Genomic DNA, 49,643 nt, shown 5'->3' with positions numbered 1-49,643 from the left:
GATTTCGGTGATGGCGGGGAGTGTCCGGCTGGTTGTGAGGCGGCGGTACCAGTGGGCGGAGTCTTTCCAGGTGCGTTCCTGGGTGGTGTAGTCGACTCGGATGATGCCGAAGCGGCGGTCGTATCCGTAGGCCCATTCGAAGTTGTCCAGCAGGGACCAGGCGAAGTAGCCGCGCACGTCCGCGCCTTTGTCGCGGGCCTGGGCGAGTGCTTCGATGTGGTCGTGCAGGTACTGCACCCGGCGAGGGTCGTGCACGCGGGCGACGCCGCCGGTGAGGGTGACCTCGTCGTCGAACGCGGCGCCGTTCTCGGTGACCATCAGTGGCAGGTGCGGGTAGCGTTCGTGCAGTTCCATGAGCAGGTCGGTCAGGCCGGCGGGTTCGATGTTCCAGCCCATCGCGGTCCAGGGGCCCGGCTGGGGCAGGAACTCCACGTCCTCGGCCCCGATCCACGGGTTGCCCGCGGAGTCCTTGTGCCCGTCGGCCTGCTGCCGTTGCCCCTGGCCCGACCACGCCCGCACGCGAGCGGTCGAGTAGTAGTTCACCCCGAGCACGGTCAGCGGCTGCCGGGTCAGGTCCAGGTCCCCGTCGTGCACGAACGACCAGTCGGTGAGCTCGGCCGTACGCTCGAGCAGGCCCGCGGGATAGGCGCCCTCCAGCAGCGGGCCGAGGAAGGAGTCGTTGGCGATCTGGTCGGCCTTGCGCTTGGCGTCCAGGTCGAGGTCCGAGGCCGGGTCGTCGGGCCGCACGACGTGGAGGTTCAGCGTGATCGAGACCTTCGCGTCCGCGCCCAGGACGTCACGGATCTCCCGCACGGCCAGCCCGTGGGCCAGGTTCAGGTGGTGGATCGCGGTCAGAGCGGCCACGGGGTCGCTGATCCCCGGGGCGTGGACACCCGAGCCGTAGCCCAGCAGGGCCGTGCACCAGGGCTCGTTCAACGTCGTCCAGACATCCACCCGGTCACCGAACTCCTCGGCCATACGGCGGGCGTAGACCGCGAACGCCTCCGCGGTCGCACGGTTCGTCCAGCCACCGGCATCCTGCAACTCCTGCGGAAGATCCCAGTGGTACAGCGTGACCACAGGCTTGACACCCACAGCCAGCAGCGCATCAAGGAGATCGGAGTAGAACCCGATCCCCTCCGCATTGAACTCACCACCCCCACCCGGCTGCACCCTGGGCCACGCGATCGAGAACCGGTAGGCATCCAGACCCAGGTCCGCGATATGCCCCACATCCTCCCGCCACCGGTGGAAATGATCATCAGCCACATCCCCCGTATCCCCATTCAACGTCTTACCCGGCGTATGCGAGAACGTGTCCCAGATCGACAAGCCACGCCCACCCTCGCTCACGCCCCCCTCAATCTGATAAGACGCCGTCGCCGACCCCCAGACGAAGTCGTCGGGGAAGGTGCGGGCGTCGCTCGGTGTCGTCATGTGTGTCTCCTGAAATCGATGTCGAACAGCAAGGGTCGAACTCGGGTGTCGGTGGCGACAACGCCGTCGTCGACGTCGGCCACCAGGTCTATCGTCACCCGCGAGCGCCGGAGAGGGAAACCGGGTGGCGGGGCTGGAGGTGTGCGGGTATCTTCGAACATGTTTACGACGACGGGTGACGGAGGTAGGCAGGATGTCAGCAGTGGAAGCGGCCCTGGCCGCGGCGATCGACGCGATAGCGACGACGCCGGCGGTCGTCTACCGACACCCGGATGTCGCCCACCCGGGGCGTACCGCGTTCGGCACCCGGTACGACGTCGTGGTCCGTCCGGCGCCCCTGCACGTACCCGCCGGTCCCCCTCGGCCCGCGGGGGTCCCGGCGGGTGCCACCGGGCTCCCCGGCGGTACGGACCTGGACGCACCGGCCGGGGCCGCCCGCCCGGAGATCACCCGGCCACGGTGACCACCACCTCGCCCGGGCCCTCTGCCCGGGCGCGGCGTCCGGCTACCTCGACGCCCCAGGCCGCAGGGGCGTCCGCGGAGCTCACGCGCAGCGTGTCGCCGGTCCGGCGCACCGTGAACCGCCCGGGCTCCCCGGTCCCGCCGGGCACCACGACATCGCGCTCGAAACCGTCGGGGAGTTCGAAGCAGTGCAGGGTGACGCCCTCTGCCCACGCGTAGTCCGGCCGGTCGTCGCGAGCGCCCACCGGGATCACCGAACCCGGCCGTGCGAGCAGGGGCAGCGAGTCGAACCCGTGCTCCTCGACGATCCACCGGGACCCGCGAACCGTTGCGTCGCCCGCTGCCGGGGCGCCGTCGGCGGCGAGCGCCGGAAGCAGCCTGGTCCACTCGCCCTCGGGCAGGTAGTAGCTCACCCGGCCCTCGGCGCTGAACACGGGGGCCACGAGCAGGTCACCCCCGAGCATGTACTGGGTGTCGACGGTGGAGGCCGCGGGGTCGTGCGGGAACTCCAGGATCATCGGGCGCATGACCGGTGTGCCTGCGCTGTCCACCTCGGCAGTTGCCTGGCCGAGGTACGGCATGAGGGACATCTTCAGCCGGGTGAAGCGGCGCAGGACGTCGACGGCCTCGTCGTCGAACGCCCAGGGCACGCGGTAGGAGTCGGAGCCGTGGAGGCGCGAGTGCGAGGACAGCAGTCCGAACGCGGTCCAGCGCTTGAACACCGCCGGGTCGGGCGTGCCCTCGAACCCGCCGATGTCGTGGCTCCAGTAGCCGAACCCGGACAGTGACAGCGACAGGCCGCCCCGCAGCGACTCCGCCATGGAGACGAACGTGGACTCGCAGTCCCCGCCCCAGTGCACGGGGAAGGACTGGGTGCCCGCGGTCGCGGACCGGGCGAACACGACGGCCTCTCCCCGCCCTCGTTCCTGTTCGAGCAGTTCGAAGACAGCCTTGTTGTACAGGTAGGCGTAGTAGTTGTGCATGCGCTGCGGGTCGGACCCGTCGTGCCAGACGACGTCGGTGGGGATGCGCTCCCCGAAGTCCGTCTTGAAGCAGTCCACACCCTGGTCCAGCAGCACCCGCAGCTTCTCCTGGTACCAGGCCGTGGCCTCGGGGTTGGTGAAGTCGACCAGGGCCATCCCGGCCTGCCACTTGTCCCACTGCCAGACGTCGCCGCCGGGTGTGGTCACCAGGTAGCCCTTCTCCTTGCCCTCCTGGAACAGGTGCGAGCGCTGGGCGATGTACGGGTTGATCCAGACGCACACCTTCAGCCCACGTTCGTGGAGCCGGGCCAGCATGCCCTCGGGGTCGGGGAACGTCGCCGGGTCCCACACGAAGTCGCACCAGTGGAACTGACGCATCCAGAAGCAGTCGAAGTGGAACACCGACAGCGGGATGTCGCGCTCGGCCATCCCGTCGATGAAGCTCGTGACGGTGGCCTCGTCGTAGTCCGTCGTGAACGACGTCGAGAGCCACAGGCCGAACGACCAGGCCGGGACGTCGGCGGGCCGTCCGGTGAGCGCGGTGTAGCGGCGCAGGACGTCGGCCGGTGTCGCCCCGTGGATCACGTAGTACTGGAGCGACTGGCCCGGCACGGAGAACTGGGTACGGCTGACCACTTCGGAGCCCACCTCGAACGACACGTGCTCCGGGTGGGCGACGAACACGCCGTAGCCGCGGTTGGTGAGGTAGAACGGGACGTTCTTGTAGGCCTGCTCGCTCGCCGTGCCGCCGTCCTCGTTCCAGATGTCGACGCTCTGGCCGTTCTTCACGAACGCGCCGAACCGCTCACCCAGCCCGTAGACGTGCTCGCCGACACCGAGCGCGAGCTGCTCGTGCACGAAGTCCCCCTCCGGCGTGGTCGCGATGCCGATGCTCCGGGCCGACGACGAGGTGAGGACCTCGCCGTCGGCCAGGAAGTCGACCTGCCACGGGCCGTCGGTGGCGACGCGGGCCGTGAGGCCGCCCGAGGTGAACTCCGCCGGGCCGTCACCCGGCGTCTCGGGCGTGCTGACCTTGACCACGCCCGGCTCGCGGTGGACCGTGAAGTGCGGCCCGGGGTCACGGCGGCCCTGGTGGTGCTCGATCCGTACGCCGATCACGTCGTCCGCCGGCGCGTCGAACGTCACGGTCACGACCGGGCGGTTCAGCGTGTCGCCGCGACGGGTGATCGGCGCGGTGGGCGCGTACACCGTCAGGGTGTCGGTGCCGGCCTCCACGGCGTCGACGTCCCGGGGACGGAGCATCTCGACGCCGGGTCGCAGCTGCCAGTAGCCGTCGGTGAATCTCATGCCTGATACCTCGCTTGATCCTGATCGGGGTCGTGGTCCAGCGGGCTGCGCGCGGTCACTTGACCGCCCCAGCGGTCACGCCCCGGGTCAGGGTGCGCTGGAAGATGAGGAAGAACACCACGGCGGGCACGAGGGAGACGAGCGTCCCCGCGTTGATGGTGGGTGCGTCCATCATCCGGTCGCCCTGGAGAGAAGCCAGCGCGATCGGGATGGTCTGGGTGTCGTTGGTGGTCAGCATGACCAGGGGAATGAAGAACTCGTTCCAGGTCCAGATGAAGAAGAAGATCATCAGGACGGACAGCGTGGGCCGCATGATCGGGAAGACGACCTGCCACAGGATGCGCCACCGGCTCGCGCCGTCGAGCGCCGCCGCCTCCAGGAGCGCCGGCGGGAACGTGCCGAGCACCGAGGCCAGCAGATAGGTGCCGAAGGCCGACTGGATGACGGTGAAGATGATGATCACCGACCACTGCGAGTTCGACAGGCCCACGGACTGCGCCATGGTGAACAGCGGGTAGATCAGGGCCTCCTGCGGCAGCATGTTCGCCAGCAGGAAGAGCGTGACGATCCACAGTCGCCCCTTCACCCGGCCGATGCCGATCGCGTAGGCGTTCAGCAGTGACAGCAGCGCGCCCAGCACGGCCACGACCGCGGAGATGAAGACGGAGTTCCAGAGCTTGACCGGGAACTCGGTGCGCTCCCAGAAGGCCAGCACCCCGTCGAGGTAGATGCTCGACGGCAGGGACAACGGCCCGTTGGCCGAGTACTCCTGCGGCGACTTGACCGCGTTGAGCAGCATGATGCCGAACGGCGCGAGGATCACGAGCCCCACGAGGACCGCGACGGCCAGCACGAGCCAGCGGCCGATCCCACGCCGGTACCGTGAGTCGATGCCGGTGCGGCGCGTCCCCGCCGCGCGCACGGATGTGGCGACGGCCATGTCAGATCCCCTCTCGCTCACGTCGCTCCGCCCGGCTCTGCAGGCCGAGGATGATCACGGCGACCACGACGATCACGAGCGTGAGCACCGTGGCGATCGCCGCTCCGTAGCCGACCTGGGACTTGTCGAAAAAACTCAGGTAGGAGTAGTAGCTCGGCACCAGGGTCGAGCTCTCCGGGCCTCCGCGTGTCAGCACGTAGATGGGCGCGAACACCTTCAGGGCCGCCACCGTGCAGGTCAGGGTGACCACGAACGTCTCCGGCCGGATCTGGGGCACGGTGATGGCACGGAACCGGTGCCACCACCCCGCACCGTCGAGCTCGGCCGCCTCGTACAGCTCGGGGTCCACCCGCTGCAGCGCCGCCATGAAGATGACCACCGGGTAGCCGACCTGGATCCAGATCAGCACGAGCATCACGGACGGCAGCGCCGTGGCGGGGTCACCGAGCCAGTTGGGCGGCGTGTCGATGCCCAGGCCGCGCAGGATCTCGTTGAGCGCGCCGGTCTGCGAGTTCAGGATCCAGTTCCACAGCACGCCCGCCACCGCCACGGGCAGGATCTGAGGCAGGTAGTAGGTCGCCCGGAGCACCGACGAGACCCGCTCGCCGAACCGCCGTCCGAGGTAGTCGAACAGCACCGCCGCGAGCAGCAGCCCGATGGCCGTGGGCACGAGCACCATCGCGACGATCATGGCCACGGAGTTGCCGAACGAGGTCCAGAACTGGTCGTCGCCCAGCAGGTCCGCGTAGTTGCCCAGCCCGTTCCAGCGCAGCGGCGCCATGCCGCCGCGCCACTTGAACAGGCTGAAGTACACGTTCGTCAGGAGCGGGTAGCCGATCACCACGGCGAACGCGACCGCGCCGGGCAACAGGTAGGGCAGATAGCCCACCCACGCCGGCCGGCCGCGGCGCGGTGCTCGCGGGCGCCGCTCCGCCCGCGAGCGCCGTGCCGTGAGGATGCTGGTGCTGTCAGCCATCGAGCAGGTCGGCCTTGCCCTCGTCGTACGCGCTCTGGAGCCCGTCGAGCACCTCGTCCGGGGTCTTGGAGCGGTTCACCAGCGACTGGAGCTGGCTGACGATCACGTCGTAGTAGCCGGGAACCGGCCAGTCGGGGTAGAACGCGAGGCCGTCGTCGTCCAGGATCGCCTGGAAGTTCTCGGTGAGCTCACGGGTGCGCTCGTCGTCGATGACCGAGGCGTCGCCGGCCACGGGCAGGCCACCCTCGGTGGCCAGCACGTTCTGCACCTCGGGTCGCAGCGTGATGTCGATGAACTCCTGGGCCAGGCTCGGGGAGTCCGCGTTCGCAGGGACCACCCACAGGTTGCCCGACGAGCCCGGGTGCAGCTCGTTGCCGGGGAAGTTGAACTGGCCCCAGTCGGCCTGGACCTCGGTCGCGAGGCGGCCGAACCACCAGGAGCCGCTGACCATGATCGGGTAGGTCCCGTCGATGAACGAGACGCCCATGTCCTCGGCCGTGAGCGCCGCGGAGTCGGACGCGATGTAGCCCTTGTCGATCCACTCGTCGAGCGTCCGTGTGGCCTGCGTCATCGCCTCGCCGTGGAAGTCGACGTCGTCGGCGAAGAGCTGGTAGTCGTCCACCAGGTCCCGGTCGCCGTAGGCGAGCACCAGCTCGTACCAGAGCTGGCCCAGCGGGTACTCGGCACCGGCCTCGGCCAGCGGGGTGATGTCCTCCTCCTTGAAGGCGGCGAGCACGTCCTCGAACTCCTCGAGGGTGGTGGGCTCCTCGAGACCGAGTTCGGCGAACATCTCCTTGTTGTAGTAGACGCCCACGAACTCGCCGTAGTTGGGCACTCCGTACCACTCGCCGGAGCCCATGAGGCCCTGTTCGTCGTACATCGCGGTGGTCGCCAGCGAGCCGGTGAGCGTCTCGTCCCACCCACGCTCGGCGGCCTCGTCGGTGAGCGGGGTCAGGAGACCCTGGGCCGCGAGCTGGCCGGCGGTCGCGTTGCCCTTGTTGAACTCCATGACGTCGGGCACGTCGTCGCCCGTGAGAACGATCTTGGCGTTCTTCTGGATCTGTTCGAACGTCTGCTTCTCGACGTCGACGGTCACGTCCGGGTTCTCCTCCTCGAAGATCCGGATGGCCTCGGCCCACGCCTGGCCCATCGCCGAGTCGTCGTTCTCGTAGTGCCAGATCGTCAGGGTGCTGTCGTCGGTGTCGCCACCGCCTCCGGTCTGACCGGTGCAGCCGGCCAGGACCAGGGCGCCCGCCAGCGCGGTGCCCACCAGGGTCGTCGTTCGCGTGTGGTGCATTGCGTGTCTCCTTGTTTCGCAGAGCCCGGGAGGGGCTCAGTGCCCGACGTCGGCCGGCAGCAGCGCCACCGCGTCGGTCGGTCCTACGGTCACCTCGCACGAGAGGGCCGTGCCGGTGAGCAGGTCGGTCCAGGCGCCTGGCACGGGGATGCGCGCCGGTGCCCCGGAGTGGTTGAGCAGGAACAGGACGTCGCCGCGGTGCACGGCCTCGATCTCGTGGCCGGGCGGCCGGCCCGCGTTGACGTCGGGCAGGCCGGGCAGCGCGGGGCCGACCCCGGCCGAGTCGAGCGCCGCGCGCAGGACGGCGGCGAGTGTGGCGTCGTCGGGCACCGTGCCGAGGTACCAGGCGGTGCCGCGGCGGGAGGCTTCGCCGTCCGGCGCCGGGTGCCGGGTGATCGCGGGGGCGTCGGCGAGGTGGCCGGACGCGAATCTCGCGAGCACGTCGGCGCCGTCGGTCCGGAGGCGTTCGCCCAGGACGTGCGCCTCGCCCGAGGGGTCGAGGCGCACACCGTCGTCCGGCAGCGGGGCCCATTCCTCACCGCTCACGCCGAGCACGCCGGCGAGCAGCACGGGGAACCGGCCGGGACGCACGTGCCCGTTCGCGTCGGCGACACCGCTGAACGGGCCGACGACGAGGCTGGCACCCCGCCGAACCGCTCCGGCCAGGAGCTCGGCGTCGGCCGGCTCCATGATGTACAGCGTGGGCGCCAGGACGACGTCGTACCGGGTCAGGTCGGTTCCCGGGGAGACGACGTCGGCCGCCACGCCGTCGGTCCACAGGACGCGGTGCCAGGCGCGCAGCTGCTCGATCGGGTCGAGCCGGTCCGTCGGCCGGGCCTGCTCCGTGGCGGCCCACCAGGAGGACCAGTCCCACAGCAGGGCCACGCGCGCGGGGACTCGCCCGCCGGTGACAGGCCGCAGACGCGCGAGATCCGCGCCGAGACGGCGGATCCCGTGGTGGGCGAGGGTGTCGGGTCCGGCGTGGGGAAGCATCGCGGAGTGGAAGCGTTCGGCGCCGGCGCGCGAGGCACGCCACTGGAAGAAGCAGATCCCGTCCGCGCCTCGGGCCACCGCCTGCAGCGACTCCAGTCGTGAGCGCTCGGGGGACTTCGGCAGGTTGTGCGGCCGCCAGCTCACCGCACCGGCGGCCTGTTCCATGAGGATCCAGGGCGCGCCCGCGCGGAGGGACCTCATCAGGTCCTGCTGCAGCGCCGACGAGGACGGGGCGTGCGGGTCGGCCGGGTCGGGGTAGGCGTCGTCGGCGACGACGTCGAGCTCGGTGGCCCACGACGCGTAGTCGGCGAGGGGGAAGAAGCCCATGAGGTTCGTGGTGACCGGGTGGGTGGCGCCGGCGGCGCGGATCGCGTCGCGCTGCTCGCGGTAGATCTCCAGCAGCAGGTCCGAGGAGTACCGGCGCCAGTCCAGCGCCTGCGTGGGGTTGGCGTGGTACGGCATGCGGCGTGGCGGCAGGATCTCGTCGAACGCGGCGTAGCGCTGGGACCAGAAGGAGGTGCCCCAGGCCTGGTTGAGGCCGTCGATGTCGCCGTAGCGTGCGCGCAGCCAGGCGCGGAACCGTGCCGCCGCCTCGTCGCCGTAGCAGATCTGACCCAGTTCGTTGCCCACGTGCCACATCCGCACGGCCGGGTGGTTCGCGTACCGCCGCGCGAGGTCGCGCGTGATCGCGAGAGCGGCGTCGCGGTACGTCCGTGACGCCGGGCTGAAGTGGTTCCGTGAGCCGGCCACGAGCCGCACCCCGTCCGCGTCCACGGGCAGGGTCTCGGGATGCCGGGCACCCAGCCACGCCGGCGGTGATGCCGTGGGAGTCGCCAGGTCCACGCCGATCCCGTGCTCGTGGAGCAGGTCGAGCACCTCGTCCATCCAGCCGAACTCGCGGGCCCCGGGAGTGGGCTCGTACATCGCCCAGCTGAAGACGCCGACGGTCACGAGGTTGACGCCGGCCTCCCGCATGAGACGTGCGTCGTCGCGCCACACCTCACGGGGCCACTGCTCGGGGTTGTAGTCCCCGCCGAAGCAGATGCCGGTGTCCGCCACCAGCGCACCGAACCCGTCGGTCGTCACTGTCGTCGTGGTCGTCGGCATCGTCACCCTCCTGTCAGACGTCTGCGTCTGGCTCTCACTTCGAAGATTCGTCGAAGCGGTTCAACACGCTAGCGCTAGGCAGGGACTCGTGTCTAGTGCCATGATTGGCGAACGCGTCCAGATTCTTGTCGAAGCGCTTCCATGGCATGAGGCACACTGATGTGCCGGCATGCGCCGAGCACCCCGACCTGCCGCCGCACCGGGCACCGCGGCACCAGACCAGAAGGAGCACTGTGGCCACGATCGACGACGTCGCCAAGGCAGCCGGAGTCTCGGCCTCGACCGTGTCGTACGTGCTGTCGGGCAAACGGCCCATCTCAGCGCCCACACGCGCCCGCGTCGAGCGCGCCATCGAGAAGCTCGGCTACCGGCCGCACGCCGGGGCGAGGGCGCTGGCCTCGGCCCGCACCAACGTCATCGCCCTGATGGCCCCCCTGCGGGTGGGGGTGAACGTCCCGGTCATCATGCAGTTCGTCACGGGCGTGGTCACGCGCGCCAGGGACTTCGACCACGACGTGCTCCTGCTGACCCAGGACGACGTGAGCGGCCTCGACCGCGTGACCGGCGGCTCCATGGTGGATGCGCTGGTCATGATGGACATCGAGGCGGATGACCCCCGGGTCCCGCTGGTGGCCGCGGCCAAGCAGCCGAGCGTCCTCATCGGCCTGCCGGAGGATCCCGAGGGTCTCAGCTGCGTCGACCTCGACTTCGAGGCCGCGGGCCGGCTCGCCGTGCGGCACCTCGCGGCGGCCGGCCACGCCGACGTCGCGCTCGTCGGCTCACCGCCCGAGGTGCTGCGGCGGCACACCTCGTACGCCGAACGGCTGATGCGCGGCCTGCGGAACCAGGCCAGGGCCTCCGACGTCACGGTACGGGTGGAGGCCTGCGACTCCTCGCCGTCGGGCGCATCAGAGGCGGTGGACACGCTGCTGGCGGCCGCACCCGGCACCACGGGGATCATCGTGCACAACGAGGGCGCCCTGCCCCACGTGCTGTCGCGGCTCGCCGAGCGCGACATCGTGGTCGGCGAGGACATGTCCGTGGTCGCGGTCTGTCCCAGGGACGTCGCCCTCGCCCAGCGCATCCCCATGACCAGCATCGACCTTCCCGCCGAGGACATCGGGCGGGTCGCCGTCGACATGGTGATGGCCAGGCTCGACGGCGAGCACCCCTCCGAGACGCGGCTGCTCGCCCCCGTGCTCACCGAGCGGGAGAGCTCGGCACCCGGACCCGCCGCCGGCGACGGCTGACGGCGGCGGGCGACGCCGCCCGCCGCCGACCGTCGGCTACCCCTTGATCGCGCCCAGGATCACCCCCTTGGTGAAGTGCCGCTGCACGAACGGGTACACGAGGAGCACCGGGATCACCGCGAGCACCAGCACCGCCATCTTCACCGGCAGTCCGGTGACGGCGCCGTCGTCGACGTCGACCTGGCCGGTCCCGCTGCCGGGCAGCGTCACGCCCTGCAGCACGTAGGAACGCAGCACGAGCTGGAGCGGCCACTTGGCGTTGTCGTTGATGTACAGCATCGCGTTGAAGAACGCGTTCCAGTAGCCGACCCCGTAGAACAGGGCGACCACGGCGATCGCGGCCTTCGACATCGGCAGCACGATCCGTCCGAGGATGAGCCAGTCGCTCGCCCCGTCCACGCGTGCCGCGTCAAGGATCTCCCGGTCGATCCCCATGAAGAACGACCGCAGGATCAGCACGTTGAACGCGGAGACCGCCGTCGGGAGGATCAGGGACCAGTACGAGTCGATCAGCCCCAGATTGCTCACCAGCAGGTACGTGGGGATCATCCCGGCGCCGAAGAACATCGTGACGAGGAACACGAACAGGATGGGCCGGTGCCACAGCGAACCCGGCCGGCTCATCCCGTAGGCGGCGAGGATCGACACGACCGTCGACAGCGCCGTGCCGACCGCCGTCACGCCGATCGACACCAGCGTCGCCCGCGTCACGATGCCACCGGACAGGATCTGCTCGTACGCGGCCAGGGAAAGGGTCCCGGGCACGGTGACGAGCCCACCGGCCCGCGTGACGTCCGTCTGCGAGGAGAAGCTCGTGAGCACGATCGTGTACAGCGGGAACAGGACGGCCGCCACGATGGCGACCAGCACCAGGGCCTTGACCACCAGCCCTGCCGGGTTCGGGTCCTCCTCCCAGACGGGCCGGTTCCTTCCCCGCACGAACTTCCGGTACGAACTAGCGCTCAGCACGCTGATACACCCCCGCTTCCCCGAAGACGTGCGCCACCCGGTTCGCGGCCAGCACCAGGATCAGCGACACGATGCCCTTCACCAGACCGGCCGCCGCCGCGAACGCCCAGTCACCGTTGACGACGCCCTGGTAGTACACGAAGGTGTCGAGCACCTCCGAGACCCCCACACCCACGGCGTTGCGCTGCAGGATGAGCTGCTCGAAGCCGACGGTGAGCGAGTCACCCAGCCGCAGGATGAGCAGCAGCACGATCACCGGCCGCAGCGCCGGCAGGGTCACGTGCCACATGCGCCGCCACCGGCCCGCGCCGTCGACCACCGCCGCCTCGTAGAGGTTCGGGTTCACCGTGCTGAGGGCCGCGAGGAAGATGATGATCCCCCATCCGGCGTCCTTCCAGACCACCTGGGCCGTGATGAGCAGGTAGAACGTGTCGGGGTCCGTCATGAGGTCGAACCCGGTGTACCCCGCGTCCCGCAGCCGCCCGGCCACGTACCCCGCCCCGCCGAAGATCTGCTGGAAGATCGTCACGACGATCACCCAGGAGAAGAAGTGCGGCAGGTACACGATGGACTGGATCGTGGTCCGGAGCGTCGGCGACAGGACGCTGTGCAGCAACAGCGCCAGCGCGATCGGCACCGGGAAGAACAGCACGATCTGGAACGCGGAGATGATCAGCGTGTTGACCACCGCGTCGAGGAACAGCGGATTGGTGAACACCCGCTCGAAGTTCCACCAGCCCACGAACGGGCTGTCCAGGAAGCCGGTGTACGGCGAGTAGTCCTGCCAGGCGATGACGTTGCCGAGCATCGGCACGTACGCGAACACCGTGAGCAGGGCCACCGCCGGGAGGACCATGAGCAGCAGGGCCCCGTCGCGGCGCAGCCGGGCACGCAAGGAGATCTTCCGGCGTTTCCCGGGAGCCCGTGACGGCGGAGCGGGCGGCCTGCCGGCCCTTCGGCCGTCCTCGGCCCTCTCCCCCGGCGCTCCCGTGCGGGACTCGACGTGCACGCTCACTGCTTGTCCAGGATGTCCTGGTAGAAGGCGCGGAGTTCCTCACCACCGGAGGAGCGCCAGGTGTCGAGGGCCTCGTCGAGGTCGGCGAGCGTCTTGCGGCCGCGCGCGATGTCCTTCTCGAGGTCCTCGAACGGGGTGTTCAGCGACGCGAACCGCTGCGGCTCGGTGATCTGCGTGCCGTAGAACAGCGGCTCCTCGACGTACTGCGCCGCGTCGGCCATCCACGTGCAGAAGTCCTCGACGAACCCCGGGTACTGCACCTTCGTGTTCACCACGGGCGGGTCGACGAGGAAGATGTACGACTGTGCCACCTCGGTGGCCGCCGCGTCCGTGGGCACCGGCAGGCCGTCGGCGTCCAGGGTGTAGTGGTCGCCCTCGATGCCGTTGTTGATGAGCTGGTACTCGGCCGTCCCGAACGGTGAGGCGATGAAGTCGGCCACGGCCAGCAGTTCTTCGATCTCCGCCTTGTTCTCCCGCTTCTTGAGGAACGAGAAGATGTTCGCCGGCACCCCCTTCCACAGACGGGGCGTGCCGCCGTCGTGCGCGATCGGGGCGAACGGCTGCGGGTCGAAGTCCGGGTTGCCGGGCAGTACGCGACCCAGCGACTCGTGCCAGCCGCCGACGCCGTCGGTGGCGATGGCGATCTGCCCGGACTCGAAGAGCGGCTTGATCTCCTCGGCCTTGTCGGCGACGGCGTCGGGGTGCACGGCGCCGGACTTGTACAGGCGGGTCTGCCAGTCGAGGGCCGCGCGGTACTCCTCGGACTCCATGCGGCTGACCAGCGAGCCGTCGTCGGCGAGCTTCCAGTTGTTCGTGGGCGGGACCGCGAACATCATGTTCGCCGCGACCCACTGGTCGGCCGAACCCCACCGGTTCCTGCCGGGGTCGGTCAGCTCCTTGGCGATCTCGATGAACTCGTCGGCGTCTCTCGGCTGCTCGGAGATGCCCAGCTCGGCGAAGATGTCCGCCCGGTGGAAGATGGCGTTCTGCACCAGCTCACCGGGGAACGGCAGGCCGTAGAGCTTGTCGTTGAAGACGCAGTAGCGCCAGGCGTCCGTGGGGATGTTCGCCAGGTTCTTGTACCGCGTGATGTTGTCGCCGGACAGGAAGGGCGTGAGGTCCTCGAAGAGCGCCTCGACGGCCTGTCCGAACCGTGGCGGGACGTTCCAGGTGGGGATGCAGACCCAGTCCGGCACGTCCTTCTCCGAGGCCAGGACGGCGGCCAGCTTGTCGCCGTAGGTGTTGCCGTCAGAGATCTGGAAACCGATGGTGGTGCCCATCGCGGCGCTGACGGCCTCGAAGTACGGGTTGCCGTCGATCTTCGGGATCGCGCTCCACAGCGGCGTCATCGCCGTGTAGGAGCCGCCGGAGCCGGGCGGGGTCTCGAAGGCGGTGACGAGTTCCTCCGGGATCGACGCGTACCCGGCGGTGGAGCCGTTCACGCTCGGGAAGTCCGGTGTCACGTACTCGACCGGGACGTAGGTGGGCAGCACACCGGAACTCACGGTGCCTCCGCCCTCGACGGGCCCGGCGGGGCCGCTGGTGCACGCCGTGAGCAAGGACGGGACGCCGACGGCACCCGCTCCCAGCGCGACGAGCCCGAGGAACGACCGACGGTTCACGGGGCCGACGGCGGTCGATGCCGCGGCAAGGGGGTTCTGGGACATGGACTTCACTCCTTCGTGAGCGACGCACTGCACTGTGGCCGGGCCCGACGACGGTAGCGGGCAACCGCTTCCCGAGCTACCTTCGTCGAAGCGCTTCAACAAGTCGTTATGCCGACGATAGAGCAGAAAGGCGTGACATATCAATGCTTGCGGGTATCCTCGCCGTTGAACCGATTCGAGCGGAAGGAGCACGACGTCGTGCCTACCTCGCCCCTGTTCCGTGACCCCAGGTCCCCCCTTTCCGAACGTGCCCGCGACCTGCTCGGCCGGCTGACGCCCGAGGAGCGCCTCGCGCTGCTGCACCAGCACCAGGCCCCCGTGGACCGGCTCGGCATCGCCGCGTTCCACACCGGTAACGAGGCTCTGCACGGGGTGGCCTGGCTCGGTACCGCGACCGTGTTCCCCCAACCCGTCGGCCTGGGTGCCGCCTGGGACACCGGGCTGCTCCGGCGCATCGGAGACGTCGTGTCGACCGAGGTACGGGCGAAGCACGCCGGCGACCCGGCGGTCGGCCTCAACGTCTGGGCCCCCGTGGTGAACCCGCTGCGGCACCCTGCCTGGGGACGCGGGGAGGAGGGCTACGGCGAGGAGCCGTGGCTGGTCGCGGAGCTGGCCACGTCGTACTGCGCGGGCCTGCGCGGCGACGACGCACGGACGTGGAAGACGGTGCCCACGCTCAAGCACTTCCTGGGCTACGGGAACGAGACGGACCGTGCGGCGACGTCGTCGAACCTCGACCCCCGCAGCCTGCACGAGTACGAGCTCCCCTGCTACCTCGGGCCGGTCCGGGCCGGGGTGGCCGGCGCCGTGATGCCGTCCTACAACCGGGTGAACGGCGTGCCGGCCCACGTCGCCGGGGACCTCATCGCGCGGTTGCGGGAGGCGGCGCCGGGATCGCTCGCCGTCGTGTCCGACGCCGGGGCACCGACCTTCCTCGTGACCGTGCAGCGAGCCTTCACCGACCATGCCGCGGGACACGCCGCGATGGTCCGGGCAGGCGTGGACTCGTTCACGGACAACGACCGGGACGCCTCCGTCACGCTGGAACGACTCCGTACGGCACTGGACGAGGGCCTGCTGACGTGGGACGACGTCGATGCCGCGGCGCTGCGGCTGCTCGAGCTGCGCATCCGGACCGGAGAGTTCGACGACCCGGAGCTCTCGGGCGCCGACCCGTACGGGGCGATCCCCGCGGAGGCGATCGACCTGCCGGAACACCGCGCACTCGCCCGCGAGGCGGCCGGGCGGTCCGTGGTGGTGCTGCGCAACGACCACCTGCTCCCCCTGGCGATCTCCCCGGCCGCCACGGCCGAGCCGCGGATCGCGGTCGTCGGCCCGCACGCGGACCAGGTGCTCACCGACTGGTACTCCGGGACGCCCCCGTACGCGGTGACGCCGGCCGACGCCGTACGCGAGCGCTGGCCCGGTGCACGGGTGGACGTGGTCACCGGCGCGGACCGCGTCGCCCTGCGCGCGCTCGGCCCCGACGCGTGGGTCTCGGTCGACGGCGACGGGACGGTGACCGCGCGGGCCTCCGAGGCGACCTACGACACCTGGTTCGACGTCATCGACTGGGGTGAGGGTCTGCTGACGCTCCGCGCGGTCGCGTCCGGCGGGCTGCTGACCGGCGCCCGATGGATCCTGACCGCCGACGCGGAACGCGTGGGCGGCTGGGTGGTGCAGGAATCGTTCCGGCGGCTGGACGTCGGCGGTGCCTGGGCGTTGCAGCACGTGGGCAGCGGGCGGTGGCTGCGGGTGCAGCGCGACCTCGGCGCGCTCGTCGCCGACGCCACGCGGCCCGAGGACGCCACGCCTTTCGCGTGGGAAACGCTCTACTCCGGGGCCGATGACGTCGCACGGGCGGCGAACGGGGCGGACGCCGTGCTGGTCGCCGTGGGGAACGACCCGCACCTGCTGGGGCGGGAGACGGAGGACCGCCCGTCGCTGGCACCTCCCGAGCCGATGCGCCGGATCTGGCGTGCCGCGCGGGACACGAACGCGGCCTCCGTCCTGGTGCTGGTGTCGTCGTACCCGTACGTGCTGGACGAGGCGTACGACGACGCGCGGGCGGTGGTGTGGACGTGCCACGCCGGCCAGGAGCTGGGGCACGGCCTGGTGGACGTGCTCTCCGGCGACCGGGAACCGTCCGGGCGGCTCGCGCAGACATGGCCCGCGACAGAGGAGCAGGCGGGTGACCTGTTCGACTACGACGTGCGGGCCCAGGCACAGACGTACCGCTGGCTGGACGGCGAGCCGGCGTTCTGGTTCGGGCACGGTCTGGGGTACGCCGACGTGGCGTACGTGGGGCTCGCCGTGAACGCGTTCCCGGGTCCTGACGGCGGAGGTGGGGACGCGGACGTCGAGCCGCTCTCGGCAACCGTCACGGTGCGCAACAGCGCGGACCGTGCGGCCGAGGAACTGGTTCAGGTGTACTCGCTGGGCCTTCCGGGGGCACGGATCCAGACCCCGCGGCGGATGCTCCTGGGCCATGAGCGGGTGCGGCTCGCCCCCGGCGAGACCCGCGACGTCACCGTGTCGCTGCACGTGGGGCGGCTCGCGGTCTGGGACGAGGCGGAGGAGCGCCTCCTCGTCCAGCCCGGGGACTACGAGCTGGCGGCAGGGCCGTCGGCGGGCGTCCCGGCGCTCCGCGGCACCCTCACGCTTCCGGCGGCCTGACCGGGCGCCGCCCGGCGGGCCGGGTCCGGGGACGCGATCCGGCGGGCCGGGTCCGGGGACGCGTCAGCGGGCCTCGAACGGGACCGTGGTCCAGTCCGCGGGGAGGGCACGCGGCGCCCATGACGGGTCCGGTGTCCACTCCGCCCAGGACTTGTCCCACCAGTGGTCGCCGGCGTCCAGCCGGGCGGCGATGCGCGCCGCCTCCGCGCGGATCGCGGGCATCCGGCCGGGATAGCGGGCCGGGCCCGTCTCCTCGAAGTCGTCGACGTCCTTGAACTCGTAGGTCTCCGCGTCGGCCGCCCACCAGACGTCGAGCTCGTGGTCGAGGGTGTCGAAGCCGATCGACGTGCGCCGCGGGGCGTCCTCCAGGTTGAAGTACCAGCCCTGGAACTCTCGTTCGGCGCCCGCCCAGAACAGGAAGAGCGAGTGCTCGACTCCGGTCCAGTGCAGTTCGAGGCGGCCGTGCCCGCGCCAGGACGTACCTCCGGCGAGCATCCACGGATGCCGCCCGACGGGGAACGTCCCGGACTCCGGGTACCCGAACGGCGAGCCGCCCGGGGTGTACGTGACCAGCAGGTCACCGTCGTCCTGCACGCAGATCTGCGGGATCGCGATCCACGGCTCGCCGCGCATGATCTCGCGGCGCACCACGGTGCTGCCCGGCTCGAAACGTGAGGTCATGTCCCGCACGGTAACAGTGAGATGTCGACACCGGGACGGCCCGGCCGAAGGGGTGGCCGAGCCCGTCCTACCGCTGGACCTCCACGCCGCCGCGCAGGACACGTCGTGGCCGCAGTTCCTCGTCGGCGACCAGGGCGTCCGCGCGCAGTCCCCGGGCGAGCGTCCCGATCCGGCGGTCGAGCCCGAGGACGCGAGCCGGTACCACCGACGCCGAGCGCACCGCTTCGAGGAGCGGGACCCCCGCGGCGACGGTGTGCCGGACGACGTCCACGAGGTGAGCCGTACCGCCGGCGATGGCGCCGCCGTCCGGCGCCGCGGGGTCGGCGAGCCGGGCGACGCCGTCCCGCACGGTGACCGACATCGGGCCGAGCTCGTAGGAGCCGTCCGCCATCCCGGCCGCCGCCATCGCGTCGGTGACGAGGACCACCTGGTCCGCGCCGACCGTCCCGAACACCGTCCGCACCGTCGCGGGGTCGAGGTGGACGCCGTCCGCGATGAGTTCGACCACGAGGTCACCACGGGCCGCCGCCGCGAGGCAGGCCGCGATCGGGCCCGGGGCCCGGTGGTGCAGCGGGCGCATGCCGTTGAACAGGTGGGTGGCCGTCATCTCACGGTGGCCGACCGTGCCGGCCACCTCCGCGGCCAGCCGCAGGCCGGCGGTGACCTGGGAGATCAGGGCCTCCGCGGCCTCGGTCGTCCCGTCCGTGTGCCCGAGCGACGGAATGGCACCGGCCTCGATGAGTGCCGTCGCGGCCCCACCGGGGCCGGCGACCCCGGGGACCTCCGGCGCCACCGTCATCGTCGCCAGGTGCCCGCGCGCGGCCTTCGCGAGGTCGCGGACCCACGCGGCGTCTCCGTCGCGCAGCCGAGCCGGGTCGTGCGCGCCGCGCCGTTCGTGCGACAGGAACGGCCCCTCGGCGTGGATGCCGGCGATCTCACCGGTGTCGGCGAGGTCGGCGAGCATGGCCGCCCGCCGCGCCAAGGTGTCCGGGTCGGCGGTCACCAGGGAGGCGAGCATCGTCGTCGTACCGTGCCGCCGGTGTTCGAGGACCGCCCGCATCGCCTCGTCGACGCTGGTCGCGTCGGGGAACCCCACTCCTCCCCCGCCGTGGTTGTGCAGGTCGACGAGCCCGGGCAGAACGTAGTCGTACGACGGCGGCACCTGGCCGAGCTGCGCGTCGAAGCCCGCGTCGCGCGCCTCGGCGGCCGAGCCGACGAACGCCAGCCGGTCTCCCCGCGCGATGACGACGCCGTCGTCGATCATCGTGTCGGGCAGGAGCACTCGTCCTCGCAGGACGACCATGGACATGTTCTCCGCCATGGGCCCATCCTGCCGTAGGAGCGGCCGCCGCCCGCAAGTCACCGTCGATCCGCACCCCCACCCTGCGGTTCCTTGCGCTCGGGACCACCGTCGCGGAAGGCCGCGCAAGGGCGGCGCGGGCGGCGCGCCGGGTGCGCCGCCAGGCCGAGCGCACCGGTCGGAGTGCGGCCCCTCACCGTCAGAAGAGGCGCGACTCCAGGTCGTCGACGCCACGCATGGCGTCGTAGTCCAGGGTCAGGCACTCCATGCCACGGTCCACCGCGAGGACGCGCGCCTGCGGCTTGATCTCCTGGGCCGCGAACACGCCGCGGACCGGGGCGAGCAAGGGATCGCGGTTCAGCAGCTCCAGATAGCGCGTGAGCTGCTCGACACCGTCGATCTCGCCGCGGCGCTTGATCTCGACCGCCACCGTGGCGCCTCGGGGGTCGCGGGCCAGGATGTCGACGGGCCCGATCGCCGTCATGTACTCGCGCCGGATGAGGGTGCTGCCCTCACCGAGCAGGCCGATCTGCTCCGCGAGCAGCTCCTGCAGATGCGCCTCGACGCCGTCCTTCACCAGCCCGGGGTCGACACCGAGGTCGTGGGCGGAGTCGTGGTGCACGGTGTGCAGGTCGATCTCCAGGCGGTCGTCGGACTTCTTGTGCTGGACGGTCCAGACCTGCTCGACGCCGCGCTCCGCCGCCTCCGCGCCCGGTACGGCCTCCGTCAGCGTGCACGGCGGGCTCATCCAGTTCAGCGGCTTGTAGGAGCCGCCGTCGGAGTGCAGCAGCACGCTCCCGTCCGCCTTGACGACGATCAGCCGCGTCGCGAGGGGCAGATGAGCGGTGAGCCGTCCGGTGTACCGGGCGGAACAGTCGGCGACGACGAGACGCAAGGATTCTCCTCGGAGGGATCGGTGGCGGACGGGCGGATCCGTGCCGTGGCGCGAGACCGCCGAGGCAGCGGGTTCCAGGGGGAAGCTACTACCTCGGCGGATACGGAGCGAGTGTTACAGGACCAGGTCGCGGCGGCCCGGCGGGGCGGCCTCGAGCCAGGAGGCGAGGCCGAAGTAGTCGCCCGAGTCCAGGTCCAGCTCGAAGTCCTGGCCGTCGTAGCGGCACCGGACCAGGTAGTGCTGGGGCCCGTCGTCGTCGAACTCCTCCCGGCCGACCAGCTCGAGCCGCTCGCGGTACCAGGTACGGGCCGGCCGGGGCGAGAGCGACCAGCAGCGCCACCACTCGATACGGCCGACCGCGTACTGTGCGATCCCGGCGGTCCAGGATTCCTGTCCCGCCGCGCGCGCGTTGCAGGAGAAGGACCCGACCCGGCGGGAGAGGGTGTGCAGGCGGGACGCGCCCACGCCGAGGACCAGTGCGATCGCGGCTACGATCGCCAGCGCGATCCAGACGACGCCCGGCACGGACCCCCTCCCTCAGACCTGCTCGATCTCGTCGACGACGATCGTGACCAGGTTCTCGTCCACGGAGACGAACCCGCCGTCGACCTGGGCCTCGACCGCCACGCCGTCGTCCGTGCGTACCGTGACCTTACCCGGCCGCAGCACCGCGAGCAGCGGCTGGTGGTCCGCCAGGATGCCGATCTCGCCCTCCACCGACGGCGCGACGACCGTCCTGGCCGTGCCGGACCAGACCTTGCGGTCCGTGGCCACGAGGTCCACGTTCAGCTCAGCCACTCAGGGCCTCCCTCTCGAATAGTACGGGCGGGACGTCGCCGGGCCGGTGTCCGGCCGGCGACGTCCCTGGGGCACGGTGCCTCAGGCGCCGTACTCCTTCTGGATCCTTGCCCACTCGCGCTCGAGGTCCTCGAGGCCACCGATGTTGTAGAAGGCCTGCTCGGCGATGTGGTCGAACTCGCCGGCCGCGATCTTCTTGAACGCCTCGATGGTCTCGCTCAGCGGCACGGTCGAGCCGACCACACCGGTGAACTTCTCGGCCATGTAGGTGTTCTGCGAGAGGAACTGCTGGATGCGGCGCGCACGCGCCACCAGCGTCTTGTCCTCCTCGGAGAGCTCGTCGACACCGAGGATCGCGATGATGTCCTGCAGCTCCTTGTTGCGCTGCAGGATCGACTTCACCTCGGTGGCGACCTCGTAGTGCTCCTGGCCCACGTAGCGCGGGTCCAGGATGCGCGAGGTCGACGCGAGCGGGTCGATCGCCGGGTACAGACCCTTCGACGCGATCTCTCGGGAGAGCTCGGTCGTCGCGTCCAGGTGGGCGAACGTGGTGGCCGGCGCCGGGTCGGTGTAGTCGTCCGCAGGCACGTAGATCGCCTGCAGGGACGTGATGGAGTGGCCGCGCGTCGAGGTGATGCGCTCCTGCAGGAGGCCCATCTCGTCGGCGAGGTTCGGCTGGTAGCCCACGGCGGACGGCATGCGGCCGAGCAGCGTGGAGACCTCGGAACCCGCCTGCGTGAAGCGGAAGATGTTGTCGATGAAGAGCAGCACGTCCTGCTTCTGCACGTCGCGGAAGTACTCCGCCATCGTCAGCGCCGAGAGGGCCACGCGCAGACGCGTGCCCGGCGGCTCGTCCATCTGGCCGAAGACGAGGGCCGTCTTGTCGAAGACGCCGGCCTCGTCCATCTCGTGGATCAGGTCGTTGCCCTCACGCGTGCGCTCGCCGACGCCGGCGAACACCGACACACCGCCGTGGTCCTGCGCCACACGCTGGATCATCTCCTGGATGAGGACCGTCTTGCCGACGCCCGCACCGCCGAAGAGGCCGATCTTCCCACCCTGCACGTACGGGGTGAGGAGGTCGATCGACTTGATGCCCGTCTCGAACATCTGCGTCTTGGACTCGAGCTGGTCGAAGGCCGGGGCCGTACGGTGGATCGGCCAGCGCTCGGTCACCTCGAACTTCTCGCCCTCGGCGAGGTTGAGCACCTCGCCGGTGACGTTGAAGACCTTGCCCTTGGTGATGTCACCGACGGGCACGCTGATCGGCGCGCCCGTGTCGGTCACGGTGGCGCCTCGCACGAGTCCGTCGGTCGGCTTCAGCGCGATGGCGCGCACGAGCGAGTCACCGAGGTGCTGGGCGACCTCGAGCGTGAGCGTGAAGGTTCCCTCGCTCTCGCCCTGGGTCGACAGGTCGATCTCGGTGGTGAGGGCGTTGTAGATGTCGGGGATCGCGTCCTCGGGGAACTCGATGTCCACGACAGGGCCGGTCACCCGAGCGACCCGGCCGGTGCCGGCGCCGCTGGTGTGATCGACCGTGGCTTCCACGGTGGTGGCGGTCATTGCTTGCCTCGCTTCGGTGGGCCGGAGGGTCCTCCGGCGGGGGTCAGGTTCAGGCGGATGCCAGGGCGTCGGCACCCGAGACGATCTCGCTGATCTCCTGGGTGATGTCGGCCTGCCGCGCCTGGTTCGCCAGACGCGTGTACGTACGGATGAGGTCTTCCGCGTTGTCGGTCGCCGTGTGCATGGCACGCTGACGCGCCGCCAGCTCGGACGCCGCGGCGTCGAGCAGGACCGCGAAGATCCGGGACCGCACGTACCGCGGCAGCAGGGCGTCGAGCACTGCCTCGGGCGACGGCTCGAAGTCGTACAGCGGCATGGCCTCGCCCTCGCCGGGGACGGTGACGCCCTCGACGATCTCGAGCGGCAGCATCCGCACGACGCGCGGGCGCTGCGTCACCATGTTCACGAACTGCGTGGAGACCACGTGCAGCTCGTCGACGCCCCCCTCCTCGGGGGACGCGAGGAACGCGCCCAGGAGCGCGTCGGCGATCTCGTCGGAGACCTCCGCCGTCGGTGCGTCCGAACCGTAGGACCACTCGCCCACGAGGTCACGACCTCGGAACGAGTAGTAGGCGATGGCGCGGCGGCCCGCGGCGTACAGCCGGACCTCCTTGCCCTCGGCCTGCAGCTGGTCGATCAGGCGCTCCGTCTCCCGGATGATCGACGCCGAGTACGAACCCGCCATGCCGCGGTCCGACGCGACCACGAACACGGCGGCGCGGCCCGTGGGCTGCTTCCGCTCGGTCGTCAGCGGGTGGTCGATGCTCGCGTGCGCCGCCACCGCCGACACGGCGCGCGTGACGGCAGTGGCGTACGGGGCCGCGGCGGCGGTTCGTGCACGGGCCTTGCCGATGCGCGACGCCGCGATGAGCTCCTGCGCGCGGAACATCTTCTTCAGCGACTGTGTCGACTTGATCCGCGCCTTGTAGATGCGCTGAGAGCCTCCGGCCATGTCTCAGGCCTTCTTCGAGACGACGATCTGCTCCTGCTCGACGTCGACGGCCTCGCCGTCGCCGCCACCGACCAGGGCCGCACCGTCGCTCTTGACGAAGCCGGCGCGGAACTCGTCGACACCGGCCTGCAGCGCGGCCTCGGTGTCGTCGTCCCACTTGCCCGTCTCGGCGATCTTCTGCAGCACGTCGGACTTGCGTCGCAGGTGGTCGAGCATCTCGGCCTCGAAGCGCTTGATGTCCTCGACCGGGACGTCGTCCAGCTTGCCCTTGGTACCGGCCCACACGGAGGCGACCTGGTCCTCGACCGGGTACGGCGAGTACTGGGGCTGCTTGAGCAGCTCCATGAGGGCCGCACCACGGCGCAGCTGGCCTCGGGAGGCCGCGTCGAGGTCGGACGCGAACATCGCGAACGCCTCGAGCGAGCGGTACTGCGCCAGCTCCAGCTTCAACGTTCCGGAGACCTTCTTCATCGCCTTGACCTGGGCGTCACCGCCGACTCGGGAGACCGAGATACCGACGTCGACCGCCGGGCGCTGGTCGGCGTTGAACAGATCGGACTGCAGGAAGATCTGGCCGTCCGTGATGGAGATGACGTTGGTCGGGATGTAGGCCGAGACGTCGTTCGCCTTGGTCTCGATGATCGGCAGACCGGTCATCGAACCCGCGCCCAGGTCGTCGCTGAGCTTGGCGCAGCGCTCGAGCAGGCGGGAGTGCAGGTAGAAGACGTCACCCGGGTAGGCCTCGCGGCCCGGCGGGCGGCGCAGCAGCAGCGAGACGGCGCGGTAGGCCTCGGCCTGCTTCGACAGGTCGTCGAAGATGACCAGGACGTGCTTGCCGCCGTACATCCAGTGCTGCCCGATGGCCGAGCCGGTGTACGGGGCGAGGTACTTGAAGCCCGCCGGGTCGGACGCCGGGGCCGCGACGATGGTCGTGTACTCCAGCGCACCGGCCTCCTCGAGCGCGCCACGCACGGAGGCGATGGTCGAGCCCTTCTGGCCGACGGCGACGTAGATGCAGCGCACCTGCTTGGCGGGGTCGCCCGACTCCCAGTTGGCCTTCTGGTTGATGATCGTGTCGACGGCGATCGCCGTCTTGCCCGTCTGGCGGTCGCCGATGATCAGCTGCCGCTGGCCGCGGCCGATCGGGATCATCGAGTCGATCGCCTTGATGCCGGTCTGGAGCGGCTCGTGCACCGACTTGCGCTGCATGACGCCGGGCGCCTGCAGCTCGAGGGCACGACGAGTCTCCGTCTCGATCTCGCCGAGACCGTCGATGGGGTTGCCCAGCGGGTCCACGACGCGGCCGAGGTAGCCCTCGCCCACCGGCACCGAGAGGACCTCACCCGTGCGGCGGACCTCCTGGCCCTCCTCGATACCGGTGAACTCACCGAGGATGACCACACCGATCTCGCGGACTTCCAGGTTCAGCGCGAGGCCGAGCGTGCCGTCCTCGAAACGCAGCAGCTCGTTGGCCATCGCGCCGGGCAGACCCTCGACGCGGGCGATGCCGTCGGCGGCGAAGACGACGCGGCCCACCTCCTCGGCCGCCGCGGCGTCGGGCTCGTAGGACTTCACGAAGCTGTCCAGCGCGGCACGGATCTCGTCCGGCCGGATCGTCAGCTCAGCCATTGCTCTTCTCCTGTCGTGCCGCGGTCGGGCGCGGCGGAAGGGTTGTACTCACGTGATTCAGCTGTCCCGAATCTCGGCTTCGGTCTCGGTTCCGCTCGAGGCGGGCGGCTCGTACCGCGCCTCCCACCCTGCGCTGCACCTCCACCTCAACCGGCCAGGCGACGCTGCGCGTCGGCCAGGCGCGACAGGACCGTGGAGTCGACGACGTCCGCGCCGACCTGGATGCGCAGGCCACCGACGACCGCGGGGTCGACGGTGACGTTCAGCTGCACAGGACGCCCGTAGGACCGCTCGAGAATCGCCGCGAGCCGGTCCATCTGGGCCTGGGTCAGCACCGTCGCCGACGTCACCATGGCGACGAGACGACGACGGCGTTCCGCCGCGACCTCGCCGAACCAGGTGAGCGTGGGCACGAAGCGGCGACCGCGCGCGTGGACCGTGGCTCGCTGTGCGAGGGCCTGCGTCACCGGGTCGACCTTGCCGCCCAGCAGCGCGTCGACCAGTGCGCGCCGGCGTGCGGCGTCGGTGCTGGTGTCGGAGAGCGCCTGACGCGCCTCACGCTGCCCGACGAGCACCCGGGTCACCCGGAACAGCTCGTCCTCGACGGTCTCGAGCACACCACGCGACTCGGCGGCGGCCAGCGTGGCGTCGACCCCCAGCCGCTCGATGCCGTCCACCAGGTCGGCCTCGCTGGACCACCGGGACCGGACCATGCCGGAGAGCAGATCGATCACCCGGCCGTCGAACCGGCCCAGGAGCGCGGCCACCAGGCCGGCCTTGTCCTCACCTGCGCGAGACGGGTCGGAGAGCGAGCGGCGCAGCGCGCCCGACTCGTCCAGCGCCTCGACGACGGCGAACAACTGCTCGCCGAGCGTGAGGGCTTCCGCCCCCGCGGCGCGCAGGACCGGCTCGAACCGCTCCTGCGCGGCCGCCAGCGATGCTCCGCTCGTTCCCCGCATCACGCCTCCTTGGAGCTTCCGGCCGGCACGGCGCCGTTGGACGCCGCAGCGCCCTCGGACGCCTCGAGCTCGTCGAGGAAGCGGTCCACGACACGCGACTGGCGCGCCGAGTCCTCGAGCGACTCGCCGACGATCTTGGACGCGAGGTCCGTCGCCAGCGCACCGACCTCGGACCGCAGCGACACGGCAGCCGCCTGACGCTCGGCCTCGATCTGACGGTGCGCCGTCTCGGTGATCCGGGCCGCTTCCTCGTTCGCCTTGGCCTTGAGGTCCTTGATGATCGCGGACCCCTCGGCACGGGCCTCCTCGCGCACCTGCGCGGCCTCCGTACGGGCCTCGACGAGCAGGCGCTCCTGCTCCTCGAGCGCCTTGTCGGCCTGGGCCTGCGCCTCCTCGGCCTTCTTGATCCCGCCCTCGATCTGTGCGGCGCGCTCGTCGAGCACCTTGTTCATCGGGGGCAGCACGTACCTGTAGAACGCGACCGCGATGATGACCAGCACCACCGCCGACCAGAGCAGGTCGTAGCCGGCGGGCAGGAACAGGTCGATACCTTCCGGTTCTTCCGTCGCCGCCAGGATGGTGGCGGCGCTCGCGCGCGCCGCCATCACGCGGCCGGGAAGAGGAAGCCGGCGACGAGACCGAGCAGTGCGAGCACCTCGACGAACGCGACACCGAGGAACATGGTGGCGCGAAGCTGGCCGGCGACCTCGGGCTGACGGGCCATGCCCTCGATCGTCTTGCCGATGAGGATACCGAGACCGATACCCGGGCCGGTGGCGGCGAGACCGTAGCCGACCGCGTTCAGGTTACCGGTGACCTCGGCGAGATTGATGGCGTCCACTTGCGTCTTCCTTCCGTTGGGCGCCGCGACCGATCGGCCCGGCGTCACGTGGTTGCGAACGGACGCACTGCGCGCCCATCGCCATGGGTTCAGTTGAAGATTTCGGGTGTCGTTCGACGAACTGCTCGGGACGGGGCGACCGTCAGTGCTCCTCCTCGAGCGACATGTTGATGTACACCGCGGCCAGCAGGGCGAAGATGTACGCCTGCAGGAAGCCGACCAGCACCTCGAACAGCGTCACGAAGATGCCCGCGGGCAGCGTCAGCGCACCGAAGGCCATCAGCCCGGTGCCGGCGGAGTCGATCAGGAAGAACTGCGTCGCCGCGAAGCAGAGCACCAGCATGATGTGACCGGCGACCATGTTGGCCACGAGACGCACCATCAGGGAGCCCGGGCGGATGACGAGGATCTGCAGCAGCTCGATCGGCGTCAGGATGAAGTAGATCGGCCACGGCACCCCGGGCGGGAAGAGGTTCGCCTTGAGGTAGCCGCCCAGGCCGTGCTTCTGGATGCCGGCGTACCAGTAGGTGACGAACACCCAGAGCGCCAGGAGCAGCGGGACGCCGATCCGCGAGGTGGCCGCGAGGTTCAGGCCGGGGATGACACCGGTGAGGTTGAAGGCGAGGATCGTGAAGAAGATCGTGGTGAGCATGGGCACGTAGCGCTTGGCGCGCTCCTTGCCCATGATCTCCTCGACGATCTGCACCCGCACGAAGTCGAGCAGGTACTCGACGGCCGCCTGGAAGCGGCCGGGAACGACCTTCGCGCGACGAGCGGCGACGATGAAGACCGTCAGCAGGACGATCGTCGCGACCACGCGGATGATCCAGATGCGGTCGATCTGGAAGATGGTGTCGCCGAACGCGATGGCGGACGGGAAGAAGTCCGACAACGACGGCGTGTGGAAGCCGCCCGCGTCCTCGTGGCCTTCGGCGGCGGCAAGGATCATGGACGTCGCTAACGTGGACAGGAGGACTCCCAGGTGGTCATAGGCCCGGCACGCATTCACCGATTGGCGGAACGGGCGCGCCGTCGGGCCTGGCCGTCATGGATTCGCGAGTAGCCTAACGTATGTTTGCCGCCTTCAGAGCCTTCAAAGGCAGTGGGCAGGCCCCTTGTGACGAATTGCGCAATGGGATGTCAGGTCGCCTCACGCATCGGTGTAGGGCACCCGGCCTCCGCGCACCGCACGGTAGTCGAGCAGGGCCGAGCCCACCGCACCGATCAGCAGCACCACGAACAGCACGACGCGGTCGTAGAAGTCCTGGCCACGCAGCAGAACGAGCACCACGACCAGCACGACCATCTTGCCCAGCCAGCTCCCCATCACCACGGCGCCCATCGTGGCGGGCGGCTTCCCGATGGTCTGCGCCATCGACCACACCGTCACGCCGGAGAAGAAGGCGGCCAGCGCGGCACCCAGGAGCGCGCCCCACACGCCTGCCGTTCCTGCCGCGAGGTAGCCCACCACGGAGCCGACCACGGCGAGGCCCGCCACCAGCAGGCCGCCGTCGCGCAGGGCCGTGCGCAGCACCGCGCGCTCGGACTCGTGGACGTCAGGGGTCTCAGACATTGCTCTCCTCGTTCTTCACGGTGTGCCCCGGGGGCACCACCTGTGCGGTCGCGACGGCTCGCGCGCCCACGACGTCGGCCTGCGGTGCGGCAGCGGGCACCGGCGGCTGCGAACGGTCCCGCGCCGCTCGCTGCAGTGCGGCGTCGTCGTCCAGGAAGCGGCCCCGGTGACGCAGGGGGCCCATCGTCACCACGAGCGCGATCAGGACCGCCACCGCGGTGCACGACATCACGACGCGCCAGTTCCACTCCACGAGCGCCGCCGCACCGAATGCGAACACCGCCGTCCAGACGTACAGGATCAGCACGGCACGCCGGTGGGAGTGGCCGAGGGCGAGCATCCGGTGGTGGAGGTGCAGCCGGTCGGGAGCCATGGGCGACTTCCCGGCGGCGAGACGGCGTACGACGGCCATGGCCATGTCGGTCAGCGGCAGCATGAGGACACCGACGGGCAGCAGCAGGGGGAACAGTGCGGGGATCGCGGCGACGCCGGTCATGACGTCGGGCTTGATGTTGCCGGTCACGGTGATCGCCGCCCCGGCCATGACCAGGCCGAGCACCATCGATCCGGAGTCGCCCATGAAGATCCGCGACGGGAAGAAGTTGTGCGGCAGGAAGCCGACACACACCCCCACCAGCACGGCCATCATCATGGCCGCGAGCGACGCGTAGTTCTCGGGCGTGTCCTCGGCCGTGAGGCGGTACGTGTACAGGAAGAAGGCCGCGCCACCGATGGCGATGATGCCCGCGGCCAGACCGTCCAGCCCGTCCACGAAGTTCACCGCGTTCATGGCGATCACGACGATGAGCACGGTGGCGATCAGCGACAGGCGCGACGACGGGATCGTCAGCCCGCCGGGCGTGGGGATGGTGACGAGCTGGACCTCGTTGAGCGCCATGAAGCCGGCGGCGAGGACCTGCCCCGCGAGCTTGGTCAGCCAGTCGAGGTCCCAGACGTCGTCGGCCCAGCCGAGCAGGCAGACGATGAGCGCGCCGCCCACGATGCCGAGGACCTGACGGTCCGCGAACACCCCCTCGAGGAACGGCATCCGCGAGGCCAGCAGCACCGCCACGACGATCCCGAGCATGATCGCCAGGCCGCCCGCCCGGGGCGTCGGCACCGAGTGCACGTCGCGGGCCCGGACGGCCGAGATGGCCGAGGTCCGCAGCGCCACCCATCGGGCGGCGGGCGTCGTCAGGAACGTGACCGCCGCGGCCACGAGCATCAGCAGCAGGTACACCCTCACGCGTCTTCCTCCAGGCCCAGCACGGGCGCCACCTCGCGCAGCGCCTCCGGCCCGACGGCCCCGGACCGTACCACGCGCAGCCGCTCCCCCGTGGCGTCGACGATGGTGGAGGCCGTCCCGCCGGGTGCGGCGCCCCCGTCCAGGTAGACCGAGACGGAGTCGCCGAGCTGCTCGACCGCCTCGTCGACGTCGATCGCCGCGGGACGACCGGACAGGTTCGCGCTCGACACCGCGAGCGGTCCCGTGCGGCGCAGCAGGGCGAGCGCGACCGGGTGGTCCGGCATGCGCAGCGCCACCGTGCCGTGGGTCTCGCCCAGGTCCCACTGCAGGGACGGCTGAGCCCGCAGGATGATGGTGAAGCCGCCGGGCCAGAACGCCTCGGCGAGGTCGCGGGCTTCCTCGGGCACGTCCGTGGCGAGCCCGTCGAGCGTGGCGGCGTCGCCGATCAGCACCGGCGGCGGCATCTGGCGGCCGCGGCCCTTGGCCGCGAGGAGGGCGGCGACGGCTTCCGAGTCGAAGGCGTCGGCCGCGATCCCGTAGACGGTGTCGGTGGGCAGCACCACGAGGCCACCGCGCGATATCGCGTTGACCGCCTCGTCGATCGCCGGCCCCCAGGTCTGCGGGTTCGTGGCATCGAGCGCAGGACGTGCAGGTACGGTCACGAGTCCCAGTCTTTCACGACCCGGGGGTGGATTCGTCCCGGGCAGCCCGCCGGGCCACCACCATGCGGGGACGTCCCGTGAGGTCGTCCCGTGTCGTGGCGGACTCGAACGCACCGGTCCGGTCCACCATCGCGCGCACGGCACCGGACTGGACCTCGGCGTGCTCCATGACGAACAGGCCGCCAGGTCGCAGGAGACGCGCCGCCGCGGCCACGATCCCGCGGGGCACCTCCAGACCGTCCGCGCCGAGGCCGTACAGCGCGACGGCCGGATCGTGCTCCGCGACCTCGACGTCGCGCGGGACGGCGTCGGGCGGGACGTACGGCGGGTTGGAGACGACGACGTCGACCGTGCCGTCGAGCACGCGCAGCGCGGTGCGCGCGTCACCCCGCACGAGCCGCACGAGGCCGCCGGTCCCACCGGTGGGCGGCCGGGGCGGTGCGGCACTCACCGCGTCGATGTTGCGAACCGCCCAGGCATGGGCGCGGGCGTCCAGCTCGACGGCGTGCACCCGGCTCCCGGGCACCTCCGTGGCGACGGCGAGCGCGATCGCCCCGGACCCGGTGCACAGATCGACGACGACGGGCCCCCGGGCCGCCGCGTCGCGGGCCGGTTCCGCCCCCGGACCGGCCGAGTCCGCGCGCCCGTACCGGCCCGGTGCGACGGCGAGACCGGCGGCCTCGTCGATCGCCACCTGGGCGACCTGCTCGGTCTCCGGCCGGGGAACGAAGACCCCCGGCCCGACGGCCAGGGTGAGATACCGGAAGTGGGCCACGCCGGTCAGGTGCTGCAGCGGCTCACGCGCCGCACGCCGCGCGACGACGTCGTGGAAGCGTGACCGCGCGTCGTCGGCCACCGGGGCACCGAGTACCGCGCGGCGCCGGACCTCGCCGGGGTCGACGCCGAGGACGTACGCCAGCAGCAGCTCGGCATCGACGCGCGGTGATCCCACACCGCTGCCGGACAGGACTCGCGCCGCGTCGGTGATCAGCTGGTCGGTCGTGCTCATCGGGTCTCGACGTCTCCGGAGGGGCGAACGGCCGCCGGCTCCTGGTGGGCCCGGGTGGACGCGGCCCCCTCGGGTACCGGCAGGCTCACGCCTCTCCCGCCTCCGCCAGGCGCGCGGCCTCGTCCGCCTCGATCGCCGAGCGGACCACCGGTTCCAGGTCACCGTCGAGAACCTGGTCCAGGTTGTAGGCCTTGTAGCCGGTGCGGTGGTCCGCGATCCGGTTCTCCGGGAAGTTGTACGTCCGGATCCGTTCGGAACGGTCCACCGTCCGCACCTGCGAACGACGCAGGTCCGCGGCCTCGGCGGCGGCGGCCTCCTGCTGCGCGGCGAGCAGTCGTGCCCGGAGCACCCGCATCGCCGCCTCGCGGTTCTGCAGCTGCGACTTCTCGTTCTGCATCGACACCACGATGCCGGTCGGCAGGTGCGTGATGCGGACCGCGGAGTCGGTGGTGTTGACGGACTGACCGCCCGGGCCGGAGGACCGGTACACGTCGATGCGCAGGTCGTTCTGGTCGATCTCGATCTCTCCCGGGTCGTCCACCTCCGGGAACACCAGCACGCCCGCGGCGGACGTGTGGATACGCCCCTGCGACTCGGTGACCGGGACCCGTTGCACGCGGTGCACGCCGCCCTCGTACTTCAGATTGGCCCACACGCCCTCGGACGGGTCCTCGACGGCCTTCGCCTTGACCGCCACCTGCACGTCCTTGTAGCCGCCCAGTTCGGTGCGGTTCTCGTCGAGCACCTGGGTGGACCACCCGCGGCGCTCGGCGAAGCGGAGGTACATGCGCAGGAGGTCGCCGGCGAACAGCGCGGACTCGTCGCCCCCCTCGCCGGCCTTGATCTCGAGGATCGCGTCCCGGCCGTCGTCCGGGTCACGCGGGATCAGGACCCTGCGCAGCCGCTCGGCGGCCTCCGTCTCGGCCGCCCGGAGATCGGGGAGCGCATCGGCGAACTCCGGGTCACCGCCGTCCTCGAGCGCGGCGAGCTCCTCGGCCGTCTCACGGTCCTCGCGCGCCCGCTGGAAGGCCCGGTGCGCCGACACCACCTGGTTGAGTTCGGCGTACCTCCGCCCCAGGCTTCGCGCGCGGCCCTGGTCCGCGTGCACCGCGGGGTCTGCCAGAGCCCGCTCGATCTCGGCGTGCTCCTCGAGCAGCGGTCCGACGGCGGAGAACTGCTCGGTCACCTTGTCACCTCGGGTCGGGCTGGGTCGGACGGGTCGGGCTGATCGGGCTGGTCGGCACCGCACGCGGGCCGCCGGCTCGCCGGCCGGTTCGTGCGCGGACGAGTCGTGCCGCCGGTCGGCGTCGCAGCGGGCAGAAGCGCCGGACCGGCGGTCGACAAGACAGCAGCGCCGACGGTCCCGCGCTCCGACTGCCCCTGGAGAGGTTGTCGGTGCGGGTCCGCCGGCGCTGCGAGGTGCTACTTGGCGGTCTTCTTGCCGTAGCGCGCCTGGAACCGGGCCACGCGGCCACCGGTGTCGAGGATCTTCTGCTTGCCCGTGTAGAACGGGTGGCAGGCGCTGCACACGTCGGCGTTGATCTTGCCGGACGTCTCGGTGCTGCGGGTCACGAAGGTGTTCCCGCAGGTGCAGGTCACCTCGGTGACGACGTACTCGGGGTGGATACCGGACTTCATGGGGATGCTCCTTGGTCAGAGGCTGCCGGGTCGCCCCGCTGATCGCGGGCCGTGAAGCGGCAGACCGAGGATCTATTGTGCCAGACCGCGGACTACACGGTCTCGCCGGGCTGCTCGTCGGTCAGCTTGCCCGGTGTCGTCTTCTGCACCTCCATGAGGAACTCGACGTTGGACCGGTGCTCCTTGAGCTTGCCCAGCAGCAGTTCGGTGGCCTGCTGCGTGTCGAGTGCACCCATGACGCGGCGCAGCTTGTAGACGATCGAGAGCTCTTCCTTCGACATGAGGATCTCCTCACGCCGGGTGCTCGACGCGTTGACGTCGATCGCCGGGAAGATGCGCTTCTCGGCCAGAGAACGCGAGAGCCGCAGCTCCATATTCCCGGTGCCCTTGAACTCCTCGAAGATCACCTCGTCCATCTTGGAGCCGGTCTCCACGAGGGCCGTGGCGAGGATCGTGAGCGAGCCGCCGTTCTCGATGTTGCGGGCCGCGCCGAAGAACTTCTTGGGCGGGTAGAGCGCGGCGGCGTCCACACCACCGGACAGGATTCGTCCCGAGGCCGGGGCCGCCAGGTTGTACGCACGGCTCAGGCGGGTGATGCCGTCGAGCAGCACGACGACGTCCTGGCCCAGCTCCACGAGCCGCTTGGCCCGCTCGATGGCGAGCTCGGCGACCAGGGTGTGGTCCGAGGCGTGGCGGTCGAACGTCGAGGAGATGACCTCGCCCTGCACGGACCGCGAGAAGTCGGTGACCTCCTCCGGCCGCTCGTCCACCAGCACCACCATGAGGTGGACCTCGGGGTTGTTGCTGGTGATCGAGTTGGCGATCTGCTGCATCATCAGCGTCTTGCCGGCCTTCGGCGGGGCCACGATGAGGCCGCGCTGGCCCTTGCCGATCGGGGCGACGATGTCGATCACGCGCGGCGTGAGCTTCGTCGCCTCGGGGTTCTCCAGGCGCAGTCGCTCCTGCGGGTACAGCGGCGTGAGGTTGCCGAACTCGGGTCGGCCCTTCGCCTCGTCCGGCGTCATGCCGTTGACGGTGTCGAGCCGGACCAGCGCGTTGAACTTGTTCCGCGCGTTCTTGCCCGACGGCGGCTCCTCGCCCTCACGGGGCTGGCGCACGGCACCGGTGATCGCGTCTCCGCGGCGCAGGCCGGACTTCTTCACCTGGTTGAGCGACACGTACACGTCGTTGGGGCCCGCCAGGTAGCCCGACGTCCGGACGAACGCGTAGTTGTCCAGGATGTCGAGGATGCCGGCCACGGGCAGCAGCACGTCGGTCTCGTTGACCTCGACGCTCTCGAGGTCCATGTCCGGACCCTGGCCGCGGCCGCGGCGCTTGCGGTCACGGCCGCGGTCACGGCCCCGGCGCCGGCGGGAGCCGCGCTCGTCGTCCCGGTTGCCGTCCGCGCGCGGACCGTCGTTGCGCGGGCCGGTGTCCCGCTGGCGGGTGTCACGACGTGCCTCTCCGCGGCCGCCACCGTCCCGGGCACCGCCCTCGCGTCCGGTGGAGCCGGTGCGGTCCTGCTTGGGCTGGCGGTTCTGGCCCTGGCGGCTGCCGGCGTCGCCGTTCGGCTGGCCGTCCTCGGCGGGTGCGCTCTGCTCACGCCCCGCGCGCCGCGAGCGCGGCTGCGCGACGGCCTCGGCGAGCTCGGCGAGGCGAGCGGCACGATCGTCGCCGGACGGCGCGGAGTCGGTGTCGGGGGTCGCACCCGCCGTCGCGGGAGCGACGGCGGTCGCCACGGACCCTCCCGCCGCGGCCGCGGCAGGAGCCGTGGGCTCGGCCGACTGCGGTGCGCTCGCCTTCTTCTGCGCGGGTCGACGGCGCGACGTTGCGCCGCCGCCGGAGACGGGCTCACCGGTGGTGGTTCGGATGGCCTCGACGAGATCGCTCTTGCGCATCTTCGAGATGCCCTTGACGCCGAGCTCGGAGGCGAGCGACTGAAGCTCTGCCAGGCGCATGGTGCTCAGTGAGCCACTTGCCGGCTTGGCGTTATCGGTGGTGTCTGTCACGAAGGACCCTTCCCCCTCGGAACTGCGGCCTGCTCTTCTGGGAGGCCGCATCGGCGGTGCGCCCACCTGAGAACGGGCGCTGAAAACCTCGCATCAGTGGTACGACGTCGGCTGACGGGGGCAGTTGTCGGCCTGAGATGCGGCGGCCGAACGAGCTCGCGCACACGAACACAGTGTGGGCGGTGGTGGTTCGGCCTTGCTCACGGGTTCGCGGCGTGATGACTCACATGATGCCGCTTTCAATCCCGAAAGGCTCACTGCATCCTACCACCTCGTCAAGGCTTGGTATCTGGGAACTCAGGCCCTTTTTTCCCGAGTCGCCGGCACGGACGATAACGCATCCGGGTGACCGGAAAGTCTCCGCGCCCTGGCGCCGGCGGTGTCGATCCCGGGCCGGAGCACACGCCAGCCCGCGGTCTCGTCGACGACTGCGGCGAGAACGGCGTCCCTGCGCACGACATCCCGGCCGGCGGCGAGTACCAGCACCGACGGACCCGCGCCCGAGATCGTCGCCGCGATCCCTTCAGCGCGCAGCGAACGCAGCAGTTCGCTCGACTCCCCCAGCACCTCTCCCCGGTAGGACTGGTGCAGCCTGTCCTCGGTGGCCTCCAGGAGCAGCTCCGGCCGCCGTGCCAGGGCCTCGACGAGCAGTGCCGCGCGGCCCACCGTGAACGCGGCGTCCGCATGGGCCACCCGGTCGGGCAGCGCGGCCCGGGCCCGCGAGGTCTCCAGGCGGGCCTCGGGCACGATCACGGTCGCCTCGATCGCCGGGTCGACCTCCAGGTCCACGGCTCGCGGCCCGTCGTCACCGGTCCACGCGACCGTCGCGCCCCCGGCGATGGCCGGTGCGGCGTTGTCGGGGTGGCCCTCGAACTCCGTGGCGAGCCGCAGGACCGTCGCGGCGTCGATCGCACGAGGGTCGGCCAGCAGAGCACGGGCCGCCACGATGCCCGCGACCACCGCCGCCGAGGACGATCCCATCCCCCGCCCGTGCGGGATCACGTTCCGGCACGTCATGTGGATCCCGGTCGGCGTGGCCCCCGCGAGGTCGAGTGTCCGGCGCAGGGCGCGCACCACGAGGTGCTCCTCACCGAGGGGCACCTCACCGGCCCCCTCGCCCTCCACGTCGACGACCACCTCGTCGGCGGCCACGAGACGTACCTCGACCTCGTCGTGGACGGCGAGAGCGAGTCCCAGGGCGTCGTACCCCGGGCCGAGGTTGGCGCTCGTCGCGGGCACCCGGACCACCACGTGGTCGGCACCGAGCTGCATCTGGTCTACCTTCTGGATCATTCCGGTCCGTCGCTCCCGCGCCGGTGGTGCCGGAGCGGGGAACCCCGGTCCGTCGCTTGCTCAGTCGAGCCCGAGGGCCGTGGCGATGGTGACGACATCCGCGCCCACCTTGGTCGGGGTGACGTCGCCCCCGTCGGGCGTGCGGAGCGCCCAGCCGGGATCCTTGAGCCCGTGACCCGTCACGGTGATCACGATGCGCGCGCCGGCGGGCACGAGGCCACGTCCCGCGCGCGCCAGCACCCCCGCGACTCCCGCGGCGGACGCGGGCTCCACGAAGACGCCGACCTCGGCGGACAGGATCCGGTGGGCGGCGAGGATCTCCTCGTCGGACACGGCTTCGATGACGCCGCCGGACGTGTCCCGCGCCTCGACGGCCTGCTGCCAGGAGGCCGGGTTGCCGATGCGGATCGCGGTGGCCACCGTTTCCGGCTGGTCCACCGGGTGACCCTTGACGATCGGCGCGGCGCCGGCCGCCTGGAACCCCCACATCGCCGGGGTGCGGGACGCCGCCACCGGGCCCGCGGACGGGTCCGCGTACTCGGTGTAGCCCTTCCAGTAGGCCGTGATGTTGCCCGCGTTCCCGACCGGCAGGACGTGGATGTCCGGTGCGTCGCCCAAGGCGTCGACCACCTCGAACGCGGCGGTCTTCTGCCCCTCGATGCGGTCGGGGTTCACCGAGTTCACCAGCTCGACCGGGTAGGCCTCGGCCAGTTTCCGTGCCGCGACCAGGCAGTCGTCGAAGTTTCCGTCCACCTGCAGCAGCTGGGCTCCGTGCGCGATGGCCTGGCTGAGCTTCCCCATGGCGATCTTGCCGTCCGGTACGAGTACCGCGCAGGCCATCCCGGCCCGCGTGGCGTACGCCGCGGCCGATGCGGAGGTGTTGCCGGTGGAGGCGCACACCACCGCCTTCGCCCCCCGGGCGGCCGCGGCCGAGATCGCCGTCGTCATCCCGCGGTCCTTGAACGAGCCGGTCGGGTTCATGCCCTCGAACTTGACGTACACCTCGGCGCCCACGCGGTCACCGATCGCCGGGGCCGGGATCAGCGGAGTGCCGCCCTCGCCGAGCGTGACGACATGGGTCGTGAGGTGCTCCGGGAGGCGGTCGGCGTACTCGTGGATCACACCACGCCACTGATGGGCGATGGGGGCAGCGACGGTCATCTTCATCCCTCGACTCGCAGGACCGACATGATCCGGCGGACGGACTCGAGCCCGTCCACCGCGGCGACCGTGGCCGCCAGGGAGGCCTCGCGCGCGGAGTGCGTCGTGAGGACGAGTGTGGCGCTGCCGCTGGTGGCTGCCGTCTGGCTCACCGTCTCGATCGAGACGCCGTGGTCGCCCAGCACGCCGGCCACCTCGGCAAGACCGCCGGGACGGTCGGCCACCTCGAGGCGAACCTGGTAGCGGGTGACGGCGGCGTCCTGCGGCAGCACCGGCAGGGCGGCATAGGTGGACTCCTGCGGCCCCTTGCCGCCGAGCACACGGTGCCGGCCGGCGGAGACGATGTCGCCCAGCACGGCCGACGACGTCGGACGCCCGCCCGCCCCCTGGCCGTAGAACATCAGCGGACCGGCCGCGTCCGCCTCGACGAACACCGCGTTGAACGCCCCGCGGACGTTCGCCAGGGGGTGGTCCTTCGGGACCAGCGCCGGGTGCACGCGCGCGGAGACGCCCTCGGAGGTGCGCTCCGCGATCGCGAGGAGCTTCACGCAGTAGCCGGTGCGGTCGGCCCACTCCACGTCCTCGGCCGTGACGCCGGAGATGCCTTCGCACGCGACGTCCTTCATCCGCACCCGGGTGTGGAACGCCAGGCTGGCGAGGATGGCCGCCTTCGCCGCGGCGTCGTGTCCCTCGACGTCGGCGGTGGGATCGGCCTCGGCGTACCCGAGCTCCTGTGCCTGTTTCACGGCGACGTCCAGTTCGAGGCCGTGCGTCGACATCTGGTCCAGCACGTAGTTCGTGGTGCCGTTGACGATGCCGAGCACGCGGGTGATGTCGTCACCGGCGAGCGACTCCCGCAGCGGGCGGACGATCGGGATCGCGCCCGCCACGGCGGCCTCGCCGTGGATGTCGACGCCCGCGGCGTCGGCCGCCTCGTAGAGCGACGGGCCGTCGTCGGCCAAGAGGGCCTTGTTCGCGGTGACGACGGCGGAACCACTCTCGATGGCCCGCAGCAGCAGGGACCGCGCGGGCTCCAGCCCGCCCATCAGCTCGACCACGACGTCGGCCTGGTCGACGAGCGCCTCGGCATCCTCCGTGAACAGGTCGCGCGGGATCGCGATGTCACGCGGCGCGTCGACGGTGCGCACGGCGATGCCGGCGATCTCCAGCGGCGCCCCGACGCGTGCCGAGAGGTCCTCCTGGTCGTACAGGAGCGTCTTCGCGACCTGGGTGCCGACGACTCCGCAACCGAGCAGGGCGACGCGCAACGGTCGGGGTTCGGTCATCGGTACTCGCGTCTCCTCAAGCGTCGTTCAGGCCGTGACAGGCCTTGTACTTCTTCCCCGAACCACAGGGGCACTGCGCGTTGCGCGGCGTGCCCGGGAAGGTCCGCGTGTCCTCCGGGCCGGACGACGCCGGCTCGGGCGTGCCGGTGGCGGCACGGCGTCCGCGGCGGGTCCCCGGTCCCTGGACGAAGGCGGAACCGCTGCCGTCGTCACTGGGCGCACTGTACGTCAACGGGGTGCGGCGGGGAGCTTCCAGTCCACGAGCCTGCAGCACGGGCATCGGCTGCGTCTCCGTCGGCTCCGGCTGACCGGTGCCGAGGCGGCCGCCGCGCGGCGGAACCTTCTCGTCCCGGCCCACGGGTGTCATGACGCTCGTCATGCCGCTCGCCCCGGGAACTCCCGCGGCGTCGGTCGCACCCTGGCCGGGGGCCGCCGCCGGAACGCCGTCGGCGACGGCGCCCGCCACCGCGCCGGCGACGGCGGCTTCCTGCTGGCCGCCGTCAGCCTGCTGCACGGTCACCTCGAGGTTGAACAGGAAGCCGACGGACTGCTCCCGGATCGCGTCCTTCATCGCCTCGAAGAGCTGGAACCCCTCGCGCTGGTACTCCACCAAGGGGTCGCGCTGCGCCATGGCGCGCAGACCGATGCCCTCCTTGAGGTAGTCCATCTCGTACAGGTGCTCGCGCCAGTTGCGGTCGGTCACCGACAGCACGACCCTGCGCTCCAGCTCCCGCATCGCGGCGGAGCCCAGCTCCTCCTCGCGTGCGGCGTAGGCGACCCGCGCGTCCGAGAGGATCTCCTCGAGCAGCAGCTCACGACTGACGCTGCCCGGCCCGCCCGCCTCGGAGACCACGTCATCGACCGTGATCGACACCGGGTAGACGTTGCGCAGCGCCGTCCACAGGCCGTCGAGGTCCCACTCCTCGGGTGCGCCCTCGGCGGTGGCCGCCGTGACGTACTGGGTGACGATGTCCGTGATGAAGTGCTGCACCTGCTCGTGCAGGTCCTCGCCGTCCAGCACCTTGCGCCGCTCGGCGTAGATGATGTCGCGCTGCCGGGACAGGACGTCGTCGTACTTGAGCACGTTCTTGCGGATCTCGAAGTTGCGCGACTCGACCTGCGCCTGCGCGGACTGGATGCCGCGGGTGACCATCTTGGACTCGAGCGGCATGTCGTCCGGGAAGCCCGCGCGGTGCATCATCGCCTCGGCCAGGCCGGAGTTGAACAGCCGCATGAGGTCGTCCTGCATGGACAGGTAGAACCGCGACTCGCCCGGGTCGCCCTGACGGCCGGAGCGACCGCGGAGCTGGTTGTCGATACGCCGCGACTCGTGACGTTCCGTGCCCAGCACGTACAGGCCGCCCAGCTGCGTCACCTCGTCGTGCTCGGCCGCCACGGCCTGCTGGGCCTGCTCCAGGGCCTGGGGCCATGCCGCCTCGTACTCGTCCGGGGTCTCCGCCGGGTCCAGGCCCTTCTCCGCGAGCGCCGCGACCGCGATGTGCTCGGCGTTGCCACCGAGCATGATGTCGGTACCGCGCCCGGCCATGTTCGTCGCCACGGTGACCGCGCCCTTGCGGCCCGCCATCGCGATGATCGACGCCTCGCGCTCGTGTTCCTTCGCGTTCAGGACGCTGTGGGGTACTCCGGCCTTCTTCAGCAGACCGGACAGCAGCTCCGACTTCTCGACACTGGTGGTGCCGACCAGCACCGGCTGGCCGACCGCGTGCCGCTCGACGATGTCCGCGACGACGGCGTTGAACTTGCCCTCCTCGTTCTTGTACACGAGGTCGGGCTCGTCGATGCGCTGCGGGGGCTTGTTGGTGGGGATCGGGACGACGCCGATCTTGTAGGTGCCCTGGAACTCCGCGGCCTCGGTCTCGGCCGTACCGGTCATGCCCGCGAGCTTGTCGTAGCGGCGGAAGTAGTTCTGCAGCGTGATCGTGGCGAGCGTCTGGTTCTCGGCCTTGATCTCGACGCCTTCCTTGGCCTCGATCGCCTGGTGCATGCCCTCGTTGTAGCGGCGCCCGGCGAGGATTCGGCCGGTGTGCTCGTCGACGATCATGACCTCGCCGTTCAGCACGACGTAGTCCTTGTCGCGCTTGAACAGCTCCTTGGCCTTGATGGCGTTGTTGAGGAAGCCGATCAGCGGGGTGTTGAGCGACTCGTAGAGGTTGTCGATGCCGAGGTAGTCCTCGATCTTGGCGATACCGGGCTCCAGGACGCCGACCGTGCGCTTCTTCTCGTCGACCTCGTAGTCCTGGCCGGGTACGAGCCGGCGCACGACCTTGGCGAACTCGACGTACCAGCGGTTGGCGTCGCCGGAGCCGGGACCGGAGATGATCAGCGGGGTCCGCGCCTCGTCGATGAGGATCGAGTCCACCTCGTCGACGATCGCGAAGTGATGACCGCGCTGCACCAGGTCACCGGGCGACCACGCCATGTTGTCGCGCAGGAAGTCGAAGCCGAACTCGTTGTTGGTGCCGTACGTGATGTCCGCCGCGTACTGCTCGCGGCGCTCCGCGGGCGTCTGGCCCGACACGATGATGCCGGTCGACATGCCGAGGAATCGGTAGACACGGCCCATGAGCTCGCCCTGGTACTTGGCGAGGTAGTCGTTCGTGGTGACGACGTGGACGCCCTTGCCCTCCAGGGCGTTGAAGTACGCGGCCGTGGTGGCGACCAGGGTCTTGCCCTCACCGGTGCGCATCTCGGCGATGTTGCCGAGATCGAGCGCGGCGCCGCCCATGATCTGCACGTCGAAGTGGCGCTGCCCCAGGGTGCGCCGGGCGGCCTCGCGCACGGCCGCGAACGCCTCGGCCCGGATCTCCTCGCGCGGGGTCCCCGCGGCGAGACGCTCCTTGAAGCGCTCCGTCTCCTCCCGCAGCTCGGCGTCGCTCAGCTCCTCGAAGCTCGGTTCGAGCCGGTTCACCTGCTCCGCGATGGAGTGCAGCTTCTTGAGCGTCCGGCCCTCGCCGAAGCGAAGGACCTTCTCGAGAATCGAGGGCACGCGGGTTCTCCCGGATCGGTCGGTGTGATACTGCCCACCAGTGGGCAAGGCCCATCGTAGGCCGTAAGGCTGGATGTTCGAACACAACGTTGTCAGGCGCGAATCGGTTACGCCGCATGGTTCGCTCAGGGGAGAACCGGCGCGCGGTCCCCTACGGCGACATCAGGGCGACAACGCCACGAAACGTTTCCCGCTTACGATCACCCCATGGTGACCGCGGCAACGTTCCTGCTCGTCACGACCGCGTTGGGCCTGGGTGCACACCTGCTCCGCCTCCCGCCGCTCGTGGGCTTCCTCGTGGCCGGGTTCGTGCTGCACGCGGCAGGATTCTCCGAACCCGGCTACCTGGAGACCGTCGCGGAGCTCGGCGTGACGCTCCTGCTGTTCGGCATCGGGCTCAAGCTGGACCTGCGCTCGCTGCTGCGCAAGGAGGTCTGGCTCACGACCTTCGCGCATCTGCTCGTCAGCGTCGCCATCGCCATCGGATTCCTCGGAGCGCTCGGCAGCATCGGCCTGTCGCTCCTGGCCGGCAAGGACTTCGGCACCCTCGCGCTCATCGGCCTCGCCCTGTCGTTCTCCTCGACCGTCTTCGTCGTGAAGGTGCTGGACGGACGCTCCGACCAGCGCGCCCTCTACGGGCGGATCGCCATCGGCGTACTGATCATGCAGGACCTCATCGCCGTCGTGTTCGTCTCGGTGACCGAGGAGGAGCCCCCGAGCCCCTGGGCACTCGCCCTCGTCCTGCTCGTCCCGGCCGCGTGGCTGTTGCGCAAGGCCTGGTCGCACATGGGCCACGGCGAACTGCAGGCGCTGTTCGGGATCGCCGTCGCACTCGGCCCGGGCTACGCGCTGTTCGACCTCGTCGGACTCAAGGGCGACCTCGGCGCCCTGGTCATGGGGGTGCTGCTGGCCGGGCACGCGAACAGCACGGAGCTCAGCCGCAACCTGTTCACCCTGAAGGAGCTGCTGCTCGTCGGTTTCTTCGTGTCCATCGGTTTCGCGGGCGAGCCCAGCGGCCAGACGATCGTCGTCGGCCTCCTGGTACTCCTCATGCTCCCGCTGCAGGGCCTCGTCACCGCCCTCCTGCTGCGCCTCATGCACCTGCGCAAGCGCACCGCGATCCTGACCGGCCTCGTCCTGACGAACTACTCCGAGTTCGGCCTTATCGTCGTGGCCGTCGGCGCGGAAGCCGGCCTCCTCGCCGAGGACTGGGTCGTCGTCCTCGCCGTCGCCGTCGCCCTCAGCTTCGTTCTCGCGTCGGCGCTCAACACCCGGGGCAACGAGATCGCCATCGCGCTCGCCAGCCGGTTCCCCTCCAAGCCGAACGACTGGCTGCACCGCGAGGAGCGCCTCATCGACGTCTCCGGCGCCGAGGCGCTCGTGCTGGGCATGGGACGCATCGGTCGCGGAGCGTTCCGTCAGCTCGCCGACGACTACGGCATGAACGTCATCGGCGTCGAGCACGACCCCGAACGCGTCGCCGCGCTACGAGCCGACGGGTACGCCGTCGTCCAGGCCGACGCCACCGACATCGAGTTCTGGGGACGTGTCCGCAGCACCGGCAACGTCCGCCTGGCGATCCTCGCGATGCCGTTCCACCAAGCCAACCTCATCGCCCTCGGACAGCTGCGCGCGGGCGAGTTCAGCGGCACCGTCGCCGCCGTCGCCAGGTACGACGACGACGTCGCCGAGCTGGGACGACACGGCGCCGACGCGGTGTTCCACCTCTACGGCACGGCAGGGCTCGCGCTCGCGGACCACGCGGTCGAGGCGGCGCTCGGCTACGACGCCGCCGAGGAGCTGCGGGACGCCCAGGCCGAGGCACGACGCGAGCCCGACGGTACGCCCGGACGGCGTGAGGCGGGCCGGAGCGAGGCAGGCCGCAGCGCCGAACCGCAGTAGGGCCGTGCGGCGGCCGGCGCGGCACCCGGCCCACCGTTTCACCCTGTGGACAACCGGCACCTGACCGCCCGGCCCGGCAGGCTGATCGCGTGCATCGAACCGGCCCCGTGCCCCAGGACGTCACGACGTCGCCGTCGTCTCCCGTGCCGCAACCGTTCGTCGACCTCACCAGGCTGCTGCTGCCGGTCGCCTGTCCGTGCGGCGAGCCCGACGTGCGCTGGTGCGGGCGATGCGCGGAACGGTTCGCCGGGCCACCGGTCCGGACGGAGCACGGAGCCGGGCGCCTCGATCGTCTCGACGGCGTCCCGCCGCTTCCCGTCTGGGCGCTGACGGCGTACACCGGCCCCGTGCGGGACGTCGTCGTCCACTGGAAGGACCGCGGCCGCGCGGACCTCGACCTCCTGCTCACCGGAGCGCTGCGCCGCGCCGCCCGCGATGTCGCGTCCTGGTCGTTGCCCGCACTCGGCGCCGGTGGCCCCTTCCTCTTCCCACCGGACGACTCGGCCGCCCGCGCGGGCGGTGCCTCACGGGCCGGACGGCGGAGCTTCGCCGGCCCCGCGGGGTCTCGTGGCGGTCCGGCGGAGGCCGTGCTCGCCGTCGTCCCCGTGCCCACGGCAGGACCGGCGCGGAGACGGCGGGCCCGGGACCCCGTCCGCGCGCTCGCCGCAGCCGTCGCCCGGGGCCTGGTCGACGGCGGTGCGCCGGCCCGGTCGGCGCCCGTCCTGCGTCGGCGCGCCACCCGCGACCAGGTCGGGCTCGGAGCCCGGGCACGCGGACGAAACCTCGCCTCGGCGGTGCGCGCGGTCCGTCGGCTGGATGGATGTGTCTGCATGCTGGTCGACGACGTCGTCACGTCCGGGGCGACTCTCGCTGCGAGCGAACAGGCCCTGGAATCGGCCGGCGCCGACGTGCTCGGAGCAATTGTGCTGGCAGCGACTCCGTCACCGAGCGACGGCCCCGGACGTGCGACGACATGCTGACGTCCAGTCAGCTCATGTCGCGTTGTTTACCTCTTATTGGGGCTGTCGCAAACTCCCGGTGCGGGGTTAGCCTGAGTTTCCCGAGGGGCTCAGCGGCTCCTCGACACCGCGACGGGGGGTGATCCATCCCGGCACCGCGACAGGTGCCCCACACAAGGCGGAATCCGGGCGCGCAACGCGCCCTCGACCCGAAGCGGAGACAGCAACATGGAGATCGTCGTCGTCGGCAGGCACACGGTGGTGGCGGACAAGTTCCGTCAGCAGGTGGAGGACAAGCTCTCCAAGGTCGAGCTCCTCTCCCCCACGGCCAGGCGGGTGGACGTGGAGGTCACGCACGAGAACAACCCGCGGATGGCCGAGCAGCGCGAGCGGGTGGAGCTCACGGTCCGGGCGAAGGGGCCCGTGATCAGGGCGGAGGCCGCGGCGGACGACCGTTTCGGCGCGCTCGACCTCGCGATCGACAAGCTCAACGAACGACTGCGCCGCGCACGCGACCGGCGCAAGCACCACCGGAACCACCGGCCGAACTCCCACACGACGACAACCCGCCCCCTCGACGACGACATCCTCACGCCCCGCGACCGTCCCGAGCCGCAGGTCTCGGCACCCGCGGCGCTCGCCGAGCCGGGCGACTCCGTGGAGACGACGATGGGCGACTCGCCCGTCGTCATCCGGCAGAAGCTGCACCACGCCGAGCCCATGACCCTCGACGACGCCGTCTACGAGATGGAGATGGTGGGCCACGACTTCTACCTGTTCATCGACAAGGAGACCGCACGCCCGTCCGTCCTCTACAAGCGCCAGGGGTGGTCGTTCGGCGTGATCCAGCTGGACGACGCCTGCGTCGGCTAGCTCGGGCGCCCGTGCGTCGACGCGGTGCGGGCCGGTGTCACCACCCGGCCCGCACCGCGTACGCGCCCCGCCGCGCCGATTCACCCGTGGCACCCGGGTGGACCTGGCACACTGGACGTCATGAAATCCCGCGTCCTGGTCGTGGATGACGACACCGCCCTGGCAGAGATGATCGGCATCGTGCTCCGGGGCGAGGGGCTCGAACCGATCTTCTGCACCGACGGTGACGAGGCCGTGACGGCCGCTCGCATGCACCAGCCCGACCTGATCCTGCTCGACGTCATGCTTCCCGGCAAGGACGGCGTGCAGGTCTGCCGCGAGGTCCGTGCCGAGTCCGGCGTGCCGATCATCATGCTCACCGCGAAGTCCGACACGGTCGACGTCGTCCTCGGCCTCGAGTCGGGGGCCGACGACTACATCTCCAAGCCGTTCAAGCCCAAGGAACTCGTGGCACGGGTCAAGGCGCGCCTGCGCCGTACCGAGGACCCCGGCCCCGAGCGGCTCCAGGTGGGCGACATCGACATCGACGTCACCGGCCACACCGTCACCCGGGACGGGAAGAAGATCGCCCTGACGCCGCTCGAGTTCGACCTGCTGGTCGAACTCGCGCGCAAGCCCTGGCAGGTCTTCACGCGCGAGGTCCTGCTCGAACGGGTGTGGGGCTATCGGCACAGCGCGGACACGCGCCTCGTGAACGTCCACGTCCAGCGCCTGCGTTCGAAGATCGAGCGCGACCCGGAGAACCCGGAGATCGTCCTGACGGTGCGCGGCGTCGGCTACAAGGCGGGTACCCCGCAATAATGCCCGGGGTCACGTCCTGGCCGCGCCGCGCCCTGATCCGCGCGCGCATCGCCGTGGTCCGCCTGGTACGCCGGGCGGTGCACGCCTTCCGCTCCTCCCTCCGGCTGCGCATCATGGCTTCGGCACTGGCCATCGGCGTCGTGGCGGTCGCCGCGCTGGGGCTGTACCTTTCGACGTCGGTCCGTGACGGCATGGTGGAGCGGCGGCTCGAGTCGATCGTGAACGAGAGCGCCGCCCTGACCGCCGACGCGAACCAGCAGTTCCGGAGTGCGGCCGTCGCGGACGAGCAGCAGGCGCAGCAGCTCATGAGCTCCGTGGCGGCACGGATCATGAGCAGCGCGTCGAACGTCGAGGCGGTGTTCGTCGTGCACCCTCTCGACACCCAGCCGCAGGTCAGCGATGTGATCATCCCGGACAGCATGGGCATCCAGCAGAACGCCCTGCTCACCGCGGACCTGCGCCGCGCCAACGCGGAGCTGCGGGAACGGGGCGGCACCACCGGCGAGCAGGTCATGCAGTTCACCGAGGTGCGGGACCCGGCGCAGGACGACGTCGCGCCCGGTGTCGTCGTCGGCACGTCACTGCAGGTGCCGCGGTTCGGCACGTACGAGATCTACTACCTGTACTCCCTGCAGGCCGAGCAGGAGACGTTGTCGTTCGTGCACCGGGTGCTCGGCATCGGGGCGGCGTTCGTTCTGCTGCTCATCGGGCTCATCACGGCCCTCGTCAGCCGTCAGACGGTGGCTCCCGTCACGCGGGCCGCGGGCGTGGCCGAGCGCCTCGCGGACGGCCATCTGGACGAGCGGCTGCCCGGCGTCACGGGCATCGACGAGATGGCGACGCTGTCCCGGTCGTTCAACGCGATGGCCGACAGCCTCCAGCAGCAGATCCAGCAGATGGAGGAGTTGTCGGCGGCGCAACGGCGGTTCGTCTCGGACGTGTCGCACGAGCTGCGCACCCCGCTGACGACGATCCGCATGGCCGGCGATGTCATCCATGGCGCGCGGGACCAGCTCAGCGCGGACGCGAGCCGCTCCGCGGAGCTGCTGACCGATCAGGTCGAACGCTTCGAGGGGCTGCTCGCCGATCTCCTGGAGATCAGCCGCTTCGACGCCGGTGCCGCGGTGCTCGACGCCGAACGGCGCGACCTGGGCGACGTCGTGATGTCGGTGGTGCAGATGGCGCGCCCGCTCGCGGAGAACAAGGACACGCCCGTGTCCGTCCAGTTGCCCGACGGCGACGCGGTGGCCGACATCGATCCCCGGCGCATCGAGCGCATCGTGCGCAATCTCGTCGTGAACGCGATCGAGCACTCCGAGGCCCGCCCGGTGGAGATCACGGTCGGCCAGGACGCCAACGCGGTCGCCGTCGTCGTGCGCGACTTCGGGGTCGGGATGACCAAGCCGCAGGTCGAGCACGTCTTCGACCGCTTCTGGCGGGCCGACCCGGCTCGCGCCCGCACCACGGGCGGCAGCGGGCTCGGACTCGCGATCGCCCAGGAGGACGCGCGCCTGCACGCCGGCCGCCTCGAGGTCTGGGGAAGGCCGGGGCGCGGCGCGAGCTTCCGGCTCACCCTGCCGCGGCGGGCCGGCATCCGGCTCGACTCGTCGCCGCTCCCGCTCGTACCGGACTCGCACGAGCCGCAGGTGACGACCGACCAGATCCCGGTCGTGCATCCGCCCGCGGGACCGTCCCCGACCACCATTCCCGACCTGGAGGTCCGCTGATGCGCGCCATGCACGTCACCGCCGGGCTGGCGGCGGTACTCGCCCTCCTGGTGCCGGTGGCCGGGTGCGCGTCGGTGCCGTCGTCGGGACCGGTCATGTCCCGTCAGGCCGATCCCGGCGACGAGGACGCCATCGGCTTCATCCCCCCGGAGCCCGCCGAGGACGCCGATCCCGCGGGACTCGTGCGCTCGTTCCTGCTCGCCGGCGGCTCGGGCTCCACCGCGACGACCCAGTACGAGCAGTACGACACGGCCCGGCTGTACCTGACGAACGACGTGCAGGAGACGTGGGCCCCGACGGAGAACGTCGTGGTCTACTCCGGCGCCCCCGACATCACCGTCCGGGCCGACGGCCTCGACGCGGCCGACGTCTCCGTCTCCGTGGACGCCGTCGCCCGCGTCGACGCGCACGGCATGTACACGGAGGCGTCGGTGGTGGCCCCGTTCACGACGAGCTTCTCGCTCACCCGCGGCGACGACGAGCAGTGGCGCATCGACGAGCTCGAGGACGGCATCTTCGTCCCCCAGCGTCAGTTCGCCAACCAGTTCAAGGCGACACGCCTGTACTTCCCGACCCGCGACCTGCGGGAGTGGGTACCCGACCAACGCTGGTTCCCGCGCAGCGCCTGGCGCACCAGTGCGGTCGCCGAGGTCCTGAGCGGCCCACCCGCCTGGCTCCAGGACGCCGTCGGTACGGCGGCTCCGGTCGGGACGCAGCTCGCCGTCCCGGCCGTCACCGACGACAGCGAGGGCGCCGTGGAGGTACGCCTCGGCACCGAGGTCGCGGACCTGGAGGAATCCGCGCGGGGGCTGCTCTTCGCGCAGCTCGAGGTCACCCTCTCCGACGGCGAGGTGCGCCCCGAGATCGCGCTGTACGCCGGCGACGCCCGGCTGAACGAGCCCGCGATCGACGAGCCGGACCTCCCGTCCACGCCGGGCGCCGCCATCGCGTTGTCGGGCGGGGAACTGTTCACGGTGTCCGACGACCGGCTGGCGGACTTCGAGCGCTCCGTCCATCTGGAGGATCTCGACCCGACGGCCATCGCCCTCGGACCCGGGGCCGCTCCCGTGGTCGTGCGCGACGGCAGGACCCGGATCCTGCGGGTCGCCGACGTCGGCAACGCCACGGGCCAGCAGGAGCTCCTGGCGGGAACCGCTCTCGTGGCGCCGTCCGTGGATCGCCACGGCTTCATCTGGTCCAGCGACGACCCGGGCGACGACGATTTCGACCCGTCGAAGGACGACGGGGAACTGCTCGTGGCCCACGAGTCGGGCACCCGGCACGACCGGAGCCCGGAGTGGCTGAGCGGCAGGCAGGTGATCGGGGTCCGTGTCGCCCCGGACGGGGCCCGGGTCGCGGTCGTGAGCCGCCGGGCGGGTACCACGTCGGTGCACGTCGCCGCCGTGGTGCGCGGCGAGAACGGGGAGCCCGACCAGCTCACCACGCCGCTGGAGGTCGGCACCTCCGTCACGGACGTGGTGTCCGCCCAGTGGTCCGGCGAGACGTCGCTCCTGCTGCTCACGCGCGACGACGAGGGCACCACCGCGATGTACGAGACCGGCGTGGGCGGCCTGTCGGACGACAGCGGGAGCACCGAGACCGTCCAGGAGCTGGCCGACGTGAGGACCCTGACCGCCGGCGTCACCGACGCCGGAGCACTGGCCCTCACCCGCGGCGGCGACCTGTACCAGGAGCGCACCACGGGCTGGGGCGACCCGATCGCCGAGGACATCACGGCCGTCACCTATCCGGGCTGATCCGGCCCGGACGGGCTGACCCGGTCACGACGAGCGACCGGG

41 protein-coding genes and 1 pseudogene are annotated in these 49,643 nt (G+C 70.9%); 9 read left to right on the top strand and 33 right to left on the bottom strand.

Annotated features, from left to right (window positions below):
• A partial coding sequence (locus J0911_RS04050; RefSeq protein ID WP_207274179.1) for a GH1 family beta-glucosidase occupies positions 1–1,437 on the bottom strand: 1,437 nt, incomplete at its 3' end.
• A gap of 193 nt (positions 1,438–1,630) precedes the next feature.
• Between J0911_RS04050 and J0911_RS04045 the strand changes: the two genes are divergently transcribed.
• Complete coding sequence (locus J0911_RS04045) at positions 1,631–1,900, top strand: hypothetical protein (RefSeq protein ID WP_207274178.1); 270 nt, start codon at positions 1,631–1,633, stop codon at positions 1,898–1,900.
• Here J0911_RS04045 and yicI read toward each other — a convergent pair.
• Genes yicI through J0911_RS04020 form a run of 5 tightly spaced genes read right to left on the bottom strand, consistent with a single transcriptional unit; the run spans position 1,884 to position 9,503 of the window.
• Entirely contained in the window at positions 1,884–4,190 is a 2,307-nt protein-coding gene (gene yicI, locus J0911_RS04040) for an alpha-xylosidase (protein ID WP_207274177.1), read from the bottom strand. The genes J0911_RS04045 and yicI overlap by 17 nt on opposite strands.
• 55 nt (positions 4,191–4,245) lie before the next feature.
• Positions 4,246–5,130: a carbohydrate ABC transporter permease gene (locus J0911_RS04035; RefSeq protein ID WP_207274176.1), complete on the bottom strand. Its 885-nt coding sequence runs from the start codon at positions 5,128–5,130 to the stop codon at positions 4,246–4,248.
• Position 5,131: 1 nt separating this feature from the next.
• Positions 5,132–6,106, bottom strand: a complete 975-nt coding sequence (locus J0911_RS04030; RefSeq protein WP_242636265.1) for a carbohydrate ABC transporter permease — start codon at positions 6,104–6,106, stop codon at positions 5,132–5,134.
• The gene (locus J0911_RS04025) at positions 6,099–7,403 is read right to left on the bottom strand and encodes an ABC transporter substrate-binding protein (protein WP_207274175.1); all 1,305 of its coding nucleotides are present in this window, start codon (positions 7,401–7,403) and stop codon (positions 6,099–6,101) included. The genes J0911_RS04030 and J0911_RS04025 overlap by 8 nt, the downstream gene beginning before the upstream one ends.
• A gap of 36 nt (positions 7,404–7,439) precedes the next feature.
• Complete coding sequence (locus J0911_RS04020) at positions 7,440–9,503, bottom strand: beta-galactosidase (protein WP_207274174.1); 2,064 nt, start codon at positions 9,501–9,503, stop codon at positions 7,440–7,442.
• Between the two features lie 233 nt (positions 9,504–9,736).
• Here J0911_RS04020 and J0911_RS04015 point away from each other — a divergent pair, with 233 nt between their 5' ends.
• Complete coding sequence (locus J0911_RS04015) at positions 9,737–10,753, top strand: LacI family DNA-binding transcriptional regulator (protein ID WP_207274173.1); 1,017 nt, start codon at positions 9,737–9,739, stop codon at positions 10,751–10,753.
• A gap of 36 nt (positions 10,754–10,789) precedes the next feature.
• Here J0911_RS04015 and J0911_RS04010 read toward each other — a convergent pair whose 3' ends face one another.
• From J0911_RS04010 to J0911_RS04000, 3 genes are read right to left on the bottom strand one after another with little or no spacing between them, the layout of a single operon-like run.
• A complete protein-coding gene (locus J0911_RS04010) occupies positions 10,790–11,692 on the bottom strand; it encodes a carbohydrate ABC transporter permease (protein WP_307864901.1) in 903 nt (300 codons plus the stop codon).
• Between the two features lie 16 nt (positions 11,693–11,708).
• Positions 11,709–12,737: an ABC transporter permease gene (locus J0911_RS04005; protein ID WP_372434819.1), complete on the bottom strand. Its 1,029-nt coding sequence runs from the start codon at positions 12,735–12,737 to the stop codon at positions 11,709–11,711.
• A complete protein-coding gene (locus J0911_RS04000) occupies positions 12,734–14,404 on the bottom strand; it encodes an extracellular solute-binding protein (protein ID WP_207274172.1) in 1,671 nt (556 codons plus the stop codon). Before J0911_RS04000 ends, J0911_RS04005 begins: the two co-directional genes overlap by 4 nt.
• Positions 14,405–14,602: 198 nt before the next feature.
• Here J0911_RS04000 and J0911_RS03995 point away from each other — a divergent pair, with 198 nt between their 5' ends.
• On the top strand, positions 14,603–17,080 hold the full coding sequence (locus J0911_RS03995) for a glycoside hydrolase family 3 C-terminal domain-containing protein (protein ID WP_307864900.1): 2,478 nt from the start codon (positions 14,603–14,605) through the stop codon (positions 17,078–17,080).
• Between the two features lie 63 nt (positions 17,081–17,143).
• Here J0911_RS03995 and J0911_RS03990 read toward each other — a convergent pair whose 3' ends face one another.
• The 24 genes and pseudogenes from J0911_RS03990 to secA all read right to left on the bottom strand — a co-directional run.
• Positions 17,144–17,761, bottom strand: coding sequence for a ribonuclease FAU-1 family protein (locus tag J0911_RS03990; RefSeq protein WP_242636264.1), 618 nt, complete (start codon positions 17,759–17,761; stop codon positions 17,144–17,146).
• 67 nt (positions 17,762–17,828) lie between these two features.
• Positions 17,829–19,082: an N-acetylglucosamine-6-phosphate deacetylase gene (locus tag J0911_RS03985; protein ID WP_207274170.1), complete on the bottom strand. Its 1,254-nt coding sequence runs from the start codon at positions 19,080–19,082 to the stop codon at positions 17,829–17,831.
• Positions 19,083–19,260: 178 nt separating this feature from the next.
• Positions 19,261–19,956 (bottom strand): endonuclease NucS, encoded by a 696-nt coding sequence (gene nucS / locus J0911_RS03980; protein WP_207274169.1) that lies wholly within the window; start codon positions 19,954–19,956, stop codon positions 19,261–19,263.
• 114 nt (positions 19,957–20,070) lie between these two features.
• Complete coding sequence (locus tag J0911_RS03975; protein ID WP_207274168.1) at positions 20,071–20,481, bottom strand: DUF2550 domain-containing protein; 411 nt, start codon at positions 20,479–20,481, stop codon at positions 20,071–20,073.
• A 12-nt stretch (positions 20,482–20,493) separates the two neighbouring features.
• On the bottom strand, positions 20,494–20,754 hold the full coding sequence (locus tag J0911_RS03970) for a F0F1 ATP synthase subunit epsilon (RefSeq protein WP_192861440.1): 261 nt from the start codon (positions 20,752–20,754) through the stop codon (positions 20,494–20,496).
• A gap of 81 nt (positions 20,755–20,835) precedes the next feature.
• Positions 20,836–22,317, bottom strand: a complete 1,482-nt coding sequence (gene atpD / locus J0911_RS03965) for a F0F1 ATP synthase subunit beta (RefSeq protein ID WP_207274167.1) — start codon at positions 22,315–22,317, stop codon at positions 20,836–20,838.
• A gap of 49 nt (positions 22,318–22,366) precedes the next feature.
• The gene (locus J0911_RS03960) at positions 22,367–23,269 is read right to left on the bottom strand and encodes a F0F1 ATP synthase subunit gamma (protein WP_207274166.1); all 903 of its coding nucleotides are present in this window, start codon (positions 23,267–23,269) and stop codon (positions 22,367–22,369) included.
• Between the two features lie 3 nt (positions 23,270–23,272).
• Positions 23,273–24,898: a F0F1 ATP synthase subunit alpha gene (gene atpA, locus J0911_RS03955; protein WP_207274165.1), complete on the bottom strand. Its 1,626-nt coding sequence runs from the start codon at positions 24,896–24,898 to the stop codon at positions 23,273–23,275.
• Positions 24,899–25,044: 146 nt separating this feature from the next.
• A complete protein-coding gene (locus tag J0911_RS03950) occupies positions 25,045–25,857 on the bottom strand; it encodes a F0F1 ATP synthase subunit delta (protein ID WP_207274164.1) in 813 nt (270 codons plus the stop codon).
• A complete protein-coding gene (locus J0911_RS03945; protein WP_207274163.1) occupies positions 25,857–26,462 on the bottom strand; it encodes a F0F1 ATP synthase subunit B in 606 nt (201 codons plus the stop codon). Before J0911_RS03945 ends, J0911_RS03950 begins: the two co-directional genes overlap by 1 nt.
• Positions 26,462–26,698 carry an ATP synthase F0 subunit C gene (locus tag J0911_RS03940; RefSeq protein ID WP_207274162.1) on the bottom strand — a complete coding sequence of 79 codons (237 nt, stop codon included), beginning with the start codon at positions 26,696–26,698 and terminating at the stop codon, positions 26,462–26,464. The genes J0911_RS03945 and J0911_RS03940 overlap by 1 nt, the downstream gene beginning before the upstream one ends.
• Before the next feature lie 142 nt (positions 26,699–26,840).
• Positions 26,841–27,647, bottom strand: a complete 807-nt coding sequence (atpB, locus tag J0911_RS03935) for a F0F1 ATP synthase subunit A (protein WP_207274161.1) — start codon at positions 27,645–27,647, stop codon at positions 26,841–26,843.
• 201 nt (positions 27,648–27,848) lie between these two features.
• Positions 27,849–28,271: a Cg1360 family ATP-synthase-associated protein gene (locus J0911_RS03930; RefSeq protein WP_207274160.1), complete on the bottom strand. Its 423-nt coding sequence runs from the start codon at positions 28,269–28,271 to the stop codon at positions 27,849–27,851.
• A complete protein-coding gene (locus tag J0911_RS03925; RefSeq protein WP_207274159.1) occupies positions 28,264–29,517 on the bottom strand; it encodes an MraY family glycosyltransferase in 1,254 nt (417 codons plus the stop codon). Before J0911_RS03925 ends, J0911_RS03930 begins: the two co-directional genes overlap by 8 nt.
• A complete protein-coding gene (locus J0911_RS03920; protein ID WP_207274158.1) occupies positions 29,514–30,179 on the bottom strand; it encodes an L-threonylcarbamoyladenylate synthase in 666 nt (221 codons plus the stop codon). The genes J0911_RS03925 and J0911_RS03920 overlap by 4 nt, the downstream gene beginning before the upstream one ends.
• Before the next feature lie 13 nt (positions 30,180–30,192).
• Positions 30,193–31,188, bottom strand: a complete 996-nt coding sequence (prmC, locus tag J0911_RS03915) for a peptide chain release factor N(5)-glutamine methyltransferase (protein ID WP_207274157.1) — start codon at positions 31,186–31,188, stop codon at positions 30,193–30,195.
• A gap of 85 nt (positions 31,189–31,273) precedes the next feature.
• Positions 31,274–32,374 carry a peptide chain release factor 1 gene (gene prfA, locus J0911_RS03910; protein WP_207274156.1) on the bottom strand — a complete coding sequence of 367 codons (1,101 nt, stop codon included), beginning with the start codon at positions 32,372–32,374 and terminating at the stop codon, positions 31,274–31,276.
• Between the two features lie 236 nt (positions 32,375–32,610).
• Positions 32,611–32,826, bottom strand: coding sequence for a 50S ribosomal protein L31 (gene rpmE / locus J0911_RS03905; RefSeq protein ID WP_123813364.1), 216 nt, complete (start codon positions 32,824–32,826; stop codon positions 32,611–32,613).
• 92 nt (positions 32,827–32,918) lie between these two features.
• Positions 32,919–34,835: a transcription termination factor Rho gene (gene rho, locus J0911_RS03900; protein WP_307864899.1), complete on the bottom strand. Its 1,917-nt coding sequence runs from the start codon at positions 34,833–34,835 to the stop codon at positions 32,919–32,921.
• Positions 34,836–35,132: 297 nt separating this feature from the next.
• Complete coding sequence (gene thrB, locus J0911_RS03895) at positions 35,133–36,107, bottom strand: homoserine kinase (RefSeq protein WP_207274182.1); 975 nt, start codon at positions 36,105–36,107, stop codon at positions 35,133–35,135.
• An 81-nt stretch (positions 36,108–36,188) separates the two neighbouring features.
• Positions 36,189–37,271 (bottom strand): threonine synthase, encoded by a 1,083-nt coding sequence (thrC, locus tag J0911_RS03890; protein WP_207274181.1) that lies wholly within the window; start codon positions 37,269–37,271, stop codon positions 36,189–36,191.
• A 20-nt stretch (positions 37,272–37,291) separates the two neighbouring features.
• Positions 37,292–38,575: a homoserine dehydrogenase gene (locus J0911_RS03885; protein WP_207274155.1), complete on the bottom strand. Its 1,284-nt coding sequence runs from the start codon at positions 38,573–38,575 to the stop codon at positions 37,292–37,294.
• Positions 38,576–38,591: 16 nt separating this feature from the next.
• The gene (locus tag J0911_RS21335) at positions 38,592–38,855 is read right to left on the bottom strand and encodes an SEC-C metal-binding domain-containing protein (RefSeq protein ID WP_443677262.1); all 264 of its coding nucleotides are present in this window, start codon (positions 38,853–38,855) and stop codon (positions 38,592–38,594) included.
• A gap of 233 nt (positions 38,856–39,088) precedes the next feature.
• A pseudogene (gene secA / locus J0911_RS03880) lies at positions 39,089–41,582 on the bottom strand (preprotein translocase subunit SecA); the annotation flags it as partial.
• 207 nt (positions 41,583–41,789) lie between these two features.
• Here secA and J0911_RS03875 point away from each other — a divergent pair.
• From J0911_RS03875 to J0911_RS03850, 6 genes are all read left to right on the top strand, one after another.
• On the top strand, positions 41,790–43,484 hold the full coding sequence (locus J0911_RS03875) for a cation:proton antiporter domain-containing protein (protein ID WP_207274153.1): 1,695 nt from the start codon (positions 41,790–41,792) through the stop codon (positions 43,482–43,484).
• Between the two features lie 89 nt (positions 43,485–43,573).
• Complete coding sequence (locus J0911_RS03870; RefSeq protein ID WP_307864898.1) at positions 43,574–44,464, top strand: ComF family protein; 891 nt, start codon at positions 43,574–43,576, stop codon at positions 44,462–44,464.
• 207 nt (positions 44,465–44,671) lie between these two features.
• Positions 44,672–45,316, top strand: coding sequence for a ribosome hibernation-promoting factor, HPF/YfiA family (hpf, locus tag J0911_RS03865; RefSeq protein WP_207274152.1), 645 nt, complete (start codon positions 44,672–44,674; stop codon positions 45,314–45,316).
• A gap of 120 nt (positions 45,317–45,436) precedes the next feature.
• Complete coding sequence (gene mtrA / locus J0911_RS03860) at positions 45,437–46,117, top strand: MtrAB system response regulator MtrA (protein ID WP_207274151.1); 681 nt, start codon at positions 45,437–45,439, stop codon at positions 46,115–46,117.
• On the top strand, positions 46,117–47,844 hold the full coding sequence (gene mtrB, locus J0911_RS03855; protein WP_207274150.1) for an MtrAB system histidine kinase MtrB: 1,728 nt from the start codon (positions 46,117–46,119) through the stop codon (positions 47,842–47,844). Before mtrA ends, mtrB begins: the two co-directional genes overlap by 1 nt.
• Entirely contained in the window at positions 47,844–49,601 is a 1,758-nt protein-coding gene (locus J0911_RS03850) for an LpqB family beta-propeller domain-containing protein (protein WP_207274149.1), read from the top strand. The genes mtrB and J0911_RS03850 overlap by 1 nt, the downstream gene beginning before the upstream one ends.
• The last annotated feature ends 42 nt before the right edge of the window (positions 49,602–49,643 follow it).

The organism is Myceligenerans salitolerans (assembly GCF_017349295.1).
GTDB classification, from domain to species: domain Bacteria; phylum Actinomycetota; class Actinomycetes; order Actinomycetales; family Cellulomonadaceae; genus Myceligenerans; species Myceligenerans salitolerans.
Note: the sequence above shows the minus strand (reverse complement) of the source record. Positions and strands in the feature narration are given on the sequence as shown.

Excerpts from the sequence above, each read along its gene's own strand:
- J0911_RS03990 (WP_242636264.1), bottom strand. The coding sequence starts at position 17,761 with ATGACCTCACGTTTCGAGCCGGGCAGCACCGTGGTGCGCCGCGAGATC.
- J0911_RS04025 (WP_207274175.1), bottom strand. The coding sequence starts at position 7,403 with ATGCACCACACGCGAACGACGACCCTGGTGGGCACCGCGCTGGCGGGC.
- J0911_RS03850 (WP_207274149.1), top strand. The coding sequence starts at position 47,844 with ATGCGCGCCATGCACGTCACCGCCGGGCTGGCGGCGGTACTCGCCCTC.
- thrB (WP_207274182.1), bottom strand. The coding sequence starts at position 36,107 with ATGCAGCTCGGTGCCGACCACGTGGTGGTCCGGGTGCCCGCGACGAGC.
- yicI (WP_207274177.1), bottom strand. The coding sequence starts at position 4,190 with ATGAGATTCACCGACGGCTACTGGCAGCTGCGACCCGGCGTCGAGATG.
- mtrB (WP_207274150.1), top strand. The coding sequence starts at position 46,117 with ATGCCCGGGGTCACGTCCTGGCCGCGCCGCGCCCTGATCCGCGCGCGC.
- prmC (WP_207274157.1), bottom strand. The coding sequence starts at position 31,188 with ATGAGCACGACCGACCAGCTGATCACCGACGCGGCGCGAGTCCTGTCC.
- J0911_RS03930 (WP_207274160.1), bottom strand. The coding sequence starts at position 28,271 with ATGTCTGAGACCCCTGACGTCCACGAGTCCGAGCGCGCGGTGCTGCGC.
- J0911_RS03945 (WP_207274163.1), bottom strand. The coding sequence starts at position 26,462 with ATGGCGGCGCGCGCGAGCGCCGCCACCATCCTGGCGGCGACGGAAGAA.
- atpD (WP_207274167.1), bottom strand. The coding sequence starts at position 22,317 with ATGACCGCCACCACCGTGGAAGCCACGGTCGATCACACCAGCGGCGCC.
- hpf (WP_207274152.1), top strand. The coding sequence starts at position 44,672 with ATGGAGATCGTCGTCGTCGGCAGGCACACGGTGGTGGCGGACAAGTTC.
- J0911_RS21335 (WP_443677262.1), bottom strand. The coding sequence starts at position 38,855 with ATGCCCGTGCTGCAGGCTCGTGGACTGGAAGCTCCCCGCCGCACCCCG.
- J0911_RS03960 (WP_207274166.1), bottom strand. The coding sequence starts at position 23,269 with ATGGCCGGAGGCTCTCAGCGCATCTACAAGGCGCGGATCAAGTCGACA.
- J0911_RS03885 (WP_207274155.1), bottom strand. The coding sequence starts at position 38,575 with ATGACCGAACCCCGACCGTTGCGCGTCGCCCTGCTCGGTTGCGGAGTC.
- atpB (WP_207274161.1), bottom strand. The coding sequence starts at position 27,647 with ATGATCCTTGCCGCCGCCGAAGGCCACGAGGACGCGGGCGGCTTCCAC.
- rpmE (WP_123813364.1), bottom strand. The coding sequence starts at position 32,826 with ATGAAGTCCGGTATCCACCCCGAGTACGTCGTCACCGAGGTGACCTGC.
- atpA (WP_207274165.1), bottom strand. The coding sequence starts at position 24,898 with ATGGCTGAGCTGACGATCCGGCCGGACGAGATCCGTGCCGCGCTGGAC.
- J0911_RS04030 (WP_242636265.1), bottom strand. The coding sequence starts at position 6,106 with ATGGCTGACAGCACCAGCATCCTCACGGCACGGCGCTCGCGGGCGGAG.
- J0911_RS04020 (WP_207274174.1), bottom strand. The coding sequence starts at position 9,503 with ATGCCGACGACCACGACGACAGTGACGACCGACGGGTTCGGTGCGCTG.
- mtrA (WP_207274151.1), top strand. The coding sequence starts at position 45,437 with ATGAAATCCCGCGTCCTGGTCGTGGATGACGACACCGCCCTGGCAGAG.
- J0911_RS04045 (WP_207274178.1), top strand. The coding sequence starts at position 1,631 with ATGTCAGCAGTGGAAGCGGCCCTGGCCGCGGCGATCGACGCGATAGCG.
- J0911_RS03985 (WP_207274170.1), bottom strand. The coding sequence starts at position 19,082 with ATGGCGGAGAACATGTCCATGGTCGTCCTGCGAGGACGAGTGCTCCTG.
- J0911_RS04035 (WP_207274176.1), bottom strand. The coding sequence starts at position 5,130 with ATGGCCGTCGCCACATCCGTGCGCGCGGCGGGGACGCGCCGCACCGGC.
- J0911_RS03875 (WP_207274153.1), top strand. The coding sequence starts at position 41,790 with ATGGTGACCGCGGCAACGTTCCTGCTCGTCACGACCGCGTTGGGCCTG.
- J0911_RS04000 (WP_207274172.1), bottom strand. The coding sequence starts at position 14,404 with ATGTCCCAGAACCCCCTTGCCGCGGCATCGACCGCCGTCGGCCCCGTG.
- J0911_RS03950 (WP_207274164.1), bottom strand. The coding sequence starts at position 25,857 with ATGCGGGGAACGAGCGGAGCATCGCTGGCGGCCGCGCAGGAGCGGTTC.